The organism is Sporacetigenium mesophilum DSM 16796 (assembly GCF_059569055.1).
Genome location: NZ_JCANUR010000006.1, coordinates 1 through 57,671, shown reverse-complemented (window position 1 = coordinate 57,671; position 57,671 = coordinate 1). Strand labels below are relative to the sequence as shown.

Sequence of the window (57,671 nt, the reverse complement as noted above, 5' to 3'; positions counted from 1 at the left end):
GCTCATTTTTTATCATTTGTAATTTAACATAGTACTCGTTTTCTTTATCTGTTGGATAAAACTCCATATATTCTACCCCTTCTATTTTTCCATCTTCATCTAACTTCCCTTTTGTATGTCTAAACTTATCAGCTAAATGGTCTTTTAATTCTTTATTAGAATCATATCTAATTTGTACTGTATCGCCTGATCTATCTTTTATGTTAACATTACTTAGTTTACATTCCGCCTCATAGTCATCAAATATTAACTTTATTTGCTGTGATGTACCTCTATCTAATTTTTTATCCTTTGTATAACTTATAAATTTATATCTATACTCTTTAGGTATTGTTATTCCGTAGTTGAAAACCGATAAATCTACTGATTTCCTAAATATTAATTCTTCTTGGTTTTGTCTTTGTGTATTTTTATTAATTATTTCTAGCCCAATAGTATCATCTTCTTCATTTTTTATAAAACACATCTGAATATAGTCATTTATATTTATACCAGATTTATCGCTTCTACTAAAAATCATTGGATTTGCGATACTTTTTAAATATTTACTAACTGTTGTATTCTTCCAACAAAGATCGGTTCTTTTGCCATCATTTATTATATAAAACTCACACATTTCATTATCAAACATTATTTTCCTTGTAATTGATTCTCCTATATTTAAATCTTTATTACAAAAGAAGTTTTTTACATCATCCTTTGGTATAACTGTACTGCTTTCATTGAATACGGTTTTATCACATAATTTAATTGCTTTATTTCCATCCATGAACCATGATGTAGTTCCTACTCTTTCCATCATATTACCCCTAAAATAATTATTTTTGTATTTACTAACTTTTAATATCTATAATTTAATTATATCATTATATTTTTTGTTATTTAAATAAAAAAGGATTTAAATCTATTTATTTAGATCTAAATCCTTTAAATTATAAATTACAGTAGATTTTTTATCAATTCAATACAATTAGCTTTACTAGAAGAATCTAACTCGTTAAACATAGATACTATTGTTTCTACCTTATTTTTATTTAATCTATCGTATAGTTTTTTTATAACTATATTACTCATATCTTTAGCTTTTTCACCTATATAGGGTGGCCTGTTTGATAATTTATTTATATTCTCAATACATTCTTTATAGTTCAATGAATTTATTTTAGAGTTTATATTGATTAAAATTCCATCTATAAATCTAGACTCCATTTGATCTAAATTATTAATTATACTATCTTTTTTCTTGTCTATTAGTTTATTTAAAGTAGTATTGCTATATTTAACATAAAGTTGATCTAATTTTTGTGTAACAAATTCTCTATTATTTGCATTTGATTCTAAATAACTGAAATCTGACTCTATATCTTCTAATAAATCTAATTTTTTATTAAATTTATCATCAAATTTAGAATCTCTAACCTTATCAAGTAAAACTCTTATACTTCTTTTAAGAGTCCTTATGCTATCTATATCATCTAAAAGCCTTTCGTCTAGCTCGACTGCCCTTATTTCACCTTCTATAGAATCTAAAGTCTGACCAACTTTTATTTTTAATGAATTTAATTTTTCAATACTTTCATTTCTTAGGTCTGCAGTTAAATCAGTATTAGAGTTAAAAAACTTAATCCAATAATTTATTAAATCTAGACTTCTCTCTAATTTTTTATAGTTCTTATTACTTAAAGATTCTTGTATGATTATACAGTCGCTTTTATATTTAATTAGTTGTTCTTCATATTTTTGGGTTAGTTGTATTTCTTTCTCTACAACGGATAATCTTTTTTCTAGCTTATTTGCTATATCTTTTTTCCCTATAATATTTAATAGTTTAACTTCCTGATTATGCAAAACACTCTGTTTATAAAATTTCTCTGGTGATTTTGAATTTATGCTAGCCAAAAATCTATTTATATTGTCTTCTATTATTGTATCTATTTCTACTAATAATCTTTTGCACTCATTAATATATTCATAACTATATTGATATTCCATTTCTAACTTATCATTTTCACTTATATTCATATTTTTGTATGATTTAGCAAGCTTTGATAGCGAAAATTTATTATTCTTACAATTATCAACTACCTGTTTTGCATCACTTAATACACTATATATACTAACTTTAATTTGTTTCCCTTTTTCTAACCTCATTTTTGCTATAGCAATCTTAGTATTAAGTTCTTCAGGAACCTCATCTTCTTGCTCTAACTTATTAAGTAAAAATTCATAGTCGCTACACTTCTCTACGTATACGTTATTATTTATTTGATCTACAAGTTGTACAAACTTTTCTTCTTTACTTCCTTCTTTGTATTCTAAACTACATGAGAATATTTTTTTTGCATCTAAAGTTTTTTTCTCTATATAGCTTTGTATAAAGTCGCCTATTTTTATTTTTTTATCTTTATCATATACACTTATATTCTTGCTATTATATCCTATTAAATATGATATAAATAATACTAATGATTGAAGATTCATATTATATGGAGGATATAAGTACTTTCTAAATAATGAGTCTATGGTTTTTAAGTTATTAACTCCTAAATTGTCCATAACTTCCCTATACATCTCTGATAATACAGGATGTTGAGGCTCTAGTAATGTATAATCAGAAGCCATTACCTTCCAAGACTTCATACTATCTATCATTAAAACAGCTTTAGCTCTGTTTTGTTCATCTTTAGCTAAATTTAAAAAACCTTCTTTTTTGGTTATTGTATTATTTAATAATCCTTTACATATTGCTACAAGATATCCTGTAGGTTTAGCTATCGTAGATTTATCGAATCCATCAAATGGGAATGGAGTTACTTTTGTATATTTTTCTAAGAAAGTATTATTACATAGCTGTACTATTCTTGATTTTCTCTCAATTCCATTTTCCGTTACAAAGCTTTTTTCTTGTTCTAACTGTTTAAATTTAGATACAACTCTTTTTATAAATTCCATACGATACTCATTTATAAATTTACTATATTTGTCCCGTTTAGTAGCTTCAATTTCTCTTAACACTCTTATATCTATTAATCTATTTTTTATAGTATCATCTGAATCATTTACTAACATAAACAGTATAGGATATTTATATACTTCTTTTTCTATTATAAGTCTTTGTAGCTCATTTACTCTTATATATGAATCTTTGTTTGCATAAACATAGATAAACATACCCTTAGGCTCTGTTATGTCAGTTATCTCGTTTTGTTCTCTAATTAAGTTGTTTATACTATAACTAGTTATATTATCTATATGAGTTATTCTTTTATTAAATTTCCACTCTCCAGATACTATACTGTTTTCCATCCCAAAAGGAGTTTCTATCTGGATGTCCATATCTAGCTCTTTTTTAATTTTTTCATCGATTACATCTAAGTAGCCTTCTTTAGATACTTGATTTCTTTTTCTCTTAAATTCATTTATAAAATCATTTTTTCCATTGCCCTCTGCTATAAAGTCATATGTTTTTGAGTCTGCGTCAAATCTTATTATACCTAAGTCGTCCTCTAAAACTCTTAATATCTCTTGTATATATTCTTCGCCATATCCAGTACAGTATTTTAATAAGGTAATATAATCATTTTTATCATATACTTTGAACTTACATATATTGCTTACTAGTATTCCCTGAAGTATATCCTTTTGGTCATCTTCTAGCTTATCACCATATTTAATTAATACCTCATTGTATAGAATGCAGTATTGGCTTTGTTGTAATCCTTTTTCTTCTGCATTTAATAGCTCATTGAATATATTGGATTTTATTATTTCAGTAGGGTATATATATGTTAATCCTTCATCATATACTTCATAATTTTTATACTTATCAAATATATCACTTGCAAAGTTTAATGTTGATCTTTGTTGCATCCATGTAGATAAGTTTGACAGCATCCATACCGTTAATGGATGGAAAGGATAACATCCTCTAAGTACGACTTTGTTGTATAAGTTACTATTAGACCACACACTTTTTTGATTCATATCCTTTACCCATCTATTTAGGCTTGTGTGTAGGTTGTTATGATAATTTTTATATCTTCTTTCTATAAATCCTTCTAATACACCTGTTTTATCATCTTTTACTATTAAGTTAGCTAGTACAGTTTCTAAATTTGATGATAGATAGTATTTATCACTAGCATCATATCTACCTACATATCTAACAATGTTAGGGTTATCAACTCTGCTTAAGTATGCGCTTAGATCAGATTGTATAAATCCTATAAATAATATATTTTTATTTGCATTTTGTATAGCCTCAAATATTTGCTGTAAAGCTGAATCCCCAGCTTGGTTTGGAAATGCAGATGCATATTCTAAAAATCTACCGAATTCATCAAATAATATAATTATTTTATTGAAAACTTTATGTTTTATACAAAAATGTTCATTTAACTTAGATAGTATATTACTAGCACTTATACCATCATCCCATCTTATATGGTTACCTATTACTTCATTATATACATTGTCAACTATTTCAAAAGCTTCTTGATCTTCTCGTATATCTTCTAATAGTTTATCTTTTAAGTCATTTTCAGAGTACAATTTATATTTTTTACTCTTAGATGCATAAAATATAAATCTTTTTTTCATACTATTATATATATTGTTTAAGAAGTTTTCAGCTGTTATATATGATGTTGATATTTCTTCCAATATCAAAGTATCTTGTCCATGTAGTTTTAGTGCTTTTTGTGCATTTTTTAATATCTCATTATTTAAATTAAAGTTGTTCATACCGTTTAATGTTATAATTAAATTCGGTTTAGTTGCTGTGTGTTTCAAATTATTATGTATATCTTCATCAACAGTTTTTATATTTTCCAAAATGTTCTCACTAGTTTGTTTATCACTTCCTGAGAATAGGGAAGATATGGTAACACCTAAATGAGATTTACCGGCTCCATAACCTGCTATAGTTAGAACAAACCTACTAGTACTATCATCTAAGTATATTTTATCGGATATATTTTTTATAAAAGAAGCAGTGTCTATTAATTTATGTTTATTATTTTTTATATCATTAGATGATAACCCGAAATACTTTGGTCCATGAAATATATAACTAGATGCAACTTCCCCCCTTAGTTTCTTATCATAAAACCAATCTATTTGTACTGCACCATCAAATATATTTTCTTTTTTAAAGCTAAGAATATTTTTTATTTCCATTGTAATGCCTCCATTTATAACTATAAGTCATATAATCTACTAAGTACATCCTCTGATGTTGTTGTTTTGATTATAGTTATAGGATTTAATTGTTTATTAATTTTTAATACTCCTATATTTTGAAGTTCATCAAAAACATTTAATATGGTTGTATAATCAAATCCAAACTTACTATTCCATCTAAGAGTATTTACAATATCTTCTATAGTTAATTCAACTTTATCTGAAAAATATTTTTCCCAACTATATAATAGTGTATATGCATAAATATAAAGCGCATCATAATCAATATACAATCTATTAAATACTAAATTTTTATTATCAGTTTCACTCATTATCTTAATATCATCAAATCCATATCCGCCTGTATACATGCTTTTTACAACTGTCATCTTAGAACTTTTACCAAAGTACTCTTTAGCTTTTTCTTCTATAGTTGTCAAAGTATATTCAATGTCTAAATCATAATTAAAATTGTTGAAGATAAAGCCCCAATGAGGAGCCCCATCTTCTTTTTCACATAAAAAGTAGTTTAATAAATATTTAGTTAATTTTTCCATTAGGTATTTATCTTCTATATATATAATTCTTCCTAACTTTGTTAACTCTAGACTATACTTGCTATCTTTATGAGCATAATCTACTATACCCATAAAGTTAGCATATTTAATGTGAGGGACTACTTTACCTGATCCTTCCCCTGTAGGTATTCCTGTTATTTCACTTATTTCTTCTTTTGTTCCTCTAAAATTAGTAGATGCTAGTTGCAATATTTCTGATATATATCTTATACTAGGTGGAAAGGTTGCATGAAAACTTAAACTTACATTACTTCTATCCATTTATTCTCTCCTCTAAGCTAGTTATTTTTATAGTTTTAGGCTCATATTTTCTTAGTATATCGCCTTTTTTCATACTTCCACAGGTTACACATTCACCTTTTCTCATTTTCTTAAGCTTTTCTGCCCATTCTTTAGATCCTTGAGGATTTATATCTATGTCTTTTGCTATTTCCATGATTGATTTTTCTGGTGGTCCAAAATATAGCTTTTGTCCAGCTTGCTGTAATCTTTGTATCTCATCATCATTCAACGCACCTTTTAAGAACTGAGTTGCAAATATACCTGCTAGTCCAAATTTTCTACCTTCAGTAAGAATCTTTCCACTCGGTGAATTATTTGAATGGTCTAAGTTTTGAGCTTCATCTAATACTATTGGTAGAGGTCTACTTTCATCTCCACATTTTACACAATAGTTCCATATATCCCATAGAATTAATTCTGTTAGCATTATCTGTATTTGCCTATCAAATCCAGTTAACTGTATTATATATACTTTTCCCTTTTCATCTACTATGTCACCCCATGAAAATGATGTAGCATTTCCAAATGGATCTATATCTATAAAAGGCATTATCTTACTTAATACAGTATTGGCTGTTTGGTTATTTATGCTTCTTATCTCATCTATCATATGTGCAAAACTCATGTTATCTTTATGTTTAGCAAATCCATTTTTTATTGATTCATAAATTACACTTTTTTGTTGATCTCCAAATTTATATACAGATTTAAATACAGATGAAATTCTGGTTGCTATATCTATATCTGTTTCTGGGGTTGTTCTACTACCTATTTGTATAAAATGTCGACTAAAAGGGTTTATAGGAAACTTATCTATTTTTACATATTGCTCTTCTATTTTATTATCTAATGAGCTCGTGAATAAAGGGTCTAATTTTTGACTAGTGAAGCCATCAGTGTAATCGAATATAATAGACGATATACCTTGTTTTGCTAACTCATACAATAATGTCTGTATGCAGTATGTTTTACCCATACCTGAATTTCCGCTTATTAGTAAGTGCCTATTATTTAATTGTTTATTTCCAAATTCCCAGTAAATTTTTTCTTTGGTTCTCAGATCTTCCCCAAGTAAAACCCTTACATCCGAAGTATTAAGCTGTATCTTCTCAGCATTTTTTTGGCTAGGTTCTACAGGAACTATAATTTCTTCGGCTACAATGTCTAATGCCGGTTCTTTACCTATTAAATCTTCATCTTCTTCATATTTCGGAGTTTCCTCTGGTATGAATATTTCTTCTGGTTTAGATGTTTCCTCTGGTACATTTATAGCTATTTCTAGTTCATCTGATTCATCATCATGCTTCTCAATCTCGTCACCCATATCATCAGCATCTTCAGATTCTTCTTCAATTTCTAAATCATAAAACTTTATTTCTTCTTCACTTAAAGTATTGTCTGGAACTAACATTTTTTGTATATAAAGCTGTCCTGCTGTACATATGCTAAGTTCATTTATATTATCAATGCTATCTAATTCTTCAAAATCTATTATTTCTTTATCTATTACATCTTTCTGATCATTTATCCAATATGCAAATACTTGACCATTAAACTCTATTTCAAAATTTCCTTCAAGTATTGAGTAAAGTTTGTTTATAAAGTTTATATAATTAGGAGAATTATCATCAATATTAAGTGTAGAAAATACTAATGATCTATATAATTGGTTATACCAATATCTACATGCTGAGCTTTCACTACTTGGATTCCAATTGTTAGCTAGAGTTTTTATTCCTACAGCTAATTGACTTTTAGCTTTTTCTATGTGAGTTTCATTTGCAAAGCCCATCTTACACTCTATAACCGTTGCCTTAATTCTTATCGGCGAATTATTACAAATGTTATTTTCATTATTTTCTATTTCTAATAACAATAAGTCAGGCCTCGAATTAGTATTAGAATCTATATTTAATGTTCCTTCAAACCAATGTCTATGCGAATCTAGATTTATAAGTGTTCTTACTAAATAATTATTATTTGTTTTATCTAACCCTAATGTCTGTAGAGTTAATACATAAGCTAAAAAGCTATGAATTTCATAATCATTAGGATTTAAAGCTTCTAGTAATCTACTTCCATCTAACTTTTCACATTTTTCTATACAAAATTCTGCTGCCTCATCAAGCGTATTTGTAGACCATCTTGAAAATTTATTTTTTAATCTATTTCTAAGCTTATTTTTTATATCTTCAACTTTATCATTATGAGCAGATACAGTAACATTTAGTTCTCCAAAGTTTCCTTCCCCTGTTGAAAAACCTATTATTTTTCTGTCATTTTTATTTAAAAAGTTTCTATCCATACCTTCATCAACACATATTATCCAGTTTGAATTCTCATGTATTATATCTATAATATCTTTAAAGTTTTCAGTAATCTCTATATCTTTAGATACTCTATATACCCCTCTTATAGAGTTGGTATTTTTTATTAAATGCATAAGTTGAGTATAAGACTTAGCTCCATCAAACTGAAATTGAGATATGATAGTAGATCTTTTATTTTGTGTTTTAGCTATAGGTTGAGGTATATAAACCATAGGGAATTTAAAGCTTCCTGCTACTTCTAATTCTAAGTTATCTGGTATAAAACTTATATTTTTTTCAACCATTATATCGTATATAAACGCTATATCTTCATAACCGATGTATTCATTTATTGTTTCTTTAATCTTTTTAGAATTAAAATCAACATAGTTTATAAACGTATTTATATTTATACTGTTATCATCACTAAAATAATTATCCAACCAGTATCTTAGATAATCTGATCCATTTTTTCTACTATCAGATAGTATTATTTTTAAATTAATATTTATTGATAGATTACTTTTGCTTAATCTATCTACTACGGAGTGTATACCTGCAACTACATATTGCATGTCATAAGGATTAACTATAAGTATATTTAGTCCATCAATTTTATAAGGGAATGTTTTTATATAATTAATTGTATTTTTAAATATTATATTTGATTGAGGAGATATTTTAAGCAACTCTTTAGCATTTAATTCTTCATCTTCTAATATATCATTATGATCTATTACATTATCTGATATTATCGAGTTTATATCATCTGAGTCCTTATACAATGCATATAATCCATATACCTTTTTAGTTAATATTAAATCTCTATTTTCACCTTGTAGTATTTCAACTCCATTTGTAATAGAAGACAATTGAGAATACTTGTCTATTATATCGAATATAACCTTTAAATTTAATTTTTCAAGTTTTTCAATTGAATTAAAAGCCTCATTATATCCATCTTTTATAAAATTCATTCTATCTTTAATTTTTTCTAACATTATAGGATGATATGGAGGTATTATTGTCTGAGCAGTATAGTCATTTTTAAATCCATAGTTTTCATCTTTAGTTATCATAAATATATTTAAAATTAAATATAGGTATTGTTTTTGTACAGATGTAAACTTATCAAAATCATCTTTACATTTATTTAGTAAATCTACATATGAAGTTATCAATTGCATACATGTGTTATCTATTGTATTATAGTAACCTTTATTTTTTACTTCGTCTTGGAAGTTTCTAAAATCATATATAACACCCATAAAGTTTTCATAAATATCTTCCGGCAAATATTTTTTTATTTTTTCTATAGTCTTAACTTCTTCAAATTTAAGATTAATATTTTCTAAGTTTATAAAAAACTCATCTTCACTTTCACAGTTTACATATGCGCTTATATCCTTACACATCGCAAATAATGGATATTTATTTTCCTCCGAATACTTATTTAATATATAGAAGCTATTTTTCCATGAGTCATATGACTTAAATGGCCATACAAATTCAAGTACACTTTTATGTCCAGATTCATTTTCAGCTTCTATAGTATACTTTATTTTACTACTTGGTTTTTCCGAAGTGTTTATAGTAGCAAAAAATTCAGACTCATCTAATATGTCATAATTACTTATATCGAATACATCTATATTGTCTTTGTATTTAATTTCTATTAATTCGCCTTCGTCTGTATATAACTTATTCTTTGTTAAAAACCTAATAATTCCACCTAAAAAACTACAAATGTCTATACATGCATTATGTTTTTCATCATTGTTTATACAATTACTTAATGTGATATCATCTACATTTATAGTTATATTGGTAGGATAACTTTTATTATGGTCATACATAAACTCTACTACTGACTGCATAATCATTTTTGAGTATACAATAATAGGCTCTCCCATTAATTGAATCGCCTTATTTTTTTTAGTTCTTGGTTCCTTTGTTATTTTTATGTTTAAAATCTCATTAATTATATTAAAGTCCATATCTAATAGTCTTTCTCTATTCTTAGATATGTTTTTACCATTTACAAATTCTAATAAAACTTCTTTAAATTCACCATAACTTTTGAAAGCACTAGAATATGAAGGGAACTTTTCTTCTGGGTCTATTGCTTTATCTTCAGCATACTTGTCTATTTTTTCTATTATTGAGTTTAATTTTGACTTACTCAGTATATCTTTATAATCAGATCTATTTACAAATTTTATAGATTTAGTTATAACACTACAATCTTTACTTCCCTTTGATAGAGACTTTATTTTAGGAATTTTATCAAAATCTTTTACTCCAGGTATCCCCCAATATTTATCTAGATTATAGTATATATCTTCACATAATTCTTGCTCTGTATGATAATTCTTCTTTTCGAGATTTTCTATTAAATTACTATATCTTATTAAATCTATATTTATATATTTGAATATAGTCTTAAAAATATTGTGTATTCCATTTAAGTATTCTTCTTTAAATTCATTGACCTCAAATAACTCTCTAAACCAACTTGAATAATCTTTTTTTATCTTCTTTAAAATAGTTTCTGGATTTATACAATAAAAGTCAGCTAAGCTTCCTTTATCTAAAACTAATTCTGTTCCCATTAACAGAATTATTGTTTTCTGATTACCTCCTATATAATCTATACTACTATTTCTTATATTTGTTATAGCTCCCTTAAAATCTACAAAATTGTTAGATTTTAGATATTCTATAGAGTTTTCCCATTCTATGTAATTCTTTTCTTCAAACTTTCTTAATTTTTCAATAGATAGTTTTGCTATAAAATTATACTTATTACTATTACTTAAATATTTACAAATACCCTCATATATTATTGGAGTATCAATTCCCTCTAATCTTATTAGACTAACTTCGCTTTTTTTAGCTTGTTTTTCTATCTCTAACAGTATTTCCTCTACGTATTTATTCATATTTGTTCCCCCTATCATAAGGATTCTCTACTATAGATGTGGAGTCCGATAGGTCTCTTAAAAATCCACAATCTTTAAGCATTTGTTGGAATGCCATTTTATTATTGTATAACATAGATAGATCTTCTAGATAAATATTGCTATTTTTTCTAATTTCCTCTTCATAGTGTCTACTATCAATAACTATTCCATAGTGTTCATATAACTTATCTAAAAATGTATCTAATGTAAGTTTCCCTTTAGGTTTAATTAAAGATAAAACTAAAAATTTCACCATATTTTCAGACAATGTAAACCTCATTCCTGGTCCTGTTGCTGGTATTATAACGCCTATTTCCTTTCCCAATCTTCTGAATAATTTATACGTATCTTTAGCTGCACTACTTATAACTTTATTTTCATCTTCATTCTCGTATTCTTTTATATTTCTATATAAAGCATCTAATATGTCTTGTTCAAATTTTGAGTAATTGTTCATAGCAAGTTTTCTTACTTCTGGATTTGACTTATTCATTTCTCTTATATCTACCAACCAGAACGGGACTTGTTTTTCACATGCAAAGCAAGCTTGCTCATGCATCATTCTTATAATTTGCAATAATATTCCGTAAGAAAGGACATCTATCTTTTCAAATGGGTGTAAATTTGTATTTAAAAAATTACTTAATTCAGCAAGTGTATATTTTTCTCTTCTTGAAAATCCGTCTGGTATAGTTCCTAGTGTTTTAGTTATATCGTCTCTAGAGAAACATCCACTTTCTTCTTGCCATGAATCATTAATAAAATTTGTAATAAGGGATAGCTTTGGAAATTTATTTATTAAATTATTAAAGCCAATTTCTATACTTTCTTTAGATTCAGGATTATTATTTATAGCACTTAATAAATGTAAATAGTATACTTCTCCACCTCTTGACATAAAGTTATATCTGTTAGTTTGGAATAATCCATCGACTTTTGTTGATGAATCCTCATACTGTTTTATAGATGTTCTTTCTCTCTTATCTCCCATGGTCTCAGGAAGTATGACCTCTTTGCATATTGGTAAGGTACTTTGTGCAAACCAAGATCTATTTTTTACAACTGCTCTAAATCCATATAATAAATTTTCAATCATATCTACACAGTAGTCTTCATCTAGAAACTCATAGTTAGAATCTATATCTAATTTATCTCTCAAAATTTCAATAGATCTATTATAAGCTCCTATATCTACATTGAATTTTCCATCTTGTTTACTTTTTTTAAAAAATATAAAACGTTTAAGTCCAACCCTTGATATAGGGTTATATTTAATCTTGCTATTCTTTACATTTTCATCTACTGGAAAATAATCTTGAAATTGTCCTATATCAGTTTCAAGATCTGAAACTATTGTCTTTTTAGATATCATAACTTGTAAAAACTCTATCATATATTCGTATACTGTTTGATCTGGTTTTAATCTATGTCCGAATACTAAACTTTGAAGTGGATACTTTTGCAATTCATTATTATCAGGAAACATATAACCCCCCCTTATTCTATATACATTGTCTTATCTTCTATAGTTACTTTTAGATCTATAGTTTTCGAAGACGTGTTTATTATTAATCTAAATTCATTTTCTTCTAATTCATTGTCTATATTAAATTTCTGTAATAACATAGAGTTAAGCCTTGCTATACCATGTCCTAATATAGGGTTTACAGAAGTAACTATAGCTCCACTTGATATAGATTCAAAATAATTTAATATTGGTAAAGTTAGTGGAAATCTAAATTCTTTATCAGAATCTAACTCTATAAACAATTCATTTTTATGGTTTATATCATCAAATTCATTTGTAGATTTCTCTTGAATTATATCTATTTGTTTACTCCTAACTCTTCCTATTTCTAAAAATACATTTTGGAAACTTCCATCATTTCTTTTTAAAGTCAAATATAGATCGTCTTTATTCTTTGGAGGTACCCCCATATTATTTATATATAAAGCACGAAATACTAAGTTTTTTATCTCTCTATTTTCCTTTTTAGAGTATTTTTCAAATAATCCCCTGTTATATAGCGGATAAACTTTACCAAATACTTGACTTATTATTTCGCCAAAATTTTCTCTATCCTTTACTTTGCTATATACAAGATAGAATCTTCTTAATGATGATCTCATCTTTATGTCTTCATCTCTATTGTTTATAGCTAATCTATCATCATATTCGCCATATGGATTTCTATATTGTTTACTAAATCTTTCCCACTGGTCTTTTATAATAGATTTTATATTTTCATCAAAACAATTAAAGTTATTTCTAACCATCATGTTATAATCTTCATTTAATGATTTTGAGTCTATACTTAATGATTTTAGTTCTTTTATAGCTTTTATTTGATTTGCACTATCGATTTCATTTATGCCTTCATAGCCAAAAAATAGATTTGCAAAATTATGTGTAAATTTAATAACTTTAGATTTTCTATTTCTTATATCTTCGCAACTTAAATTTCCAGTAAATGCAAAACTTAACTGAGATAAAATCTGTCTTATTGTTATTCTCTTATCATTTTCATATAGATACCTATAATACGATTCAATAAAATCTGAAACCCTATCAAAATTATCTCTTACACCCATATAATTAGCGTAAACATGGCACACATTTTCACTTTTACAGTTATCGCACTTGCTCCATAATATACCTTCAACTAATTTTTTAAGTATTTGTCTTGAAAATCCAACATTATCAACTCTAGCTATATTGATTAGTTTAAATTTATGTCCGTTTATATTTAGATAGTTATTTTTATTCGTATCTAACTGATCTAATATTTGATTCTCTACGTCTTCTATATTTGTATTAGTATTTTTAAATAATTCTTTAAATGAGTCTATTAATGGGCCTGTGTTAGTTATCAATATTGATGATGAGCCTTCATTTGGAGCATTAAGTGATTTACTTAAATATTCAACTTGTTCTTCTTTACTTAATTCACTCATGTCTTTGACATATAATAAATTCACATCATCTGAATTTATTTGCTTACAAGCCTCTAGCTTTTTTCCTTTTTCCAATAAATTTAATTCATTTAGAACTTGTACTAGTAAACTAGTTTTTCCATCTCCAGCATGTCCTGTTAATATGAAACATTCTGCTTTATTTTGCTTTATTTGTTGCGCTATATATTTACCTAGATTTCTTTCTACCTGTATTATATGGTAATATTCATTTAGAACTTGTGACTCTGCTAATGAATTTATATTACTACTATTAGCGTTGTTCATAGAATTTAAATAATCTACAAATCCATTTCCTAATGACAAGATTATGCCCCCCTATCTCTTAAATTTCGTATTCTAAATCACTTAAAGCATCATCCAGTTTTCTTATATCTTCTAAAGTTGTAAAATATCCTATACTTACTCTTATAGTTCCTTCTGGTAATGTATTGCTTACCATGTGGGCATTAGGTGCGCAATGAAGTCCATACCTAAGTGCTATTTTATAGTTTTTAGCTATAGACTCTCCCATGGTATCAACAGGATAACCCTTGATTTTAAACGAAACTATTCCTATATGATTGTTAGTAGGTATATATGTTTGAATAAAGTCGTATTTTTCAAGAACATTTACTAACTCTCTTGTAATAACTTCTTCTTGTTTTCTTATATTTTCAACACCTATTTCATTTATCCACTTTAGTGCTTTATACAAACCAAATACACCTAGTATATTTAAGCTTCCAGCTTCATACTTAGCTGGAATTTCATTTGGCATATCCATACTCATAGATTCTGTACCTGTTCCTCCATATATATACGGCTTTAAATCTATGTTTTTATTCATAATAAATCCTGCCATGCCAAATGGTCCATATAAAGTTTTATGACCTGCAAATATTACAAAATCAAATCTATATTTTAATAAATCTAATTCTACTAATGCCATAGACTGACATGCGTCTATAATATAAATAGGATTATATTTTTTAGATATCTCGTGTATTTTTTCTATTGGAGATACATAACCAAAAACATTACTTACATGATTCATTATTACTAAATCTGGCGAATTGTTTTCAAATTCATATTCTATTTTTTGGAAATCGTATTCCCAATTATCTCTTTCAAACTCTAAAAATTTAATATTTATATCATTCTCTTTCTTTATTGCTTCTAAAGTTCTAAGAACAGCATTATGCTCAAAGTAACTTATATACACATTATCTATTTTACTCCAGTCTAGTCCCCAAAGTATTTGATTAAAAGCTATAGTAGCAGAAGGGGCAAAGACAGCTTCATAGCTGTCTTTTGCATTTACTAGATCTTTTAACATGTCTCTAGTTTCCCTAACTATACTATTTATATCTTTATCATATGAAGTTGTAGCCCTGCCTACATTTGCACCATAATTCTGATACATATCCATCATATATTCATATACTTCTTTTGGTTTCGGGAAAGTAGTTGCAGCATTATCTAAATATATATTACTCATTGTCTCTCCCCCTTTTTCTATTTAAGTAATTCTACTAATATTTGTCTCTTTTCTTCCTCACTTATAGAATTACCGTAGTCTTCTATTGTATCTCTTAAATCATTTAATAACATTTCAGCTCTATCACTAAGCTCTCCTGATGTTACAGCAATTTCTAAGGTTTGCATATCCTTGATATTTTCATCAGAGCTATCATTTTTATTTTCTAAGTTATGTTTTATTTCACTTAGCTTACTGTAGAAATTATTAGGTGTTTCATCATTCCAATCACCCACATATATTCCTATAATCGCATATGATAGCTTGTCTAAATATTCTTTAGGGTCATTTAATTCTTTTTTATCACAAGCAAAGTTTATTAAAGTACTTTCTATTCCACCAGAATACTTTTTAGCTTCATCTATATTATCTACTAATTCATATAGTCCATTATTAAGTGATACTAATTGAGATAAATCAAATACTTCTTTTATATCATTTTCTACTTTTTCATATAGATTGTCAGTTAATCCCTCTATTTCATACTTAGCAGATTTAACCTTATTTATTAGCTTGCTGTAGTCTTCTGTATTAAATATAGATTTTAAATCTTTAAATAAAAACTCTATTGAATTTTCGTTTAATATCCTAAGTTTATTTTTAAACTTAACAACATCTTTACTTAATTTTTCTGATTCTAAATTTCCTTTGTATTCATTTTTAGCATCTTTTGCATACTTACTTAAATACAAGAACCATTTTTTAATACCCATTGTTAAATATGTTATGTTGTCATATATTTTATCATTTTCATTTATATAATCTTTGAAAATGGTTTCTAGCTGCTGTATATATACTTCTTTTTCATCGTTTATTTGTTCTAATCTAAATACATATTTTTCTGGCTTTTCATTTATATCTTCCAATAAATCAGCGCTTATTTGTATTTCTATTCCATCTTTCTTAATTGAAAGATACTTTTTATACTTATTTAATATAAATCCTAGTATTACAGGTATTGGCCCTTTCTTCATACCGAATTTATATTCTGGTAAAATCATAAAGTCGTAAATTTTAGAAAAACTTACTTCTCCTTCTGATGATTGCATAATTATTTCATTTATTCCTTTTATAAGATGGATAAACACGTTGTTAGAAGTCTCTTCTTTAGTTAATATATTGTAATTTAATCTATAAACTCCCTCAGTTTCTAGCTCATCTATACATCTATTTTTAAGTAGTATTGACCTAAGTATAGTTGACTCTAAGCTTCCTTTTCTAAAGTTTATAGTCTTATTTAAAGGATTTAGTATTTCAGCTACTATTCTCTTTCTCGATCCTGCCACTACTCTTGAAGGTTTGTTTTTATTTATTATTTCGTTGTTTATTATAGGAGTATTAGGGAATATATCATCCATTATTTTAGATGTAAGTTCCCTTAAATCTTTTTTACTATTTAGATACTGTTTTTCATCTTTATACAAAACAATACTTTCTGTTGAGATATTAAGTACATTATCTATATACTCAGAAATTTTTTCTTCATATGCTCTTTCTATTATTTCTAGCTCATTTTTTATAGATATATCATCTTTTTTAAGCTCTTTAAACTTCTTTATAGACCATAAATCATATATATCTTCTTCTATATATTTATCTAATTTTTCATATATAAAAATAGATTTTTTATTACCTAAACTAGGAATAACATCATTTGAATTTATAATATATATAATTCCATCACTGTTTTGAGACTTTATATCTTGTTGTATATAACTATTACTTAAAGTTTCTTCTGCAAATTTAACCTTAAAGTATCTTATAATACAATTGTCATCATTGTGTCTTCTACTTTTTATAAATATATTGTTAAAATTAGAATTTAAAAATTCTGTTACATTTATAGAATTTCTAAAGTTTTCTTTTATATTTTTTATTTCTGTAAATATCTCAACATCTATATCATTGCATATATCTAATGCTGTGGTTGTCTTTCTATCTATAACTATATTGTTTTCTATAAGATTTTCTAAGGTATCTAGCCCCTTTTCATTATAAAGAAACTTTATTATTTGTTTCGTCGGTTTTAATACTGCAAAGTTATTTAGTATATGAATAATTGCTATAGTTTTTACAATTTCTATTCCTAATCTATCTTCTAATTTTTCTACCGCACTAGCTGCTTTTCTCCATATTTTATACATTTCATCTGTATATCCTAGAGATATTATATTATCTTCAAAGTAGTCATATAATACGTCTAGCTTTACTTCGCAGTTATTATTCTTAACATAATCTAACAGACTATTATTTTCTGTTTTACATAAAAAACTAAATAAAGTTCTTTCATTTTGAGCTACTTTTTCAGATATTCTAGGTAAACAATATGTTGTTATAGGATTCATTGGATAAGCCCCATATACTACCCATTTTTCAAATTCATCATCACTTAAATCCTTAAATAAGTTCCTAACAATCATATTATTTTTTAGATTTTCAAATCTTTCTTCATTGTTCAGTTTAAATTCATTCCATAATTTTTCGTCTTTTTTTATACTTCCTGATATTAATTCATACTGTTGATTTGTAAAATCATTATATTGAATTTCTTCAAATCTTCCTTCTATAGCCTTCCACTGATCTATTTTGTTTTTTTCTAAGCTTCCTGTGTATTGGCTTATGTTTTTATGAGATATTAGTAACAAATGAACCTGTTGATCTTTAGATCTGTTGCAAAACTCAGCAAAATCTTGTAACAACTTAATATCTAAAAATGCATCATTAGAAATTAAGTACTCTATATACTTACTGAACTCATCATAAAATACAAATATCCCCTTATATCCATGCTCTTTTATTTTTTCATTTACATCTTTATATATATTTATAGGATTTGAAGAAAGTAAAGGTTCAAATTCAGCACCTGATGTTATGTGTTTATATAATTCCTCAAATTTCTTATAAGTCTCTTTATTATAAGAAGAAAGCTTTGTAATAAATTCATTTATGTCTTCATTTAATAGTCTTTCAAATACTTTATATGTTTCTACATAATCTTTTTCCCATAACTTTATTTTGTCTATAGCTTTGTCAAAGTAAAAATCTAAACTTATATCTCCTAATCCATTTAACTCCAAAGACTTCTTAAGTCCATATATTAGCAAATCTGAAAGTCCATTGTTATAAGGAGTAGAATTTAAAATAACAGGAAGGTATTTATCCTGAGATTTAATAAAACTATTAATACTTTTATAATGATTATTTTCTTCATCGTTATTACTTGCTTCTAAAGCCTTGTTAAGTAATACATTATATTTTTTTTCGCTTCTATTATCATCTGCTATGAATCCCATTAAATATAAAGCTAAATGTGATTTCCCTTTACCGTAAGGTCCTATTAATATCTTAGCTTTAGTCTTATTTGGATTACTAAAAGATGAAATTATATCACCTATAAATTCTATTGATGATGTTGTTGGTATATAAGATAGCTTTTTTCCCTCGTCCTTATAATCTAGATTTAAATTTATAGAGGACTGCATATCTGCATTAAATTTAATAATATCCTTTAACATAGTTGATCTCTCCTAGAATATATTTGTCATTATTTCTTGTACGCTAGGACTCTTGGCAAATGTTATATAATCTAATCCCCCGGTTCTGGTGAAGTTTATATATCCTAGGTCTTGTAATTTTTCTAATATATCGATAACCTCATACATATTTAAGTTAAATATTTTTCCTATATTATTAGGAGAATAAATTATATCTTTTAAGTCTACAGCTTTATTTTCTTTAGCTTCATTTAAGATTATATAAAGAGCAACATTTACGTCTAGCTTTACTTTTGATACTCTTTGGTAGAATATCTCTCCGTTTTTCTTATTATATATTTCTATAAGTCCTAAATCGGTAAAAGGACTTTCTATATTATCTTCTGGAGATTCTATATCCCTTCTAGGAACATAAGAACTTAAAAGACAAGTTATATCATCTTTTAAACTTCTCTCCGCTAGTTCTTTTTCATATCTTTCTTGTATAAATCCATTTAAGTTATTAAATAAATTTTCTTTATTAAACTTATTCCCGTTGTATTCATTGAAAAACCAATACCAAGTAGTCGCTAACTCTTCATTAGTTGCTAGTTTATAATGAAGTAGTTGCCATGTACTAGTTTCTTCTAGATATGGATCTTTTTCTAAGATCAATTTTCCTAAGTCTGTTAGTTCATGATAATGTTCGTTCCCTTGTCTTTTCTTATCCACTAGCCCAAATGCATCTAACCAGTACTTAAGGGAAGTAACCATATTACTTCCTATTCCAAATTCATCTGTTAAAGTTAATTCCTTATTTGTAAACACGCTTTTATCTTCATTAACTTTTTTAATACCTTTATGAATCCAGCCTCTCCTGATATAAAAGCTTTGATGTCCTTTAATTTTCATAGTTTACACACCTCTTATTTCTTCGTATATAGAATTTTCTTAACGTAACATCCGTTTGTAAAGTGAGTAACACATTCTAAACAACGAGCACATTTTTTTTCATCTATATAATATTTATTATTTCTTATTTTTATAGCATCGAATTTACATACACTTTCACATGCTAAGCATCCCATACATGCTTGATACTTTGTTATTTGACATTCCACCCTCTTTTCTAAAAGAGTTGGATTATTATTACTTAATATAGCTATCTTAAGCTTGTTGCTTCCTATATTTCCTTGTATAGATATAATCGGTTGACCCGTTTTTTTGTCTATAACTAATACTTCATCAATAAATTTTCTTCCCGAATCTTTATCTATAACTCCAAAAGGTTTAAAAAGCTCATATAGTTGATCTTCTATAGGCCTTGTTAGTTCATATGTTTTTGCATTTTGTTCTGTAGTACAGTTCTGTGAATTAAGCTTAGTATGACTTACATCAAGGCCGTTTCCACCTTGTCTTGCCTTCCATCCGCCTTCTTCTATATAATCCTCTGGATCTGGCTTTCCTATCTTTGTAGCAAAATCAACTAAAGCTCCTCTCCATTCCTTATATCTCTCAGGTTCATATATCTTGCTCATAAACTCAGACCAAGAACTATTATTAGGACAACACCAGCATCCGACTCTTGTGTATCCCCATTCATAGGCTTCATTTACTAACACATTGTTAGCAAGTATATATAGCCATACATCTATGTCTTTCCAATCTATGATAGGTCCTACAACCCTTTGTTTCGTAATTTTAGGACTCTCGTAATCTCTTTCGTACTTACTTCTAGAAACAGATTCACTTCTTCTTATTCCGTAAAATGTAAGGACTTCTCTTTTGTTTTTAAACAATGCATCTATTTTTCTACTTATTGGCCCTGTTTTGAATATTGTACAGCACCATCTCATTACTCTAGATGGAGGACCGAAACTATTTTTTGTTAATTCCATAAAATCTTTTTCTTTATTTCTTACGTTTCTAAGTAATATATTAGGATTTTCCTTTTTGAACTTTTCTACATATTGATATGTAGATCCTAACTCTAAAGTTGTATCTCCAAATATATGAAGTATGTCATTAGCTCCAAGGGCTTTAATAACAAGATCTGATACTACAGTTGAATCTTTTCCTCCACTAAAAGACACAAACATACTATCTAGTGTATATTCAGAAGCCATGTTTTTTATGTAACTACAAGCTTCATCAGTTATTAAGTTAAGTCTATATCTGTTAACTTCAATAAATTTCTTTATATTTTCCTTAAAGAATTTATCATTATTTTGTTCTTTATATTGATTTATTAGTTCTCTTACTGTATCAGGGTCTTTAGATGTTAGTTCTTTAACTGATATCTTAAGTATTTTTCCGTCTATTAAGTACTTGTTTCCTTTTAAATTCCATACGCTACTATTTATATATTTTAAAGGTTTCCCTATGGCACACTCTAGTAATAGTCTTTCTTGTGGATATACTACTCTTCCATCCGTTCCTACGTACTTTAATTCACTGTTACAATTAGGGCATTTATTACCTATATTATTTTCATCTATTAAAACTGGCACGTTGCATTGCTTGCAGTAATAAACATTTATCTCCGGAAGTTTATATTCTATATCAGCCATAGACACACTCCCCCTTATTTTATATTTTAATACTTTAATTTTACACCAATCGCCAACTTTTAGCTATAGATAGTTGGTGACAGTTACGATTTTGTCAATGTTTAGAGATATGTTTTTTATTTGTAGAACCGTGCTTTAATTTATGCAAAAATAAATAAGCCACCAATTGCTTGGTGGCTTTACTGTAGTTTTAAATCTTTTTATTCATTATAAAAATACCCTATAACCCATCTAAGTATTTTACATGTTACATATTCATCAGGTAAATCTAAATATTTTTCTGGTAATTCTTCTATTTCAGGAATCCTAGATGAAACTCCATTTTCTATTTCTACTTTCCAACCATCAAACTCGTATATATCTCTAGCCCCTTCAGCTATGTGTACATTATGAGGATAGTTTTTTTTGCTGGCATATCTAAATATCTAAACGCTCCAAAAACACTTGAAGTCAAGCAATCCTCTACATACTGATAATTGCTGCATTTGTTATTTACAGTAGCTTTAAGCATTAAAATATCCCCCTGCTTCTTAACGAGTTTTTCTATAAATTTAGCTTACCTAAATAGCTTTATTTGCAATAAAAGATATGCTATGCATTATACCCTGGCTTGTATTTCCTTTTTCTAGGTGGTATAATTTCATCTATTTTATATCTAATAAATAATTCATCTAAAAAGCCATCATGCTCGTCTGAATCAGCATATTTCCATTCTTGCTCTCTAAATTCATCATTATGGTTCCAATACCCACATGCATGAAGTAACTCATGGTAGATAAGATATTCTACTGTTTCAGGTTCTACTTCTGGAGAACATAATAGCTTATTAATGGATATAGAATAACTGCCATCTTCGTGTCTAGTACACAATCCAAATCTACTTCTAAGAGGTTTGTTACTCCATCTTATTTCTGGAATTTTATCAACTTTGAACCAACCATTAGCCTCAACTTCACATATAACTTCTTTTAATAATTCGTTAAGATCATGATATCCTTCTACTATATTAAATTCTTTTCGTTCATCAATACTTATTATGTTAGTAGTAGTTTTGCCACCTTCTATATCTTCTGCCGCTTTCTTTATTGTATTCTTAAACAATTCAAAGGATTTGTACAGATCTCTTATAATAGGTGTCTTATCATATCGTTCTTTTAGGTATTCATTTTCTTCTAATCTTCTTAGATTCTTTTCAATTAGTTCCTTTGCAATTATTTCAGAGTCAACTTCATTTCTTTGGATAAATGTAAAATACTCTGGCATTTCATTTGTATCCTGGATATGATCTAATATAAGACTAATTTCACTTACTTTAGGAATATTAGTTTCACAATCAAAACAATATTTAACTATTTGTTGTGCTGTAAGCTTTTCATCTAAAATTTTTTCAATGTCTTCACAAATACTTTTATATCCATCTAGTTGATTATCAAATACAAGAACTTTTGTGTCTTCCCCTTCTTCATCAACTACTGAGTACCATCCATGTGGAAAAACTTCCTTTTGTTCAATACCAATTATATTAGACTTCATTGAAGAATATATTTTCATATATATCTCCCATAGATTGCTTATTTTTCTCTTTGGTTTACCATCAAGTTCATCAATATCTTCTTTATCTTTTTTAGCTGAACTTTCATCTTCTATAAATTCACCAAACTTCTCTTTTAATAATTCTTTAGGGTCTAACCAGAAGCTAAACCTGTCCCAAGTATCATGAAAATCTACTATATAGACATCTTTAGTTCCACCTGCATCTTTTCCTCTTAATCCTCTTCCAACCATCTGCATCAACAGAGCATCACTATTTGTATTTCTAGTTAAAAATATTGATTGAATATCAGGTACATCACTACCTTCTGTGAGTATCTGTACATTAACTAATACATCTAATTTGTTGTTTTTAAAATCCTCGATTTTTTCTCTAGCACCTGGTTCTTGTGAAATACAATAATCACACTGTATCCCTCTGCTTTTGAAAGTCTCAGTTAAAGTTTTTGCATGTAATCTATTTATAGCAAATACTAGAGTCTTCCCATACTTATTTTTATTCTTAATATATTCATCTACTATCATCTCATTACGTGCTGAAGATTTTGCTAACTGATCTTTTATACGTTCCGATAAATCTTTATGTTTTTCAAAGTATTCTTTATCTTCATCTGTAGTTTCAAATTCTATTTCTCCGTTAATTTCTGTTTCTATTCTTTTATAAAATGGTTGTGCTAAAAAACCATTAGCAAGTAAATCTTTTAATTTAACTTCATGAATGTAACCATTATTATTTACTTTAAACATCTTTAATAGCTTTTTCTTCTCACTTTTTTGCATTCTAGTTGGTGTTGCTGTAAGGCCTAGGAGTATTCTGCTTGGATTAATATTAGTAATTTTTCTTATTACTTTCTGATAAGATGGTGATACTGCATGATGTGCTTCATCAATAACTACTATCAGCTTTTCTTTCCCAACTTGTCCAAGCATTCTTTCTATATATCTAGAGCCATTTTTACTAGCTGCAGATGCAATACTACATACATACACATCCTGTCTAGATGCATTTGACATTGAATAATGCGCCCTTGAAATAGGTAATACTCTTAATTTGTTTTTTCCACGTGACAACAATAATGGTGCTTGTTGTCTGAATGTATAATCCGCTTGATCTATTAATTCTTGTCTATGAACAAACCATATCACTTTATATCCGTTAGCTACTGCTTTATCAAGTAGCCAGTTAACCGCAGTAAATGTTTTTCCACTTCCTGTAGGCATAACTAGGAGTCCCTCTTGCGGCTTATTATTATCTGATTTTAAGTCAAAATAATTATTTAATCCTTCTGTCGCCTTTATTTGATGTAGGTGTAATTTTCTATTATCTAACTCCATATTTATTAAATCTAATGGTTGACTTCTATCCATTTTCTCATCTCCCTGATATCCTTTTAAAGTAACTTTCTTTTATAGTAAATTGAATCCTCATCATTTGGATAAATAGCTAAATATCTATCAAAATACTCTAGTGCCTTTTTATAATTCCCGTCCATTCCATAGCACAACCCTATATTAAAAATAGAGTCAGTATATTCTTTATTACACTCTAAAGCTTTTTCGAAAACATCAATGGCTAGATCATATAAGCCTAAATCAAGCAGAACATTTCCTTTGCAGTTATATGCATATTCATTATTTGGTTCTAAGTTCAATCCTCTATTTATGTATTCTAGCGCATCTCTATTTCTATTTTCATCTGATAATTCATATGCTTTATCTATGTAATCACTACAACCATCTAACTCTTTAGTAGTTGATCTATTTAAAGTTTCTTCTGTTACTACAAAATTGCACTTTTTCCTATTATATTTATCTATATAATCTATAACTTCATCTACAAATGGTTTTGCCTCTTTTTTCTCTGCATACCAAATATTAGACCTTCCCATTCCCACTTTATCTGCACTTTTATTAGCCCTTGGCATTATAAAACTTCTATCTCCTGGCATAAGAAGTATACTATCTTCTGCCTTAGCTTTTATTCTATAATATACTGTTGACCTTGTGTCATCTAATGTGTTAAATGATTGGAACTCCCTATAAACTAAAGCATTTTTATACCAACCGATTATTCTACTATTTTCTTCATTGTCCTTTTTTGCCACCCAAACTACGAGCACATTTTCTGCCTTATCTGCATATTTATCTACACCTTCGATTCTTTCTATATGCATATTTCCTTCTGATCCTGTACCACCATAGTAGTATCCATTTCTATTTTGAAACGTAAATTCTTCAATTCCATAACCGTTCTCTTTTACAAATTTCCCACCGTTTTCAAGTAAATCCGTTTCAGTTTGACCATTATAATGATTCATCCACCCTATATTACAAAATAAAATTCTCACATTTACACTCCCTTAATAATATTTTCTATATTTTAATTCCTACAGTTGTTCCATTGCTATCACGAACTAATTTCATTAGATAATCTCCTAAATCTTTTCCTACCTCAAATAAGTATCCTTGATTTCCTTTACCTGCTTTTGTAAATGGAGAATATTTGCTCGGACATAATTTTAAAATGTCATCTATGTAATTATTTATAACAACAGTATTTTCTAAAGTGTTATATTCTACATTTATTAACCATCCTTCTTTTTCCCACAAATTTATACTATCTAAAGCTATAGGTCTATCGTTATTAATACTCTTGCTTTTAGCAATGTTAACCGATACTAAATTTCTCTTGTACATACTAAAAATAATATCTCCTTCGTTAACTTTAGTCATATTTGACCAGTGATATATCTTTTTACCTGAAGCAGTTCTCTTTGGAGCCCATAAATATCCACCATTTTTTTCTTCATCATATGTTTTATTTTGAAAAACTATAAAATAGTTCACTAAAAATCCACCTCTTATCTTCTCTAGATCTTAAATATATTATAAAGCATCATAATATTTAAATACAACAAGTTAAGTTTATGAATAATTATAAACCAAATCATATCGACTATTATAAAGATAGAATCTTTTCAAAACATTAAGCACCTGTTTAATTTAAACAGGTGCTTTTAAAATTAGAGAAAAATTACTGAGTTTACAGCATCTCTTATACTTCCATAGTTAGCTCTAATAGGATTTAAATTTAATAATGGCTTTAAACTTATAGTCTTTTGACTTCCTAGTCTTTTATTAATTGTTTCTGTATCTAAAACATAAAATTCCCACTGATCTAAGTTCAAAGGATCTACAGTATCTTTATCTTTGTGTGATAGTAAACAAAATACATATACATCAGATTGTCTTTTGATCTCATTGTCCATCTTATTATCTTTACTATCCCATCCTTGAGTTGGTCTAATATCAAATTTTATAGAAGAAAGTTTGTTTTGTTTCCAAGACTGAAGATATGCTGAAGACTTAACCTCTATTTTAATACCATCTTCAGTTATTAAATCATAAGCATCCCATTCTATTCTATTTTCAGATAATATTCCTAAATCACTTGCAACTAAAAACTCTGCAAAAACACCTCTCATTGTATTATTTAGTATATCTGAACAATTCCAACGCCAAAAATCCTTTAGCTTTATATCCAAATCTAAATCTTCAGTATACAAACATTCTTCCCCTGTCTTCTTAATAGGTTTAATTGCTTCTAAACTCAAATTTATCCCCCCAGAATGTATAGTTATTTACATAACCTTAATTATGGTAACATACCCCCCGTCACTGGCAGTGACGTGGTGTAATATTGTTATAATATATTCTTATTAGCCTTAGGTACAAACATAGGCGGCATATCTTCTTTTAACTTCCATACAAAACTTACAGGCTTATTTCCTTCATGACTTACATACTCACAACTTCCTAAGAATATAAAAGGAGAAGTATATCCATTTTGCTTCTTATATTCCCTAACAAATAAAGCTATTCTATTTCCTGTTCTTCTATGATTTATATATCTTATTCCAGTATCACTTTCTTGAGATACCTTGCTTTGACTTTGCCAGTGAAATAACCTTTCATTTATAGCATAGTCCTCATATAGAGTTGAAGGAGAAAAATCTTTTTCCGACTTATTCAAAGTCACAAAGAAAATATCTGTTTTCTTATCTTTAAAATACTTTACCCCTTCTCTAAAAGATGGAGCCTCATTTTCATTATAGTACCCAAAAGATCCTAATATTTGAGAAGTAGAATAACTACAATGAACATCTAGTGGACAATCAAAGTCAAAATCATTATCTATATTTAAGAAGTCTATATTATCATAATTAAACTTAAGTATATCTAATATCTCTTCCCTAATTTCCTTAGTTTCTAATATCTTATCTAAGCCGTCATCAATACTTGCAAAACCTTCTTTACCTGGTTCATAGTTATATAGCGAGTAATAAAACATAGATAACATAAGCTTTTCTTTGTTGCTCATTATAATCATTTCTTTGCCGTAGTTTTCAATATATCTTATTAAAAACTCAATATACTTAATAGAATTTATATAAAACAAATTTGGTAACTTCTTTGCAATAAATTTTTCATTTTCACAAACAAAGTCTTCTAACAATCCACCATCTACCATCATCCTTCTAAAAGTTCTATCTCCACTTTTTCCATAGAAGTCGTATATAGATAAGTTATAGTACTTTAAGAAGTTTTTTAAATTTAATTCTAATCCACTGTCTTCTTTAAAATACTTCATCTTATTAATAAGATTTATCTTTGTATTAGAAGCTTCCTTAATATTTCTTAATACATATTCCTTTGCTACTTTTTCAAGTTCTATAAAACACCCTTTAGGCAAATTAAAAAATCCATTTTCTAAATAATATCTAATAGACTTATTTGTTTTTCCTATAAGAGCTCTAAACCTATCTTCAAAGCTATAATTCTTATGTGCTTGTCCAACAAAGTCCAAAACAGTAAGACACTCTTTGCCATCACTTAATCTTAGACCTCTTCCTAACTGTTGTAAAAACACAGTTAAACTCTCTGTTGGCCTTAGAAATAATATAGTATTTACCTCTGGAATATCTATACCTTCATTGTATAAATCAACAACAAATATAAACTTAATATCACCATTAACAAGTTTTGATTTTGCTTCATTTCTAATATCTTTATTTACATCTGCATATAAAGCTAATGATGGTATATTTTGTTTGTTAAAATAATCAGCCATATACTTTGCATGTTCTACACTAACACAAAACCCAAGTCCCTTAACTTCATCTATATCAGTTACATATTTGTATATACTTTTTATAATTTGATTTGATCTTATATCATTTTGTGTATAAACATTTTCTAACTCTTTTATATCGTATCCTTTTCTACTGTACTTTAGCTTTGATAAATCTACAGTATCACTTACACAAAAATACTGAAATGGGCTTAAAAGTTTTCTATCAATGGCTTCAGTAAGTCTCATCTCTGCTGCAATAGCACCATCAAAATATTCTAATACATTTCCTCCATCCATTCTCTCTGGAGTAGCTGTAAGACCTAGTAATACTTTAGGCTTATAATAACTTAGTAATTTTTGATAAGACGTTGCACATGCATGGTGAAATTCATCTATTATTATAAAATCATAAAAATCATCAGATGTTTTTTCGTAAAGCTTATTACTGTTAAAACTTTGGATACTTACAAATAAATTATCAATAGAACTTGGAGTACTTCCTCCTACTAATAAATCTCCAAAATTAAAATCCTTTAGTATAGCTCTAAAAGTATCTCTACTTTGTTTTAGTATTTCTTCTCTATGTGCTACAAATAAAAGTCTTGAAGATCTATTATTATTTTTAAATCTTTTGTAATCAAAGGCAGATATAACAGTTTTTCCTACTCCTGTAGCTGCAACTAATAAATTTTTATTTCTATTAAAAACTTCTCTTTCTACTTGTAGCTTTTCAAGTAATTCTTTTTGATAATTATAAGGATTAATATCAAAGTTAAAGTTAAAATCGTTTATATCATTTTGCTTTTGTTTGTTTAATGCATTTCTTAAGCTTTCTTTATGATTTTCATTTTGAATATCAAATGTTTTAAACTCACTGTCGTTCCAATAACTTTCAAAGGTAGCTTCAAACTTTCTTATAATATCGTATGAGTCTTTTTCCGTTACTTTTATATTCCATTCAAGTCCTGATGTTAAAGCTGGATTTGATAAGTTAGATGATCCTATGTAAGCAGTAGTAAATCCAGTTTCCCTTTTGAACATATATGCCTTTGCATGAAGTCTTGTTCTATCAACATCGTATGATACTTATATCTCTGTATTTTGTAATTTGCTAAGTTCTATTATTGCTTTATAATCTGTAGCTTCCATATATGAAGTAGTTATAACTCTTAGCTTTCCCTTTCTGTTTTCTGTTAGATCTTTTAACTCTTCTATAATACATCTTAGTCCGCTCCACTTTATAAAAGAGACTAGCATGTCCACTGAATCACATGAGTTAATTTCTTTTTTTATTTCACTTAACATATCAGGTTCATAATGTGATCCTGTAAACAATGAACTTTGTGATATAGAGCTTATAGGTTTTATTATTTTTTCTTTTTTTATACTTCTTATGTTGTTTAGTTTTGAGTAAATTGAAGTTAGTACTTCTCCTTCATCACATATTTTAAGTAAGTTAAATTCTTCTTCATCTAGGTTGTCGCTTAATATTGAAATAATATCATTGCAAGTTTTGATTTGTGAAATTAAAGCTTCTTTATCATCAGTTTTACTTTCTCTTATGTATTTAAGTGCTTTTCTTGTTACATTTGAAATATAGTTAGAAAGTATTTTTCTTGCCTCTTCTACGTCTATGTTTTCTTTTGTTATTATAAAAGAATTTTCATCTATGTTATTTAGTTCGTCTTTTAGTTTTGTATTTATTATCTCTTCGTATATCCCTTGTTTTAGCATATTTCACCCCATATATTATGATTCTCTACCTAAAAAATCCCTCTTCATAAATTTATGCTAAACTTAATGTAGAGGGATTCTTATATAGGTTTATTCTTGATTCTAAATTTCCATTAGTATTTTTTCTACTAATTTATGGACAGTTGTATATGGATTCATTTTACCAATTTGTTCCTCAATTTTATAATCAGCTTTAATATACTTTTTCTCTAAATTTTTAGCGTTATCTATAGCATTTCTAACACTTTCTCCATTACCAATTATTTTTCTGATAATTCCAGGTGAAGCCTTCTGTTTACTTGTATACCTAGTAATCTCTAGTGCTTCTCTTAACCTTTTAATAACTTCAGATTTCTTTAATTGTTTATCTACTATTTCGAAATGCATCAATAACCAAGTTTCAAATAATAAATTTGTGAGTAGCAGTATAAAAGAGTGTTCTGATTCATTCATATCGTTAATCACAGCTTGAATATCAGAAGGGTCATCACAATCGAATATAAGATATTTTTCATATGTAGAATACTTAGAAGCATTATTTCCTTGTTGTAAGAAATCATTTGCAGTATTTAATACCGTCCTAGCATTACCATGTGCTGGAACAAATTCTATCTCAATATGAGAGTATTTAATTTTATTACCATCAATTATTTTAGCAAAGTAATCAAAATAGTTATATTCTGTTTTCCCTTCGCAAAATAATATTATTTTACCTAGGTACTGCTTTTTTGTACCTACAGTCCTCTTTAGATTTGGATTTAATCTAGCCATATTATTCACCACTCTCTGACTCTAGCGAATATTGAACAATTGGAATTGCTCCGTACTTTCCTTTAAAATAGTCCTTATTGAAAGTTGCATCTTGTCTTACATCTAAGTCTGCAAGTGTATAAAGAGTTGATGCTCCCATTTTATCTTTATCAACAAAAGCTACTTCATCTCTTCTAAACTGATCTTTATTCATTATAGATATATCATGAGTAGTAAAAATTAATTGAGCATTATTAATATTTAGACCTGATTGGAACATATCGACTATAAACTTTGTTAGTAATGGATGCAGTCTTGAAGATAATTCATCCACTATAAAAACTCCTCCGCCCTCCATAATTTTAAGAATTTCTTGAATAAACGATATGAATCGTAATGTACCCAAAGATTCATAGCTTAAGTCAAATGCTTCTTCTCCTATAATTGCTCCTTTAGAATCATAAATATTATGCACGGCTCTTGGTATAAGCTGTTTCTCTTCTTTACCAGTACGTTTATTAGTACGAATTTCTTCATCAATAATAATTTCTTTTATACCTACATCTATTTTTCTAACATATTCAGAAACCTTTTTTCTGAAATCTTCATTTTCAATAAGATCTTTACGTAATCCTACACCACCTGTACTGCCTTTTATTGTTGTCTCCAATATTAATTCAAAATGAATATTAAAATTAGCCTCAAAATACTCTTTAAAACTATCAATTTTGTTTCGAATATCATTATTCGTTGCAAAATAGTCAAGAATAGATAAGTACAAACGATCTTCTCTTAATTTATTGTATTCTTTTAATATATCTACATAGTTTTTACCAAATATAAGGTCTAAACTTCCTTTTTGTCTTTCAAAAACTTCTTCATTATTAATAAGCAACCACTCAGAACAGATCCTAGAATCTTCAATTGAATAGCCGTATTGAAATAAATCCCCATTGTGATTAAAAATTATTTCAAACTCTATTTCTTTATCTAATGGCTTTGATAGCAAGAATGGTCTTATATTTATCTGTCTTGTTTCAACCTCTGATTCATTTATAAAATCTTCATCTGCTTTCCCACTAAAAAATTGACTAAACATAAATTTTTCAAAACTTGATAGTGCACTTATTAAGTTGGATTTACCGCTTGCATTTGCTCCAAATATAGCAATTGTTTTTAATAATTCAAATTCTCCGCATTTAAATGTATGGTTTAGGTGTTCCCTATAAGTTGTTTTTCTAAGGTCCAATATAACATCATCTTTAAAAGAGGTAAAATTTTTAGCTCTAAACATAATTAACATAAAACACCCTCCTTCCTACCTATTTTAATTATATGCATAGTTCTTTTGTATATCAATTATTTTTCGATTTTTTCGTAAAATTTATTCTGTTTTTTCAAAATACAACTTCGAAAGCTATTATTATTAAATTTATTTTAGATATTTTCGTACTTTTATAATAATAATTTTTTTGTACACTTATCAATTTTTTCATCGTAACTTATATTATTTTTCTCAAGTCCTCTATAGTGTTACTTAAATTATCTAATCTAACACTTTTAATCTCTATATATTTATCTTCAAAAGGTGGTGATAACTGCCATATTGGATAAGTAATATCTTCATTAACACATGGATAAAGTAAAATACATCTTTTAGATTTTTCATATGCTGTTACATAAGCATACATCTGATATATATCCCCTTGAACGTAATTTAATCTATCGTTATATTCAATTACCTTCCACTTTGTATCAATAATAATTTGATAATCTTCTTTGTAGTCATTAAGAACTATATCCGGTTTAAGCTTAATGTTTTTCCTATTAGAATTTATATTATTTAAAAGATATTTACCTTCATCTTGTAAAGATGTACTTCTGTTTTCATCATTCCAAATCATAGATATTATATTTCCTATATACTGCTCATAAAGTGTATTCATTTCAAACAACATTGAAAAGCCTTCATCTTTTCCTTTTGTGTTCTCCATAGACATATTAAGTATTATAAGCTTTGCAAAACTATAAGAATCTTTAAATCTATTATTTTGCCTATTAAACTTAAATGACAAAACTTGCTCCTTATTTATATGCCTATAACCTACATCTCCAAAGAATAAAAGTAGCCTTTTGATATCATTTAATATAAAATCATTTCTAACCTTTTTTAAAACACATAAAGTTGCAGCTTTAAATACACTATTTAAAAAGTTATCTTCCGTATAATTATCATACCTACAAAATGCCCTAGTTTTATTGACATAGTTGTTTTTAACATGCTCCTTAAGAAGTAACTTACCTTTTAAACTATTTAAATTATCTTCTTCATGTACATATTCAAAATACATACCTCTTTGTAATTCTTTAATTAAAGAATTTTTATAAAACTTAGCTATTATATCTATTAAACTACAATCTCTTAGATTAACATCTAAGGTATCAGTTATCTTAATAGGTAATTCACCACATTTTGAAAGCATAAACAAAAGCATTTCTCTATCTTTACTTATATCATTAGATAAAGATATTTTAGGAAGAATTTCTATTGTAACTTCACCTAGAGCTATTATACCTACATAGTTTATAAACCTTATTTTATTGTATTTTACTTCTATTACTTCTTTATCACTGTAATGAATACTAAGGTATTTTATAAGAGATTCATATTCCTTATTTGAAAGTTCATCATCTTTATCTCCAATATATATCCAATCAAAGGATTCTCTAATACATATATACTTATCCTTCATATATATTTTTCAACTCCCCAGCACCTATGCTAGGTTTTATATGATATTTTGTTTTGCTGTTAAATCCATAAGAAAAATCCCTAGATTTAAATAAGCTTTCAGCTCTTATTTCTTCTTTGTAAATAATATATTCATCTTCTTCACTTTTACCAATTCCACCTAAAATAAGGCCTATCTTTTCCCAATCGTCATAGAAATACTCTTGAAGCAGTGGTATTATCTTATTTTTAAATACTGTATATATGTCTTCTACACTTTTTACATTTTTCAAATAAGCATGTCCTATCATATGATCTCTGTCGTATAAAAACTCTATTCTTTTGTTTATAATACCTAGCATTTTTTCCATATCTATATCATCAATAGTATCTAATAGACTTTCATCTGGCATCATTTCAATAAAGTTAAATCTTCTTCTTAGTGCAATATCCATAAGAGCAATAGATCTATCTGCAGTATTCATTGTTCCTATTATATATAAATTTGGAGGTAGTGAAAATTCTTCCTTAGTATAAGTTAACTTTAATATAACTTGATTGTTCTTAGTTATTCTCTTGTCTTCTTCCAGTAAAGTAAGTAATTCACCAAATATCTTTGATATATTCCCTCTATTTATTTCATCAATTATTAGAACATATTTATCTGATTTATTGAAGTTAAAGATGTTTTTATTTCTTAAGTTCTTTAAAACAACATCTTTTCTTTGTTTTTTAAGTTCCTCAATAGATAAATCCTTGCTTATACCTAGCTTTTCTTCTTTTTTTAGACCAGAATAAGAAGCTTTAAATGCTATTTCCTTTAATATCCCATCTTCACATACAAAATTTCCACTTCCATCTGATTTTAACCCTTCAATAAATTCCTCATATCCATATGACTGATGGAAAGTACAAAATGCTATTTGACCATTTTCTATTAACTTATTAAATTCATCTATTGTTTTTTCTCTATCTTTTTCATCATCTGAATTTATAAGATCTTTATATAAATTCTTATCTATTATTTCAAGAGCTTTATTTACAACATTATAAGTTTTACCAGTACCTGGAGGCCCATATAGTATTATGTTTTTATCAAACTTTTCTTCTATAACAACATCTTCTTTAATAATTTCTTTAATGTCTACTTCTTTCTTTGTGTTTTTGAATATAATAGAGATTAAATCTTTGCTTTTTACTTGAGTAAGAGTTTGCATATAATTTATACCTTCATGCTCAACTACATCAAGATTTGTCCATTCAATAGGTAGTGTATGTCCTAAGTCTTCATCAAATACATATCCTTCAATAGGACTTTGTTTAACTATACCAATAGCTGATACTTTCATTACCGATATTTTTCCCTTGGGTCCTTTTGTGAAACTTGATTTTAAAGCTATATAGTCTCCTTCTTTTATTTGAAGGAAGTTTCTTATAGCTTTTCTACCAGCACTTTCAACATTTCTTTCTTCTAGTAGATTTTCTAAAGCTTCTTTGTCATCAATATAATCACTTAAATCTTCTCTAAAAAATCCTATACCAAATACATTTTTAGATTTAAATTCTTCTAGTTTTGATCCTTCGTCTTGATAAGAATATCCCGCTGCCCAGTATTTAGTTTCTGGAACTGATACTTTATATAAAAGCGCAATAAAGGTTCCCATTTCAGTATAATTCCAACTTTTAAAAACATCGTATTCTTTAAGCTTTATATATATGTAATAGTTTAGAGCTACTAGATTTTCTGAGTTTACAGGTGTTATATCCTCTAGTTCTAAATCTTTTCCAAGTGGAACAAGCCATCCTGATGATACTGCACTAAAGAATTTCTCCGGTACATATATGCAAAGTATTTTTAGTAAAACCATGTTCCACATAGGTATATTTAATTCTATTATTTCTTCTATTTTATCTTCTTTTGCAAGTATTATTGCTTTGTATATTTTTTCTCTTAAAGTATTAAATTCTCTTTCTAGTTCTTCACCTTCTAAGATTTTTTTATTTTTACCTGAGCCTGTGCAGTAGTCTCCATTTGCATCCATGTATATATAAAACTTTGATGCATTACCTCCACCAATTCCAGCTAATATTTTTCCGAATTCTAGTAGATATATAAAGGTATCTTTATAGTTATTAGGATATTGCTTACTATTTACAGAGTATTGTTCTAGAGTCATATTTTTTATAGTTTCAAGTGGAAACTTATTTATAAACCTAAGTCTATCTTCTTCATCTTTTTTTATTTTTTCTTCTGTTATGCTGAATTGTTTTGCTTTTTCTATAAGTTCATTTATATTCATGTTAACCCCCTTATATCATTACTTCTTTATTACATTTATTTACATAATTTAATTATATCCCCATACCTTTAATGTAGTCATACATAAATTTATACCGTACTCGTTTTGAGTACGGTATAAATAATGCACATCTAACTACTCTGTTTCTCTTTAAGATACTTTATATGATTATTTTTAATATCCTCTGAAACCTTTGTATGCTTTTCTAATTTACTATATATATCCTTCAGTTGTTCTCCTGTTATAACCATCTCACCATGTCTAAGTAATTTATATATAGTTATCATTGCTTCTGAAGATTTAATAAATACTATATCCTTATTTTCTATATTGATTTTATCTGTATTACATTTATCATCAAATACTATTATAGATTTAAATACATTGTCATCTTCAATTTGTAAATATTCTTTTAGATGCTTAATATGGTATTTGTTTTGTATTATAGGATTTAAAAACTTATAGGGTTTGCTTTTTATGTACTGTGTCCACTGCTTACTTTTTTCCATTCCATATATAGTTCCTGAGTAATTCTTATTTTCAAAAACATATATACCTGTTCCATGTATAAGTACAATATCAATTTCTGTTGTTTCTCCATCTGATTTAGGAATATATACATTTGTTAATATTGGAGTTTCTATTTTATTAAGTTCATTAAACAATTTGTATTCTCCTGTATAACCTTTGTTGTATTTCATTTCTTCATAAGATACTCCAGATACCCTTTTGTAATCACTCTTATTATATTCTGATATTATAGCTTTTCTTTTTAAGAAAATACCTACTATTACTAGTATAAATATTAAAGGTGACATCACATATATAAAAGGTGACATAATTAATAATAAAAGTAAAATTAATACTATTTTCATACCCATTCCTCCGTTGTATAACTACTAAAACCCATATAATCTTATTATATCTGTTTTTCTTTATATTTCCAATAAATTACAATGAACCTATATCTCTATATAATTTTAATTATGGTAACATATTCACGGGGTAACTGCCAGTGACGTAGTGAATACTATTCATTATAATATATTCTTACCAACCTTAATTATGGTAATATACCCCCGTCACTGCCAGTGACGTGGAGTATGTTATTACAATATATTCTTATTAGACTTAGGTACAAACATAGGAGGCATATCTTCTTTTAGTTACTTACAGGCTTGTTTCCCTCATGACTTACATACTCACAACTTCCTAAGAATATAAAAGGAGAATTTTATTGAATTTCTAATTTTTATTTTAAGCTTAGACACCACTATTGATACACTATATATACCTTATACATACACTATCGATACTCATAAAGGCTAAATATTCTTTTACTAAAGCACTTATGCCACGGGGTAACTGCCAGTGACGTAGTGTTCTACCCCTAGGTCGTGAAACGCGACCCCCTCTTTTAGACAATAATTAGTTGGTTGATGTACGTTCTATTATAGGGGTTCTAATTTTCATTTTAAGCTTGGGCACCACTATATATACACTATGGATACCCATAAAAACTAAATATGATTTTACTAAGCACTCATGCTACGGGGTAACAAAACGTTACGGGGACCTCTTCAATTATGCAAACAAGACCCCTAGTGAACAAAATGTTCATTAGGGGTCTTGTTAATTACATTCTATAATATCTCTTATATGTTTTTCTTTAACTTCTGAACTAGCATTTATATATTTATTTAAATTAAAGCTAATATCTTCAATTTCATTTTCGTTTAAATTTATAGTGGTCTTTTCTACAATAGAGTTTAATGTGTTCTCCAACTCATTAATACCTATAACTTTTAAGTTATCTTCATCTATTCTAATATTATTTATATTTGCTGTATCCCCAAATACTATTATTGAATAAATATTTGTATCACATAGTCCATATTTACCTAGATTTATACTATTCTTAAAGTATTTTATATGGTTCTTATTTTGAATAACAGGATTATGAAATTCAAATTTTTTAAACTTATTTAATTCTTGAATCCATTTCTTATCATTCTTATCTCCAGTTATTGTTCCTGAATAATTTTTAACCTCAACAATAAAAATACATTTCTCGTGCACTATTATTAAATCAACTTCTGTAGTTTTTTCTCCATCTCTAGGTAGGTATACGCTATTGAATAATTTATATTTTCCCTGTAATTTACGTTTAGCAATATTGTAAGCTTCATACTCTCCTAGCGACCCTTTATCCTTATATATTTCCCATAAAGACTTTCCTACAGAATCCCTAAATTCTTTTGAGTCTGCCATTTCTCTTTTTGTACTTATTACGTTTGTTATTATGCTTAATATTATTACTATTGCAATTGCAATAATCATAAGAAACACAATTATACCTTTATACTCATCCATTAATTAAACCTCTCTTATCTATTGTTTTTATAGAGTTTTGACAATAGTTTAAATAATTATAAGAGAGATATAATAATAAGGTTATATGTCCAATACTCAATTTGAGGACAGAATATATAACCTTTTTTATTCTTAATCAAATTCTATTTTAAATTTGTTAGCGTAATCATAGGATATTAGCTCATTATCTTTATTATCTAACCATACTAATATTATAGTAACAATAACCCCTGGGTCGTTAAACACGACCCCCTCTTTTTTAACAATACTTATTAGAATATTTCATTCATTTCTTTTTTTAGAAGATTTATTGGGTACGCATATCCTAGTGATCCACACATTAATTCTCCAGCCCATCTATTAAGTTCAACTAAGTTAATATTATCACTTGGTAAATATTCTTCTATTTCCCACGTTATAGAAATAAGAAACTCAGTTATTTGACTTAAAATACTTCGATTGTCTGTCTTTGTATAAACAACTTCGCCACAATTAGCAATATATTTATCTACCTGTTCCTTGGAGAAACCTTCTGCAAGGAATGTTTCTTCTATAGCAGATATAACAATGTTGTCAAATTTTTTGAAATGTTGTGCCTTTAGACCATACAAAATAATACAGTATCGAGTTTGGTTATTCATTAGAATAACTGCCTTCCGTCTATCAAACATAAACAAATTTGCATGCCATTCATAAAAAGGCTCACGTTCTATTGGAATAATTTCATTTGGTTTTATTTTCATTGCATCCGATAATTTTTTAGTACATTGTATAAACATAGCGAATATCTCCTTTTACTAAAACACTTGTATCAAGGGGTAACGAAACGTTACCCCTTGATTATGTAATTACTGGTTGATATATTCCGTAATCGTTTTGAGTACGGAATATAATAATTTAATTATAACATTATTTTCCTCTTTCTATTTACATTGAATATCTTATATGATATCATTGTATCGAACAGACGTTCGGGTATCATGCATAGAAATTAATTATTATTTAGAAAAGGGAGTACAGTTTATGAATTTTAAATTAACATTTAAAGATCTTATAGAAGAAAAAGGATTAAGTATAGAAGAATTGGCTATTGAATTAGGAATCCCTTATTCAACTTTATTAAAGTATGAATCTGGAGAAATTATTCCTGATAAAGAAACTTTAAAGAAGTTAGCAGATTTCTTTGACGTATCTGTTGATTATTTTTTAGGTAAAACTAATGTTAGAAAGGTTGATTATAGCTTGCTTTCTAGTGATGATGAAAAAGAAATAATAAATTTATTAGAAAAAACACGATATGAATTAGAAAACTCAGATAAATTTTTGTTTGATGGCCAGCATCTTTCTCAAGAGTCTATAGATTCTATAATTGAAGCTATGAAAATCAGTTTACCTATTGCAAAGATTAAACAAAAACAATCTTTAAATAACTTCTAATATAAACTTAGTAGTTTCAAAACTTATTTTATTACGCGATTTTACCGAACATACGTTTTGAAATTAAATGGTTCTAGAAAAGTTAAAAAGAAAGTAAATTAACAAATTTTATTTACATAACTTTAAATTATGGTAACATGCCCCCTAGGTCACTGCCAGTGACCTAGGGGTACTATTTATTACAATATATTGTTATTGACCTTAGATACTTTCCCCCCCCGTAACAAAACGTGACGGGGGGGAATCTATATTCAGTACTCGTTTTGAGTACACACTATATCTTACTTACATAACCTTAATTATGTTAATATAACCACTACTGAACGAAACGTTAGGTAGTGAAAATTCTTACCCAAAAGCCTTCCCGGTAACTTCTTCAATTAAACTACAAAACATATCCCATGTTCTTGGATAATTATTACTTCCAGACTTATGAATTACCTTGCCATCACTTTTTATATCTATACTCCATTGAGTACCATCACAAACACCAGGATCTTCGTAATTTCTTTTCCACCCTAGTAATTTTATAATTTTTAGATTCTCAATTATATATTTATGCTTATCTAAATCAATAGCTTTTTTAACTGAGTCTTCAATTTCTTCTAGATTTACTTTCTTAATCCATATTAACTTTTTATTTTCAAAATCTAGTTCAACTTCATAATTTGGACCAGAATATCCACCTACATATGCTTTTACATTTGAAATACTATTATAAGCATTATAAATAACCTCGTTTTTATTCCACTCATAACTACAATCTTTGCAAAAATACTGTGGCGCAGCTTCCATAATACAGCACCCACCAAGGACTACTTTTCCTTTGTGGGCTTTTTCATATAGTTCATAACTTGGCATTCCATATACTATCTTTGCTGAATTCTTTGATCCACAGCTTGGACATTTCTTATATACTAGACCCATATAATACCCCCCTTAAACTTAAATGTTCGTACCTCTATGTAAATTATATAATATATTAATTAATAAAGCCTCTCCTAATTCATACTTAGGTGAGGCTCTATTATATTTTAAAGTGCTGCTATTTTAGTTACAGCTGTATATATATGAGATATTTCATACCATGTTTTAAAGTCTACTACTCCAGTTTGTGGTAATCCAAATATCTTTTGGAATTCTCTAACCGATGCTTGTGTTGCAGGACCATAAATGCCATCTACTCTTAATCTTGGTATTGCAGAATAAACATTTGCTATAGCGTTTAACTGACCTTGAATAGTTCTTACAGGTGTACCGCTAGACCATAATGTAAGGGGATAACCTGGATAAGAAATTGGAACACCAGTTACTACTTGCGCTTTTTCCAATGTTATATCGTTTCCATAAAAAGCTTTCAATATTTGTTCATAGGTTCTTCCTTGATCTCCTAGAGCTTTACTACCCCACTGAGTCATTTGACCTGGACATTGGACCCTGTCACCATCACAATATTGAGCTAAAAGAGGCTGTCTAGCAGTTGGAGGTCTTTTTATAAAAGTATTAAATATCTCATCAACAACTACATTTATAGGATTAAATGTATTTCTTCCATATATGAATTTATGATCATAATTTGTAGTCGATGTTATAGTAAAATCATATCCTTGATTTCTATACCACTCTGTAAATACCCTATTTAAAGTAAATGATATTATTGCTATTACATTTGCGTATATAGTTGCTGTTGGCCAAGTTGAATATATCTCAGATGATGCTACATTTTTTATATAATCCTTATAAAACATCCAATAATTTTTAGCTGATGTATCTGTAGGAAGTCCATCATGAACAATTATAAATTCAGGAACTACAGGGTTATCTAAAACTACAAATCCTGTTGGTGGTGGAAGAGGTTTCAAATCAGATTCAGGTATTTTAGGTGGATAAGTTGCATATAGTGTATGATCATCTATAAGAAGAATCTCTTCATTTTGACGTTTATAAAGAAGTGGACTTCTTTGTCTTCGTTCTAATGCAACAGGTTGCCTTCCTTCAACAACAGGTAAAACTTGACATCCATTTATCATAACTGTTTCATAACCATCTTTTTTTACTTCTACAATATATCTACTATAAGGTCTTACATCAGAAGGTTGCTGTGAGTATATTAAATCTGGCGCAGGTAAAGTTAATCTAGTAACTTGACCTGATATATCAGTTGGTAAATTTTCATATACAACAGCAGAGGTAGTAGTACCTGTTGCTTCATCAGGTATACTATATATACTGACTAATGCATCTACAATAGGTCTGTTTGTCACTCTCTCAACAACAGATACAGTTAAAAAACCATCTTGCATAATTTACACAATCCTTTCTTATATATTTTTAATGTAAATTTGTTACATATTTTATAATATGTTTTAAAAGGTATAGTGTGTTTTTCTTTCAATTTTTTATATGATCTTCTATAAAAACAAAAAAATAAAAGTTGCTAAGAAAAATCTTAGCAACTTTTAATCTGTATTATCTTAGAGAATTTTTTGGTTCATAACTTCCACAGTCTGAACCTTTAACTTCTTTAGTTTTATTTTCATGTGTAACTACTTTTATATTATTTAATGTACAATAATCTTTGTTGTCATCATGGAATTTACATTGTGATACAGTACATCCTATACTTTTGTTTATATTATGCATAATTAATACCTCCCATTAATTTTAAAGTAACCTTTCGGTCTAAATATATTATGTGTATTAACTATGAAAAATATATAATAGTCTGTTGTATTAAAATAAACCATTTTTGTTAAAATATTTTTTAAAATTTTAAAAATTAATTATAAAATGACCTTCATCTGATAGTTCACATTTTTTCACATCTACTTGAACATATCTTTCGTTACATAAGTTGTTTTTTATATATAGCTCCACTTCATATCCATTAAAAACTCTTTCTTTTACTTTTTTTGCCCAATCTCTATCTTCCACATCGGCACAAAGTATAGCCAATCCATTTTTCCAATCTATTATATTTACTTTTCTACCTTCTATAGTTAAGTCTTCGTCTATCATAAACGCAAGTCTTTTTTCATCGTCAAAAGGCTTATACCAACCTTTATATGTATCTACTCCAGTAATATCTTTTTTCAATAAATTTTTATTATCTATCATACTATTCACCCTTTTTAATTTATATATATATGTTTTAGAAGTGCTATTTATGTATGAATACACAAAATACCCCCCAGGTAACTAGCGGTGACCTGGGGGTAGGGTATACTCTTTAATTCTTATGCCATAGCCATCTCTTCAGATATTTCCTCAAGAACCTCTCTCAATCCTCTAACCATTTCTTCTTGAGTAGGCAATTGTATTTTTTCACGTTTTTTGACTTCTCTTTCAATATTGTCTATTAATAATTCATGTGCAAATTCTTTTCTATTAGAACTAGCAAACATATCTTTGAGAGTTGAACCATTTAAAACATCTTTTAGATTATCAACAATATTCTCTGCTTCTTCTTGATTCAATAAGTAATCTTCTGCCATTTGAGTAAATACATTTTCAATAATACGTACCATCTCATCTGCATCATCTTCAATCAACCCACTTAAAACCTTATTTGAAACTTTACCTGCAGCACTACCTCCTGCAAATGATCCTAATAAACCTCCAACAACTCCTCCAACTGCTGTACCTACTACAGGTATAAAAGAGCCTATTGCCGCCCCAGCAGTAGCTCCTCCTACCCATCCGGCAGTACCTCCAGCTACAGTAGATGCTGTATTTGCAACATTTTTAAATAATTGTGCTCCTGAAATTCTTCCTCTAAAAATATTTACTACATCTACAGATGATAAAACAACAACTGAAACTGCTCCAGTTATAGCATTTCCTCTTAATAGTTTAGCCGCACTTTTCATAGCAGCTGCTCCATATATATTAGTACCACTTCTAAAAGCATTTACTAACATAGCTGAGGCTTTTGGTCCCATAATCCTAACTATTGCCTCTGAACTACCTATTAACGCACTATTAAGTCCAGCTCTTGATAATTGACTTGATAAAACAGCTGTAATAAATGTAGTTCCACCAACTTTTAATCCAGAATACACTGATGACTTTAGGGCAACATCAAAGTCATCACCATTCCAAATAGATGTAGCAAAAGTTAAAGCTGTACTTATTCCTAAGGCAGTTGTAGCTATAATTGCTCCATTTTTTGCATCAAACTTTATTGAATCAACAGTACCGAACTTTGCTATATTTTTTGCCTGTTCATATGTATAATGGCCTTTTCTTACAATGTTTTTTGCCTCACTTGGATCAGTAACACCAGGAACTTGACCATTTTTTATCCTATTTTCCATTGCACGAACAGCAGATTCATATTTATCCGATGGAACCTCTATTTGCATTGGGGTATTATCCTTAGTCCAATATCTAAATCCATTTTCATCAAAACATTCAGATATACATTTTGAACCTGAAGCACAGTATTTTGATTGAATTTCCACACCGTTTACAATCCTATCAGCTCCATTTAGCTTGTTGTCACTTCCTGCACCTGGAGTAATTTTTTGACCTGATAATTTGTCATGTAAGTCATTTGCCATTTCTGCTGCAAAACCATGGCCTCTTGGAGTATTAAATTTATCCATACCATAAAGTGTACTTGCATTACTTACATTTCCATATACAACTCCAGCAGCGCCGGCACCAGTTATAGTAATAATTCCTAAATCTATTTTATTTTTTATATCAATAAATGTCTTTTCAATATCTTTTTCATTTTCTTCATAATATTTAATTGCCATTTTTTCATTAAGGCCTGTCTTCTTTTTAATTTCATTAATACATTGTTTGTCGTAATCATTTAGCATAATATTATTCTCCCCAAACTAATAAATAATTTAGTACTTCATCTTATCAGGTACTGCTCCTCTTATTCCACCTCTAGGATCTTCTACATCTCTATTGTATCTAGGGATCAAATGAACATGTAAATGCATAACAGTTTGTCCACCAGCTTCTCCTATATTTATCCCTACATTATATCCATCTGGTGAATATTCCTTTTCAAGTAATTCTTTACATTTATCTACTAAATCATATATAGCTAACTTTTCTTCTTTTGTAGCGTCAAAATATCCACTAACATGTCTTTTAGATATAATAAGCAAGTGCCCTTTACTTACTGGAAACTTGTCGTATATGGCATAAGCTAATTCATTTTCTAAAACATAGTTATCTATATTGCAAAATATACAATTCTTGTCCATAATATCACCTCTTTAATTATTCTTCTTCCTTTTTATATTTTATCAGAAACCAACAATTCAGGAGTTGTTTTTCTTTTTCTTGTACTCGTTTTGAGGACGATACGTTATACGAGTCGTTATACGATACGTAGTAACAAAAGAAAAAACAGCCTATTGGCTGCTTTAATTTTTCTTATTAGAATAATTCCATATTGAAATTGCTATCATTGAATAAAGGTACAAATCCAAATTCTTTAAGTAATGCTGCTTCTGTTATAACCCAAGTATCACCAAATCTTTTTACATCTATATTGTTAACAAACCTTTCACCTATACCTTTTATTAAATAATCTTGATCTACATCGTACATATTAGCTACATTTGCTAAAGTATATAATCCTTTGAAAGAACCCATAGTATTACCTCCTCTATTATTGTATTAAAAAAAGACCCTAGTACCCCTATAAAAAGGGACGAAAGTCTATATCCGCGTTGCCACCCTAATTGGTTATATAATATAACCCTCTCAGACCTGTAACGTAGGTTTACGTCTAATCTTATTTCGATTAGAAGCTCTGGAATAGATTCGAAAATCATTGCAATGAGTTCTCACCAACCACTCACTCTCTGAATACAAACTTATTTTCTACTAGTTTCCTTCTTAGCTTTTTGACTATTTTTTTGTATATGTTTTAAATCTTATATTAAAATAATTCCATATTGAAATTGCTATCATTAAATAAAGGTACAAATCCAAATTCTTTAAGTAGCGCTGCTTCTGTTATAACCCAAGTATCACCAAATCTTTTTACATCAATGTTGTTAACAAATCTTTGTCCTATACCTTCTATTAAATGCTCTTGATTTACATCGTACATATTAGCTACATTTGCAAAAGTATATAATCCTTTGAAAGAACCCATAATGCCACCTCCTATTTTTGTGTATAAAAAAAGACCTTCGTATCCCTATAAAAAGGGACGAAAGTCTATATCCGCGTTGCCACCCTAATTGGTTATAAAATATAACCCTCTCAGACCTGTAACGTAGGTTTACGTCTAATCTTATTTGGATTAGAAGCTCCGGAATAGATTCAAAAACCATTGTAATGAGTTCTCACCAACCACTCACTCTCTGAATACAAACTTATTTTCTACTAGTTTCCATCTTAGCTTTTTGGCTATTTTTTTGTATAAAAAAAGACCTTCGTACCCCTGTATAAAGGGACGAAAGTCATTATCCGCGTTGCCACCCTAATTGGTTATATAAAATATAACCCTCTTAGACCTGTAACGTAGGTATACGTCTAATCTTACTGTTAGTTCCGATTAGAAGCTCCGGAATGGATTCGAAAATCTTTGCAATGAGTTCTCACCAACCACTCACTCTCTGAATACAAACTTATTTTCTACTAGTTTCCTTCTTAGCTTTTAGCTTTTTAACTTATAAAGATTATATTATATCTCCTAAATATATGCAAGCACTTTTTATAATTTCCTATTAATTCCAATTTAGGAATCTATAAATAATCTTCTGGATTAGATAACAATTCATCTAAGTCACTTATAAACTTAATAGCTAAATCTGATTCTTTATTTGCTTTTATAGGTGCTTCAAAGTATGGTATATCTATTCCATTTTCTTTTAACATATCGTCTAATACAGCTGTCATTACCCCATATACTCCTGGTACTTGCGGTGAGCTTGTATCTTCTACCATAGATTCTGTTTCATACTTATTAGTTTTGTGTTTGCCCCAACTAATACTACAAGTAGGACTTCCTTGAATACCTATGAAGCATAAAGGTGTATTGCTATTATTTCTAAGTTCACAAACCATATCTACATAATTTGTTAACTCTGATCTACAGTGTTTTTTAAAAAATATATTATCATACTGATCTCTACCTTGTGGATTTCTCCAATATCCCATAGCTGTAAACTCTGGGCAAGGTAATTGTATAATAGAAATACTTTTGTCTAAAAAATATTCACTAACCATTTTGGAAATATCAAATCTTTTTCCCAACAAATGAACCCTAGTTGATGGATTGAGTAAACAGTGGGAAACAAGGACAAAATATCTTTTTTTGGACATATAATTTACTCCTTAATCTAAATGATCTTAACAAATATATTATTTGTTGCAAACAAAATATATATCCTATGGAAAATACTCTTTATATATGTGCAATTATTTTTCTAACTTGTACCTCAGTTATATTGTGTTTTCTAGCTAATTCTTTATAATTTCCTCCATCAAAGCTTTCTTTAATGACTCTATTTCTAACAGGTTTTAATATAGATTTCATAGTTGGAATATACACAGAACTTCCTCCACATAACTCACACAACTTTATAAAAGTATCCATTCCTATTTCATCAGCAATATCATAAAAAGAATCTGGTAAATCTTCTATTTTTAAATACTCTATCATCTCAATTCCCCCTTAATTTAGCTCCATTTAAATTCTTGTTTTTGCATAATAATATTTTCTAATTCTTCTTCTGTATATTTATTAAAAGTCTCTTTAAAGTTGTGAAACTTTGTTTTACTATTATTCTTAGACATATTTTCATTACATTTTAAACCATCTATATCTCTTATGTTTTGATTTATCCAGTTTCTTATTATTCCCGTTAAATACCCTAAGGTACAATTATTTTTACTTACACATATATCTATAGCTTTTTTAAATAACTCAACATCTATATCTTTAGATACTTCTATAATCCAATTTTTTGTAAACTTATTTACTACACCTAAATTGTTTTCATATAACTTAGTCATAGTTGTTATTTTTTCTTTTTCAGTTTCCCTATATGTATGTATGTTTTTATTATAAATGTTATTATTATTATTGTTTTTATTAGTACTGTTATTATTAGTGCCTACGTTATCTACGGATAGATAATCTACCGGTGGGTTATCTACCCGTAGGTTATCCACCGGTAGATTTTGACCTGATGGATAGTCAGCTTTTATATATTGATTTATTGTATATATGTTATGTATAAATACACCTTTATTATCTCTTTTCTTATCTACAGTTATATATCCAAATTCCTTCAAAGATTTAATATGACCCTGGAATCTCTTTTCACTTATCCCTAAATGACTTGTTATTGCTTTTATACTTGGATATGCCTGATTTAGCCCTCCCCCACAATAAGAAGACAAATATGCATATATTGCCTTTGACTCTATTGTAAGTCTATTATCTTGCATTACTAGCTTTGGAATTATTCCATATCCCTTACTTTGAACATCTCCTTCATGTACTACCATTTCCATGAATTACTCCCCCTTATGATCATTTAGCAACTTTTTCGAACGTATGTTCTGTTTTAATTTACTCTCATTATAATTTTGTTATATAACATTGTCAACATTATTTCCCATATTTATCCTTTTTATATTACAATAGAACAACTCTAATTTTATATTTATTTATTAAAATGGTCATTTAAAGTAATTTACTAAAATAATTTCTAAAACTTCTTTTCTGTTTGGCTAATTTAATACCTTATATAATTAAATTAACCTAAAGGAAAGGAGGTAGATAATATGGCAGTAGAAATAAATAATCTTTCGTCATTAAAGATAAAGTTATCTTTGGGACTTGATGGAGATGGTAAGGCAATAACTAGATCTAAAACATTTGGTGCCTTAAAACATGATGCATTAGCTGATGATGTTTTGGCTGTTGCAGATGCATTTGTTGGTCTTCAACCACATGATTTAATGGATGTTTTAAAAGTAGATAACACATCTATAAGTGCTTAGTAGTTTAAAAATATAGGAAAGGAGGTAGTTTTATGGTAAAAACTAGGTTGGTTATGACTTTTGTAGATGCACTAGGTCAAAATATATCTATGTCAATAGATGATCCTAGGGCTGATATATCACAAGGTGAAATAACTTCTGCTATGAACTTAATAGTTGAGAAGAATGTTTTTAAGCCCAAAGGGGCTGATTTAGTAGGAATTGTAGACGCTAAAGTAATAGCTACTGATACTACTGAATTTGAATTAGCATAGTAAAAAGCCCTTTTTCAAGGGCTTTTTTAAGTTTAAATTAGTTAATTATTCTTTTTATCATTCTTTTTATTTTCTTTATTTTCCTTATTAGAATTATTATTTGCATTTTTATTAGCAGATTCATTTTTTAAATTGTTCTTAGCATTAGATTCAGCATTCTCATTTTTATTATTTTTATTAACGTTTTCTACCTTATTCTCATTTGAGGCCTTATTAGCATTATTGATTTTTACTGCATTTTCTTCATCCACTTTTGTTGTTTCACTTTTAGAATTTGCATTATTATTTACTTTAACGTCTTTATCTTCTTTGACTTTTTTATCTATAGTATAATCTATACTTTCTTTTTGCATATTTTCTTCAAATTTTTCTATATCTAATTTGCTTTCAACCTTAGTGTTAGTTTTTATTTCTATGAATACATTATTATTAGTCCCTTTTGATGATTCAACTATTTGAGTAAGACCATCGTTTATATCTTTGTGTTTTAATTTTAAAGATTTTACTTTATTATCTGATTCCTTTTTAATGGTAGATACATTTATTATTTTATTAAACTTATTAATTTGAATTTTTGTACCAATATCATTAATTTTAACAACTAGTGAATTTACAGGTTTATAGTAAGCATATGAACTACCTGCTAAGGCAACACATAAAAATACTGAAGCTGCAGAAACAAAGTATTTAATGTTGTTGTTTTTTTTATAAACTTGTCCAGTATATATTTCCCCTACCCCAGGACCATTACTACTTATTAAAACTTTCTCAAATTCACCACTTGGCGTCATTATACATGCTCTCTTGCCTTTAACTTCCATAACTATACCAGTTTTAGTTTGCATATTTACACCTCGCTTTCTAATTTTATATTTAAATATGATTTAATATAGTTGTAGTTTTCATTAGATAAAATAATTATTAAAGCCAATATATATCGTCTCCATTTTTCTATATATTTTCTGTTCTTCCCAGTTAAGATGATTATTTCTTTTACAGGTAACCTCTTTTTATCTTTAATACTCTTTATAATTAAGTTATTTGTAATACATTTAGAAACCATTTTCAAAATTTCATCCCTAGTATCTCTGTGAGATGGTGATGAGTCTACAAGATCTTTAAAAGTAAGTTGGTATGTTAAAAGTTCATCTGTTAACATTGCAATTTCTTCTTTTCTTAATTTATTTTCCATCTGCTTTTCATATTCACTCAAAGACAACTTACTATCTATATAATCATGCTCGTTGGCATCGTCATTTTCAAAAACTAAATAATCATTATGTTTTTCTTTTCTAAAAAAATCTATAAGAGCATTTCTTATAACAACTTTTGCATATGAAAAGAAATTTCCTTTATCTTTGTTGTAATGTTCATAAGCTGAGTTAAATGCTATAAGAGCAATACTTAATTCATCGTCATTTTCCCAGTTCAATCTTTTTTTGCATACACCACTTGCTGTATTCTGGACGAATGCCTTATTTTCTACTATAAATTCATCTCTGTCTTTATTAATTAGCATAGTAATTAAGACACCACCTTCCTTCAGTTTATATATACGTATATAATAAAGTTTTTTAGAGGATAAGTGTATAGGAAATATATAACTATTTAAAAAAGGTCTTACTTTATACAAAAGTAAGACCTTTTTGGATTACAATCAATTAAACATTATATTTTTCTTGCTATTTCATTTGCTTCATATACAGCATTAAGTGCTCTACGTGCACGAACTGCATCACCTACAACGTGACATGTCACTGAATTTTCATTACAATATGAGCTTAAATCATCAAAATTTCTTGATTTTGCCCCAATAGCTACAACCACTAAATCACATGGAATTTCTTCTATATTACCATTTATTTCAACAACAACAGCATCTTCTTTAATTTCAACACATTTAGCATTTGTAACTGTTTTTATACCAAATTCATGTAGGTTTTCCATAACACAAATATTACGTAACTGTCCTAAATCCTTTGCTACTTTATCATTCATTTCAACTACAGTAATTTCACCTACTTTTCCATGAAGGTATTCAGCAACTTCAAGTCCAACAAGACCTCCACCAATAACTACTACATCTCCATTAACATTTACCTTGCCTGAAAGTACATCATGAGAATTAGTTACATTATCTAAACTTCCACCTGGAATATTTAGATTCATAGGAGCAGAACCTATAGCTATAATAACCTCATCTGGCTTTATTTCTTCAATAAGCTCTTTAGTAACATGTGTATTAAATCTAACTTCAATACCTTCTCTTATAGCTTGTTCGCCCATAGCAAGGGCAGCTTCTCTCATTTCTTCTTTTCTAGGAGCTGCACCTGCAAGTGCAAATTGACCTCCAAGAGAATCTGATGCTTCACATATTATTGGATTGTGTCCTCTTTCTTTTAAAACCATTGCTGCTTCAAGTCCTGCAATTCCTCCACCTGCTATTAAAACAGTTTTAGGAGAATTAGTTTTTGTAAGTTTATATTCTGCTTCTCTTCCTAAAGCTGGATTTCTCATACAACTTATAAATGGTGCTTCATCATCTACAAAGTAATCATAACAGCCTTGGTTACAACCAACACATCTAACTATACTGTATTCTCTTCCATCTCTAGCCTTATTACAAAACTCTGGGTCTGCAAGTTGAGCTCGACCCATTACAACCATATCAGCCTTATCACTTTCTATAATTTCATCAGCTTGAGATGGATCGTTTATTCTTCCTACTGCAATAGTAATCATCCCTGTTTCTTTTCTTATTCTTGTAGCATTATGAACATTAAATCCTCTTGGTAAATCAATTGGCGGAACTTCATATTTTATTGCTGCAGTTGAGAAGTTTCCACGAGATACATCTAAAACGTCAACTCCAGCTTCTTTAGCCATTTTACAAAACTCTATAACCTCTTCTATAGTTAAACCACCTTCTAAATAATCGTCCTGTGCATCAAGACGCATAAATAAAGGCATATCCTCTGGTATATTTTTGCGAATAGCTTCTATACATTCTATTAAAAATCTTGCACGGTTTTTTAAACCTCCACCGTACTCATCTGTTCTCTTATTAAAAGCTGGACTTAAAAATACATGTGGAGCATAGTTATGACCTGCATGGAATTCTATAGCATCAAAACCAGCTTCAACTGCTCTTTTAGCACCATCCCCAAAGGCATTAACACATTCTTTAATTGTTTCTAAGCTTGCACCTGGTATCTTATAATCACTTCCTGGAATATCTACATCACTTGGTATAACTATCATTTGTGTTGGATCACCATGAATTGCAGCCATTCCACCAAGCCAAAGCTGAACACCAGCTTTTCCACCTGCTTCATGTATAGAATCTGTTAGTTTTTTAAGCCCTAGAATATACTTATCATCACAAATAGCTAAGAATTTTCTAGGTGAAGCTGGCGCATAAACTGAACATACTTCTGTAAAGTTAAGTCCACATCCACCTAAAGCCCTAGCTACATGGTAATCAATAACTTGTTGAGTAACAAATTTATCTTCACTCCCCATTTTAGTTCCCATAGCTGGAAAAACTACTCTATTTTTTAACTCTAAACCTCTAATTTTTATAGGGCTAAAAAGATTGTTGTACTTCATAACATAACCTCCCAAATATTTTATATTGATATAGCTACTTTTTTAACATCTGTTTTTTGCAAAATTAGGTAAAACTTACTTAGGTAACCGTTTTCACAATTACTCTTTAGATATATCTATGGATTAATTATAGAATATTTAACAAACTTAATCAATATGTTTAAAACAAATTGTTTTAATTTTTATTTACTTTAAGTGCAATAAAAAAAGACTATTAAATCAAATAGTCTTTTTTTACATATTCTTTAACATTTTTATTAGATTTTTGATATATTTTATTCTGCCTTCTTTAGTATTTATAATAGTTTCATCAAAATCTATTACATCATTATTTTCTATTGGATATATGATAGAAGACATAAAAATCATCTTTTTATATTTACAGCTAAGTTTATCACCTTTTGTAACATTGAATAATGTTTTATCCATTTTCTCATGCATTTCCCTAGATACATTTATTATCTTATTAGAAATCTCGTCCACGTCTTTTAAGCTTGCTGCATCCCTTAACAATACAGTTATTCCAGGAAATCTTAAAATATATTCCATTATTTCATTGGCAAATAAAACAAGTCTTTCTTCTTCACTGTGTTCTTCGTCATCTAGTATGGATGAGATTGTAACTGTATTAGTAATATAAAACTCCTTTACTTGTCTTAACATTTCTTCTTTTGTTCTAAAATAATAATTAATGGCACTTACATTTACATTTGCTTCCTTTGCTATAGCTCTTATTGAAACATCACTTGATCTATTTGTACCTATTAAATACAGTGCTCTATCTAAAATCTTCTCTTCTACACTTTTTAAATCTCGCATTTTTTAAAACTCCTCTTTTTAATACTATATTCCAATTATAGCCTATTTCTTTGTTTATTTAAACAATATCAACAATATCATCTGTATTCTCTTCCTCTATAATATCTATTTGCCTACTTTTCATACCCTTACCCCATCTTGCCAATGACTCAAGTGCTGGTATTAAGTCTTCACCAGCTTCAGACAATGAGTATTCTACCCTTGGTGGAATCTCCATGTACTGCTTGCGATTAACAAGTCCATACATTTCCATTTCCTTTAAACATTGAGATAACATCATGTTAGTTATTCCATCAACTTTTCTCTTCAATTCGTTATAACGTAGAGTATCATTTTTATGCAAAGCCCATATAATAGGAAGCCTCCACTTACCTCCTATTAAGTCTAAGGCATATGTTAATGGACAATTACTTATATTATTTTCCCTATCTTTATTATTCATTTAATAACTCCTTTAGTCAGTTTTTTCTTACTTAGTCATTTAATACTGCATACTTGTAGAATATTTATCATGTATTATAATTATATCATAGTTAATCAACCTATTTTAATGTAGCCTAGATTTTAGGACTACATAATAATATTAATAAAAGGGGAGAAATTTATGAAAATAACATATGAAGTTATACCTAATGATAAAATTGAATACTGTAGAGATTTATGTAATGAACTAATGGTATTTCAAAAGTCAGTAGCAACAGTTACACCAGAGTTGTTTGATCCAATGAGTTTTGATACAAGAATGGTTCCTTCTGTAAAAAGCGCACTACACAATTATATTGTAGTTGTTAGAGATGATAATAAACCAGTTGGTTATGTATATTCTAACGTGTCTCCAAAGGAAACATATTCTAGTGACTTTGCAACTTTCTTTGATCTTTCTACTGTTAAAAATGATAATGTAGGTTGTTTATCACAGTTTTATATTAAAGAAGAATACAGACAAATGGGAATTGGCTCAGTATTATTTGATATGTCCATGAAATGGTTAAAGGAATTTGATGATATTGATGATTATTTTGTATTTGTTTCTAATGGAAATACTAACGCTTTGGAATTTTATAAATCAAAGGGATTTGTCGTTAGCCATGATATATTAGACGGTTTTATAACTGTATTAAGAGATAAATAAAAGCCCTTAATTTAAGGGCTTTTAGATTTTAAAGCTATTATTCATATATATCCGAAAACTCAATGTGAATTTTTTCTACATTAGTTTGTTGCGAAAAGTCATTTATTATATTTTTATCTTCTTCATCAATAGTTCTTATAGGCAGTTCAATAATAAACTCTGTTCCTTTTCCATATTCACTGTTAACAGAGATTTTACCACCATGCATTTCAATTAAAGATTTTGTAAGAGATAGGCCTATTCCACTTCCCTCATGTCTTCTACTTAGCAAATGATCAACTTGTCTAAATCTTTCAAATATCATTTCCTGTTGATCTTTTTGAATACCTATACCAGTGTCTTCTACAGAAATTGTAATATTGTCTACACCATCATAAATATTAACCTTTATTTCATCATTAGGTTTTGTGAATTTAACAGCATTTGAAATAAGATTTAGGATGATTCTCTCCATTTTCTCTGGATCAAAAGCCATAATTTTTTCTTCTACATCAGTATCAAATATAATTGTTCTAGACTTATTTTCTGCATATTCAACAGTTGATAAAGTTATATTCTCAACAACCTCTACAATGTTCTTATTTTGCAAATTAATTTCTCCAAATCCAGAATCTATTTTAGTAATATCAATTAAGTTATCAACTAATCTTAATAGCCTATAACAATTTTGCTTCATAGTACTTATATGTTTATTAATCTTTGTAATTTCTAATTTTTCATTATCATTTTTAATATATAAAGGTAACAATTGTATTGTAGAAAAAATCATATTTAACGGTGTTTTTAACTCATGGGATATATTAGAGAAAAACTCAGTTTTTAGCCTGTCGTATTCAATAGTTTCTTCTAATAATCTTTTATTTTCTTCTAATAATCTTTTATTTTCTTTTATTAATTTATTAAAACTTGTGGCAAGTACACCTATTTCATCGTCACTTGTTATGTCGCATTGAACAGATAAATCTCCTTTAGTAGCCATTTCCATCTTTCTTTTTAGGTTATTAATAGGCTTAACTAAATTATCAGTACCATAATTTAATAATATTAGAATTAAAACTAGAATAGCGGTTCCCATTAATAACATAAAATTTCTTAACATTACTATACTCTTAGTTTCCTCATCATAATTAGCACTCATTGCTACAGACCATTCTGTAGACTCTATTGGCATATATGAAGCTATTTTTTCTACACCCTTATGTTCATAATATCCTATTCCTGATTCACCACTTATCATTTGCTTACCTAGTTTAACTACATCTTTATTTTTATCATTTAATAGATTAAATTTATATATATAGTCCTTATCTGGATGAGCCACAACTATACCCTCTTTGTTAAGCATATATGCATAACCGTCATTTCCAATTCTTTCATCATTAATTATATCTGTAATAACAGATAAGTTTACATCTAGCCCAACCAAACCTATAATTTCTCCATTGTCATCTTTAATAGGCGCTGAGACAACAATAACATAATTTCCAGTATCTTTTGATATTAAAGGTTTTGAAATAACTGTATTTCCAGTATTTATAACTTCATGGAAATAATCTCTATCTGAAATATTGCCTTTATCTCCATCAATTGATAAGTAATTACCTTCTTTATCTATAATAGCTAAAAACTCGTACTCTTTATTATACATTTTTCTATTACTAGCTATATATTCTTTAAATCCTTCATGATCCATATTCTTTGCTATATCCAATGAAGCAAACATGTTAACTACTGACTTCCATTTTGCTATTTTATATTCAACTTTAGTTACTAATTTTTCAGCCTTACTTTGAGCTAACAACTCAACATAATTAATTATTATCTCCTTAGATTTATAGTATGCAACAAGAGACAACATTAAAGTACCTATTGTAAATAATAAAACTATAGGTATCATTATCTTTTTCTTTAAACTTCTCATATGTTTATTCCTTTCTTAACATATAAAGTATACTATTTATATGTTTCCATAACATATATAAATTAGATAAAAAGAGACAAATTCCTCTATTTTTATACAAAAAATTTTTTTGCAAATCCAATAACTAAAGGTCCAGTTAAGAGAATCAAAATCATCTTTACTGGACCTTTACTTTATAATATTAAACTACTATGTATTATCTATATTATTTTCTTACTATCATAAGAAACAAAGAAAATTTAACTTTTAAATTTTCAACAACCTTAACATCGCTATAGAAAATATGTGATTTTACATCTTTAAACCCAATTTCCTCTAACATATCTTTCAACACTTCTTGGTTAAAGCCATGATGACCACTAAAACCTTCTTCAGATCTATGAAAACTTCCATTATCTTCAACTAATTCAGCAATACAGAAATATCCATTATCCTTAAGCATTTTATATAAGTTTTCTAATGTTGGTCTTACGTCTACAATATGGTGCAATGCCATTGAAGTATATATTACATCATATTTGTCACCTATTACTTCAGCATTTTTATTTATATCAGTTAAAATAGGTGTCATGTTATTTACTTTAGAATCTCTGATTTTTGAATTAAGGACTTCCATCATATTTTCTGATACATCTATTAATGTAATATGCTTAAATTTGTCTTTTAGGTTAAAACTTACAAGGCCTGTTCCACAACCAAATTCCAAGGCACTATATTGTTCTTCTATATTTATCGACTTAGTTATTTCATCAGCAACCATTTTTGCTCTTTTTATTCTTGTTTCATTATCCCAGTTAGCAGCTTTAGCATTAAAATCCATTTGTATTCCTCCAATATATTATTATTTAGATAGTATATACTAAGATTAATTGCCCTAATACTAGTTTAACCTAAATTTATTTTTATGTAAAATTTAAAAACAGGATTTCTACAATTAGTAGGAACCCTGTTTTTATTGTTATTAACTAAAAAAGATTACGTGGCTACGTCCTACTCTCCCAGGCAGCTTCCCACCAAGTACCATCGGCGCTAAGGAGCTTAACTTCTGTGTTCGGAATGGGAACAGGTGTATCCTCCTTGCTAT

The 57,671-nt window shown here is 28.1% G+C and carries 45 protein-coding genes, 1 rRNA gene, 1 pseudogene and 3 other annotated features (1 of these 50 running past the window's edge); of the genes and pseudogenes, 4 read left to right on the top strand and 43 right to left on the bottom strand.

Going from position 1 to position 57,671, the window contains the following annotated elements:
* The 24 genes and pseudogenes from BS62_RS06950 to BS62_RS06835 form a co-directional block, all read right to left on the bottom strand.
* Window positions 1-799 carry the 5' end (the start) of an McrB family protein gene (locus BS62_RS06950; RefSeq protein ID WP_496490534.1) on the bottom strand. The gene continues 1,097 nt to the left of window position 1, outside the view, so only the first 799 of its 1,896 coding nucleotides appear in the window; its start codon is at window positions 797-799; its stop codon lies beyond the left edge, outside the window.
* A gap of 140 nt (window positions 800-939) precedes the next feature.
* Complete coding sequence (locus BS62_RS06945; protein WP_496490533.1) at window positions 940-5,178, bottom strand: hypothetical protein; 4,239 nt, start codon at window positions 5,176-5,178, stop codon at window positions 940-942.
* 20 nt (window positions 5,179-5,198) lie between these two features.
* The gene (locus BS62_RS06940; RefSeq protein WP_496490532.1) at window positions 5,199-6,020 is read right to left on the bottom strand and encodes a DUF4007 family protein; all 822 of its coding nucleotides are present in this window, start codon (window positions 6,018-6,020) and stop codon (window positions 5,199-5,201) included.
* Window positions 6,013-11,292: an ATP-binding protein gene (locus BS62_RS06935; RefSeq protein WP_496490531.1), complete on the bottom strand. Its 5,280-nt coding sequence runs from the start codon at window positions 11,290-11,292 to the stop codon at window positions 6,013-6,015. The genes BS62_RS06940 and BS62_RS06935 overlap by 8 nt, the downstream gene beginning before the upstream one ends.
* A complete protein-coding gene (locus BS62_RS06930; protein WP_496490530.1) occupies window positions 11,285-12,799 on the bottom strand; it encodes a methylation-associated defense system protein MAD7 family protein in 1,515 nt (504 codons plus the stop codon). Before BS62_RS06930 ends, BS62_RS06935 begins: the two co-directional genes overlap by 8 nt.
* Before the next feature lie 11 nt (window positions 12,800-12,810).
* Window positions 12,811-14,592: a hypothetical protein gene (locus BS62_RS06925; protein WP_496490529.1), complete on the bottom strand. Its 1,782-nt coding sequence runs from the start codon at window positions 14,590-14,592 to the stop codon at window positions 12,811-12,813.
* Window positions 14,593-14,611: 19 nt separating this feature from the next.
* Window positions 14,612-15,766 (bottom strand): aminotransferase class V-fold PLP-dependent enzyme, encoded by a 1,155-nt coding sequence (locus BS62_RS06920; protein ID WP_496490528.1) that lies wholly within the window; start codon window positions 15,764-15,766, stop codon window positions 14,612-14,614.
* 17 nt (window positions 15,767-15,783) lie between these two features.
* Entirely contained in the window at window positions 15,784-19,320 is a 3,537-nt protein-coding gene (locus BS62_RS06915; protein ID WP_496490527.1) for a hypothetical protein, read from the bottom strand.
* 12 nt (window positions 19,321-19,332) lie between these two features.
* On the bottom strand, window positions 19,333-20,190 hold the full coding sequence (locus tag BS62_RS06910) for a DUF4007 family protein (protein WP_496490526.1): 858 nt from the start codon (window positions 20,188-20,190) through the stop codon (window positions 19,333-19,335).
* 14 nt (window positions 20,191-20,204) lie between these two features.
* On the bottom strand, window positions 20,205-21,848 hold the full coding sequence (locus BS62_RS06905; protein ID WP_496490525.1) for a phosphoadenosine phosphosulfate reductase domain-containing protein: 1,644 nt from the start codon (window positions 21,846-21,848) through the stop codon (window positions 20,205-20,207).
* Between the two features lie 591 nt (window positions 21,849-22,439).
* Window positions 22,440-24,767, bottom strand: a complete 2,328-nt coding sequence (locus BS62_RS06900; RefSeq protein WP_496490524.1) for a DEAD/DEAH box helicase family protein — start codon at window positions 24,765-24,767, stop codon at window positions 22,440-22,442.
* Window positions 24,768-24,790: 23 nt separating this feature from the next.
* Complete coding sequence (locus BS62_RS06895; RefSeq protein ID WP_496490523.1) at window positions 24,791-25,747, bottom strand: tetratricopeptide repeat protein; 957 nt, start codon at window positions 25,745-25,747, stop codon at window positions 24,791-24,793.
* Window positions 25,748-25,772: 25 nt separating this feature from the next.
* Complete coding sequence (locus BS62_RS06890; protein ID WP_496490522.1) at window positions 25,773-26,246, bottom strand: hypothetical protein; 474 nt, start codon at window positions 26,244-26,246, stop codon at window positions 25,773-25,775.
* Between the two features lie 176 nt (window positions 26,247-26,422).
* A complete protein-coding gene (locus BS62_RS06885) occupies window positions 26,423-27,013 on the bottom strand; it encodes a hypothetical protein (protein ID WP_496490521.1) in 591 nt (196 codons plus the stop codon).
* 89 nt (window positions 27,014-27,102) lie between these two features.
* The gene (locus BS62_RS06880; RefSeq protein ID WP_496490614.1) at window positions 27,103-29,325 is read right to left on the bottom strand and encodes a DUF3427 domain-containing protein; all 2,223 of its coding nucleotides are present in this window, start codon (window positions 29,323-29,325) and stop codon (window positions 27,103-27,105) included.
* Window positions 29,326-29,445: 120 nt separating this feature from the next.
* Window positions 29,446-29,604: pseudogene (locus BS62_RS06875) on the bottom strand (restriction endonuclease PLD domain-containing protein); the annotation flags it as partial.
* 15 nt (window positions 29,605-29,619) lie between these two features.
* Window positions 29,620-30,267, bottom strand: a complete 648-nt coding sequence (locus tag BS62_RS06870) for a phospholipase D-like domain-containing protein (RefSeq protein WP_496490520.1) — start codon at window positions 30,265-30,267, stop codon at window positions 29,620-29,622.
* Between the two features lie 102 nt (window positions 30,268-30,369).
* Window positions 30,370-31,038, bottom strand: a complete 669-nt coding sequence (locus BS62_RS06865; RefSeq protein ID WP_496490519.1) for an RloB family protein — start codon at window positions 31,036-31,038, stop codon at window positions 30,370-30,372.
* A 1-nt stretch (window position 31,039) separates the two neighbouring features.
* Window positions 31,040-32,320 carry an AAA family ATPase gene (locus tag BS62_RS06860; protein ID WP_496490518.1) on the bottom strand — a complete coding sequence of 427 codons (1,281 nt, stop codon included), beginning with the start codon at window positions 32,318-32,320 and terminating at the stop codon, window positions 31,040-31,042.
* A gap of 199 nt (window positions 32,321-32,519) precedes the next feature.
* Window positions 32,520-33,770: an McrC family protein gene (locus tag BS62_RS06855; protein WP_496490517.1), complete on the bottom strand. Its 1,251-nt coding sequence runs from the start codon at window positions 33,768-33,770 to the stop codon at window positions 32,520-32,522.
* Window positions 33,760-36,048 carry an McrB family protein gene (locus tag BS62_RS06850; protein ID WP_496490516.1) on the bottom strand — a complete coding sequence of 763 codons (2,289 nt, stop codon included), beginning with the start codon at window positions 36,046-36,048 and terminating at the stop codon, window positions 33,760-33,762. The genes BS62_RS06855 and BS62_RS06850 overlap by 11 nt, the downstream gene beginning before the upstream one ends.
* 131 nt (window positions 36,049-36,179) lie before the next feature.
* Window positions 36,180-36,923, bottom strand: coding sequence for a nuclease-related domain-containing protein (locus BS62_RS06845; protein WP_496490515.1), 744 nt, complete (start codon window positions 36,921-36,923; stop codon window positions 36,180-36,182).
* Window positions 36,924-37,680: 757 nt separating this feature from the next.
* Complete coding sequence (locus BS62_RS06840) at window positions 37,681-38,421, bottom strand: nuclease-related domain-containing protein (protein WP_496490514.1); 741 nt, start codon at window positions 38,419-38,421, stop codon at window positions 37,681-37,683.
* A gap of 272 nt (window positions 38,422-38,693) precedes the next feature.
* The gene (locus BS62_RS06835; protein WP_496490513.1) at window positions 38,694-39,200 is read right to left on the bottom strand and encodes a DUF6933 domain-containing protein; all 507 of its coding nucleotides are present in this window, start codon (window positions 39,198-39,200) and stop codon (window positions 38,694-38,696) included.
* A 244-nt stretch (window positions 39,201-39,444) separates the two neighbouring features.
* Here BS62_RS06835 and BS62_RS06830 point away from each other — a divergent pair, with 244 nt between their 5' ends.
* Complete coding sequence (locus BS62_RS06830) at window positions 39,445-39,858, top strand: helix-turn-helix domain-containing protein (protein ID WP_496490512.1); 414 nt, start codon at window positions 39,445-39,447, stop codon at window positions 39,856-39,858.
* A 348-nt stretch (window positions 39,859-40,206) separates the two neighbouring features.
* Here the strand turns inward: BS62_RS06830 and BS62_RS06825 are convergent, their stop codons facing one another.
* The 11 genes from BS62_RS06825 to BS62_RS06775 form a co-directional block, all read right to left on the bottom strand.
* Window positions 40,207-40,785: a hypothetical protein gene (locus tag BS62_RS06825; RefSeq protein ID WP_496490511.1), complete on the bottom strand. Its 579-nt coding sequence runs from the start codon at window positions 40,783-40,785 to the stop codon at window positions 40,207-40,209.
* Between the two features lie 107 nt (window positions 40,786-40,892).
* Window positions 40,893-42,161: a peptidoglycan-binding protein gene (locus BS62_RS06820; protein WP_496490510.1), complete on the bottom strand. Its 1,269-nt coding sequence runs from the start codon at window positions 42,159-42,161 to the stop codon at window positions 40,893-40,895.
* Between the two features lie 166 nt (window positions 42,162-42,327).
* Window positions 42,328-42,501, bottom strand: a complete 174-nt coding sequence (locus tag BS62_RS06815) for a DUF1540 domain-containing protein (RefSeq protein ID WP_496490509.1) — start codon at window positions 42,499-42,501, stop codon at window positions 42,328-42,330.
* Window positions 42,502-42,630: 129 nt separating this feature from the next.
* Complete coding sequence (locus BS62_RS06810) at window positions 42,631-42,975, bottom strand: hypothetical protein (RefSeq protein WP_496490508.1); 345 nt, start codon at window positions 42,973-42,975, stop codon at window positions 42,631-42,633.
* Window positions 42,976-43,094: 119 nt separating this feature from the next.
* Window positions 43,095-44,687, bottom strand: coding sequence for a YeeR family protein (locus BS62_RS06805; RefSeq protein WP_496490507.1), 1,593 nt, complete (start codon window positions 44,685-44,687; stop codon window positions 43,095-43,097).
* Between the two features lie 30 nt (window positions 44,688-44,717).
* Complete coding sequence (locus tag BS62_RS06800) at window positions 44,718-45,086, bottom strand: HIT family protein (RefSeq protein WP_496490506.1); 369 nt, start codon at window positions 45,084-45,086, stop codon at window positions 44,718-44,720.
* A gap of 175 nt (window positions 45,087-45,261) precedes the next feature.
* Window positions 45,262-45,480 (bottom strand): hypothetical protein, encoded by a 219-nt coding sequence (locus tag BS62_RS06795; protein WP_496490505.1) that lies wholly within the window; start codon window positions 45,478-45,480, stop codon window positions 45,262-45,264.
* A gap of 51 nt (window positions 45,481-45,531) precedes the next feature.
* Window positions 45,532-45,737: a binding site (T-box leader), on the bottom strand.
* A gap of 32 nt (window positions 45,738-45,769) precedes the next feature.
* Window positions 45,770-45,988: a hypothetical protein gene (locus tag BS62_RS06790; RefSeq protein ID WP_496490504.1), complete on the bottom strand. Its 219-nt coding sequence runs from the start codon at window positions 45,986-45,988 to the stop codon at window positions 45,770-45,772.
* Window positions 45,989-46,038: 50 nt separating this feature from the next.
* Window positions 46,039-46,244 (bottom strand) — a binding site (T-box leader).
* A gap of 40 nt (window positions 46,245-46,284) precedes the next feature.
* Window positions 46,285-46,499, bottom strand: a binding site (T-box leader).
* An 85-nt stretch (window positions 46,500-46,584) separates the two neighbouring features.
* Complete coding sequence (locus BS62_RS06785; protein ID WP_496490503.1) at window positions 46,585-47,163, bottom strand: hypothetical protein; 579 nt, start codon at window positions 47,161-47,163, stop codon at window positions 46,585-46,587.
* An 82-nt stretch (window positions 47,164-47,245) separates the two neighbouring features.
* A complete protein-coding gene (locus BS62_RS06780; protein ID WP_496490502.1) occupies window positions 47,246-47,503 on the bottom strand; it encodes a Mor transcription activator family protein in 258 nt (85 codons plus the stop codon).
* Window positions 47,504-47,520: 17 nt separating this feature from the next.
* The gene (locus tag BS62_RS06775; RefSeq protein WP_496490501.1) at window positions 47,521-48,360 is read right to left on the bottom strand and encodes a DnaD domain protein; all 840 of its coding nucleotides are present in this window, start codon (window positions 48,358-48,360) and stop codon (window positions 47,521-47,523) included.
* Window positions 48,361-48,633: 273 nt separating this feature from the next.
* Here BS62_RS06775 and BS62_RS06770 point away from each other — a divergent pair, with 273 nt between their 5' ends.
* Window positions 48,634-48,852: a DUF1659 domain-containing protein gene (locus BS62_RS06770; protein ID WP_496490500.1), complete on the top strand. Its 219-nt coding sequence runs from the start codon at window positions 48,634-48,636 to the stop codon at window positions 48,850-48,852.
* Between the two features lie 32 nt (window positions 48,853-48,884).
* Window positions 48,885-49,106 (top strand): DUF2922 domain-containing protein, encoded by a 222-nt coding sequence (locus BS62_RS06765; RefSeq protein ID WP_496490499.1) that lies wholly within the window; start codon window positions 48,885-48,887, stop codon window positions 49,104-49,106.
* 41 nt (window positions 49,107-49,147) lie between these two features.
* Here BS62_RS06765 and BS62_RS06760 read toward each other — a convergent pair whose 3' ends face one another.
* The 5 genes from BS62_RS06760 to BS62_RS06740 all read right to left on the bottom strand — a co-directional run bounded on the left by BS62_RS06760 (window position 49,148) and on the right by BS62_RS06740 (window position 53,976).
* A complete protein-coding gene (locus BS62_RS06760; RefSeq protein WP_496490498.1) occupies window positions 49,148-49,951 on the bottom strand; it encodes an anti-sigma factor domain-containing protein in 804 nt (267 codons plus the stop codon).
* A 2-nt stretch (window positions 49,952-49,953) separates the two neighbouring features.
* A complete protein-coding gene (locus BS62_RS06755; RefSeq protein ID WP_496490497.1) occupies window positions 49,954-50,625 on the bottom strand; it encodes a sigma factor in 672 nt (223 codons plus the stop codon).
* Between the two features lie 149 nt (window positions 50,626-50,774).
* Window positions 50,775-52,715, bottom strand: coding sequence for a bile acid Fe-S flavoenzyme BaiCD (gene baiCD / locus BS62_RS06750; RefSeq protein ID WP_496490496.1), 1,941 nt, complete (start codon window positions 52,713-52,715; stop codon window positions 50,775-50,777).
* A gap of 234 nt (window positions 52,716-52,949) precedes the next feature.
* The gene (locus tag BS62_RS06745; RefSeq protein ID WP_496490495.1) at window positions 52,950-53,534 is read right to left on the bottom strand and encodes a TetR/AcrR family transcriptional regulator; all 585 of its coding nucleotides are present in this window, start codon (window positions 53,532-53,534) and stop codon (window positions 52,950-52,952) included.
* Between the two features lie 58 nt (window positions 53,535-53,592).
* Entirely contained in the window at window positions 53,593-53,976 is a 384-nt protein-coding gene (locus BS62_RS06740) for a winged helix-turn-helix transcriptional regulator (RefSeq protein WP_496490494.1), read from the bottom strand.
* A 162-nt stretch (window positions 53,977-54,138) separates the two neighbouring features.
* On the opposite strand from BS62_RS06740, the gene BS62_RS06735 reads away from it, so the two are divergent.
* Window positions 54,139-54,666 carry a GNAT family N-acetyltransferase gene (locus tag BS62_RS06735; protein ID WP_496490493.1) on the top strand — a complete coding sequence of 176 codons (528 nt, stop codon included), beginning with the start codon at window positions 54,139-54,141 and terminating at the stop codon, window positions 54,664-54,666.
* Between the two features lie 37 nt (window positions 54,667-54,703).
* On the opposite strand, the gene BS62_RS06730 is transcribed toward BS62_RS06735, so the two are convergent.
* The 3 genes from BS62_RS06730 to rrf all read right to left on the bottom strand — a co-directional run.
* Window positions 54,704-56,587 carry a sensor histidine kinase gene (locus tag BS62_RS06730; protein WP_496490492.1) on the bottom strand — a complete coding sequence of 628 codons (1,884 nt, stop codon included), beginning with the start codon at window positions 56,585-56,587 and terminating at the stop codon, window positions 54,704-54,706.
* A 205-nt stretch (window positions 56,588-56,792) separates the two neighbouring features.
* Window positions 56,793-57,407, bottom strand: a complete 615-nt coding sequence (locus BS62_RS06725; protein WP_496490491.1) for a class I SAM-dependent DNA methyltransferase — start codon at window positions 57,405-57,407, stop codon at window positions 56,793-56,795.
* A gap of 157 nt (window positions 57,408-57,564) precedes the next feature.
* Window positions 57,565-57,671, bottom strand: a 5S ribosomal RNA gene (gene rrf / locus BS62_RS06720); the annotation flags it as partial.

Coding starts and splice junctions, on each gene's coding strand:
- BS62_RS06920 (WP_496490528.1), bottom strand. CDS start 15,766: ATGAGTAATATATATTTAGATAATGCTGCAACTACTTTCCCGAAACCA.
- BS62_RS06900 (WP_496490524.1), bottom strand. CDS start 24,767: ATGGATAGAAGTCAACCATTAGATTTAATAAATATGGAGTTAGATAAT.
- BS62_RS06940 (WP_496490532.1), bottom strand. CDS start 6,020: ATGGATAGAAGTAATGTAAGTTTAAGTTTTCATGCAACCTTTCCACCT.
- baiCD (WP_496490496.1), bottom strand. CDS start 52,715: ATGAAGTACAACAATCTTTTTAGCCCTATAAAAATTAGAGGTTTAGAG.
- BS62_RS06795 (WP_496490505.1), bottom strand. CDS start 45,480: ATGGGTTCTTTCAAAGGATTATATACTTTAGCAAATGTAGCTAATATG.
- BS62_RS06725 (WP_496490491.1), bottom strand. CDS start 57,407: ATGGATTTTAATGCTAAAGCTGCTAACTGGGATAATGAAACAAGAATA.
- BS62_RS06835 (WP_496490513.1), bottom strand. CDS start 39,200: ATGTTTATACAATGTACTAAAAAATTATCGGATGCAATGAAAATAAAA.
- BS62_RS06800 (WP_496490506.1), bottom strand. CDS start 45,086: ATGGACAAGAATTGTATATTTTGCAATATAGATAACTATGTTTTAGAA.
- BS62_RS06740 (WP_496490494.1), bottom strand. CDS start 53,976: ATGAATAATAAAGATAGGGAAAATAATATAAGTAATTGTCCATTAACA.
- BS62_RS06730 (WP_496490492.1), bottom strand. CDS start 56,587: ATGAGAAGTTTAAAGAAAAAGATAATGATACCTATAGTTTTATTATTT.
- BS62_RS06745 (WP_496490495.1), bottom strand. CDS start 53,534: ATGCGAGATTTAAAAAGTGTAGAAGAGAAGATTTTAGATAGAGCACTG.
- BS62_RS06845 (WP_496490515.1), bottom strand. CDS start 36,923: ATGAAAATAGTATTAATTTTACTTTTATTATTAATTATGTCACCTTTT.
- BS62_RS06775 (WP_496490501.1), bottom strand. CDS start 48,360: ATGGAAATGGTAGTACATGAAGGAGATGTTCAAAGTAAGGGATATGGA.
- BS62_RS06790 (WP_496490504.1), bottom strand. CDS start 45,988: ATGGGTTCTTTCAAAGGATTATATACTTTTGCAAATGTAGCTAATATG.
- BS62_RS06810 (WP_496490508.1), bottom strand. CDS start 42,975: ATGATAGATAATAAAAATTTATTGAAAAAAGATATTACTGGAGTAGAT.
- BS62_RS06780 (WP_496490502.1), bottom strand. CDS start 47,503: ATGATAGAGTATTTAAAAATAGAAGATTTACCAGATTCTTTTTATGAT.
- BS62_RS06830 (WP_496490512.1), top strand. CDS start 39,445: ATGAATTTTAAATTAACATTTAAAGATCTTATAGAAGAAAAAGGATTA.
- BS62_RS06910 (WP_496490526.1), bottom strand. CDS start 20,190: ATGAAAATTAAAGGACATCAAAGCTTTTATATCAGGAGAGGCTGGATT.
- BS62_RS06935 (WP_496490531.1), bottom strand. CDS start 11,292: ATGAATAAATACGTAGAGGAAATACTGTTAGAGATAGAAAAACAAGCT.
- BS62_RS06870 (WP_496490520.1), bottom strand. CDS start 30,267: ATGCTAAAACAAGGGATATACGAAGAGATAATAAATACAAAACTAAAA.
- BS62_RS06735 (WP_496490493.1), top strand. CDS start 54,139: ATGAAAATAACATATGAAGTTATACCTAATGATAAAATTGAATACTGT.
- BS62_RS06755 (WP_496490497.1), bottom strand. CDS start 50,625: ATGCTAATTAATAAAGACAGAGATGAATTTATAGTAGAAAATAAGGCA.
- BS62_RS06930 (WP_496490530.1), bottom strand. CDS start 12,799: ATGTTTCCTGATAATAATGAATTGCAAAAGTATCCACTTCAAAGTTTA.
- BS62_RS06785 (WP_496490503.1), bottom strand. CDS start 47,163: ATGTCCAAAAAAAGATATTTTGTCCTTGTTTCCCACTGTTTACTCAAT.
- BS62_RS06915 (WP_496490527.1), bottom strand. CDS start 19,320: ATGTTAAAGGATATTATTAAATTTAATGCAGATATGCAGTCCTCTATA.
- BS62_RS06850 (WP_496490516.1), bottom strand. CDS start 36,048: ATGAATATAAATGAACTTATAGAAAAAGCAAAACAATTCAGCATAACA.
- BS62_RS06905 (WP_496490525.1), bottom strand. CDS start 21,848: ATGGCTGATATAGAATATAAACTTCCGGAGATAAATGTTTATTACTGC.
- BS62_RS06825 (WP_496490511.1), bottom strand. CDS start 40,785: ATGGGTCTAGTATATAAGAAATGTCCAAGCTGTGGATCAAAGAATTCA.
- BS62_RS06860 (WP_496490518.1), bottom strand. CDS start 32,320: ATGTTAATTATGTTTAGAGCTAAAAATTTTACCTCTTTTAAAGATGAT.
- BS62_RS06760 (WP_496490498.1), bottom strand. CDS start 49,951: ATGCAAACTAAAACTGGTATAGTTATGGAAGTTAAAGGCAAGAGAGCA.
- BS62_RS06815 (WP_496490509.1), bottom strand. CDS start 42,501: ATGCATAATATAAACAAAAGTATAGGATGTACTGTATCACAATGTAAA.
- BS62_RS06770 (WP_496490500.1), top strand. CDS start 48,634: ATGGCAGTAGAAATAAATAATCTTTCGTCATTAAAGATAAAGTTATCT.
- BS62_RS06820 (WP_496490510.1), bottom strand. CDS start 42,161: ATGCAAGATGGTTTTTTAACTGTATCTGTTGTTGAGAGAGTGACAAAC.
- BS62_RS06865 (WP_496490519.1), bottom strand. CDS start 31,038: ATGGCTAGATTAAATCCAAATCTAAAGAGGACTGTAGGTACAAAAAAG.
- BS62_RS06855 (WP_496490517.1), bottom strand. CDS start 33,770: ATGAAGGATAAGTATATATGTATTAGAGAATCCTTTGATTGGATATAT.
- BS62_RS06840 (WP_496490514.1), bottom strand. CDS start 38,421: ATGGATGAGTATAAAGGTATAATTGTGTTTCTTATGATTATTGCAATT.
- BS62_RS06945 (WP_496490533.1), bottom strand. CDS start 5,178: ATGGAAATAAAAAATATTCTTAGCTTTAAAAAAGAAAATATATTTGAT.
- BS62_RS06765 (WP_496490499.1), top strand. CDS start 48,885: ATGGTAAAAACTAGGTTGGTTATGACTTTTGTAGATGCACTAGGTCAA.
- BS62_RS06805 (WP_496490507.1), bottom strand. CDS start 44,687: ATGCTAAATGATTACGACAAACAATGTATTAATGAAATTAAAAAGAAG.